At 60.6% G+C, this 48,219-nt stretch carries 42 protein-coding genes, 1 tRNA gene and 1 pseudogene; 36 read left to right on the top strand and 8 right to left on the bottom strand.

What is annotated here, in order from left to right; all coding sequences use genetic code 11:
• On the bottom strand, positions 1 to 1,087 hold a 1,087-nt coding region (locus tag ORL50_RS27665), incomplete at its 3' end, for a retention module-containing protein (RefSeq protein ID WP_266019793.1).
• Positions 1,088 to 1,632: 545 nt separating this feature from the next.
• On the opposite strand from ORL50_RS27665, the pseudogene ORL50_RS29235 reads away from it, so the two are divergent.
• The 14 genes and pseudogenes from ORL50_RS29235 to ORL50_RS27600 all read left to right on the top strand — a co-directional run.
• Positions 1,633 to 1,775: pseudogene (locus ORL50_RS29235) on the top strand (TolC family outer membrane protein); the annotation flags it as partial.
• Positions 1,776 to 1,817: 42 nt separating this feature from the next.
• On the top strand, positions 1,818 to 3,974 hold the full coding sequence (locus tag ORL50_RS27660; RefSeq protein WP_266019792.1) for a type I secretion system permease/ATPase: 2,157 nt from the start codon (positions 1,818 to 1,820) through the stop codon (positions 3,972 to 3,974).
• Positions 3,964 to 5,331: an HlyD family type I secretion periplasmic adaptor subunit gene (locus ORL50_RS27655; RefSeq protein ID WP_266019790.1), complete on the top strand. Its 1,368-nt coding sequence runs from the start codon at positions 3,964 to 3,966 to the stop codon at positions 5,329 to 5,331. The genes ORL50_RS27660 and ORL50_RS27655 overlap by 11 nt, the downstream gene beginning before the upstream one ends.
• A gap of 304 nt (positions 5,332 to 5,635) precedes the next feature.
• Entirely contained in the window at positions 5,636 to 6,523 is an 888-nt protein-coding gene (locus tag ORL50_RS27650; protein ID WP_266019789.1) for a TauD/TfdA dioxygenase family protein, read from the top strand.
• 17 nt (positions 6,524 to 6,540) lie between these two features.
• On the top strand, positions 6,541 to 7,566 hold the full coding sequence (locus ORL50_RS27645) for an ABC transporter substrate-binding protein (protein ID WP_266019788.1): 1,026 nt from the start codon (positions 6,541 to 6,543) through the stop codon (positions 7,564 to 7,566).
• A 5-nt stretch (positions 7,567 to 7,571) separates the two neighbouring features.
• On the top strand, positions 7,572 to 8,432 hold the full coding sequence (locus ORL50_RS27640) for an ABC transporter ATP-binding protein (protein ID WP_266019787.1): 861 nt from the start codon (positions 7,572 to 7,574) through the stop codon (positions 8,430 to 8,432).
• 20 nt (positions 8,433 to 8,452) lie between these two features.
• A complete protein-coding gene (locus tag ORL50_RS27635; protein WP_266019785.1) occupies positions 8,453 to 9,319 on the top strand; it encodes an ABC transporter permease in 867 nt (288 codons plus the stop codon).
• A gap of 168 nt (positions 9,320 to 9,487) precedes the next feature.
• Positions 9,488 to 10,408, top strand: coding sequence for a LysR family transcriptional regulator (locus tag ORL50_RS27630; protein ID WP_266019783.1), 921 nt, complete (start codon positions 9,488 to 9,490; stop codon positions 10,406 to 10,408).
• A gap of 219 nt (positions 10,409 to 10,627) precedes the next feature.
• Entirely contained in the window at positions 10,628 to 12,154 is a 1,527-nt protein-coding gene (locus tag ORL50_RS27625) for an MFS transporter (RefSeq protein WP_266019781.1), read from the top strand.
• 25 nt (positions 12,155 to 12,179) lie between these two features.
• Positions 12,180 to 13,244, top strand: coding sequence for an HlyD family secretion protein (locus ORL50_RS27620; RefSeq protein ID WP_266019779.1), 1,065 nt, complete (start codon positions 12,180 to 12,182; stop codon positions 13,242 to 13,244).
• Positions 13,241 to 14,821 carry an efflux transporter outer membrane subunit gene (locus ORL50_RS27615; protein ID WP_266019777.1) on the top strand — a complete coding sequence of 527 codons (1,581 nt, stop codon included), beginning with the start codon at positions 13,241 to 13,243 and terminating at the stop codon, positions 14,819 to 14,821. Before ORL50_RS27620 ends, ORL50_RS27615 begins: the two co-directional genes overlap by 4 nt.
• A gap of 71 nt (positions 14,822 to 14,892) precedes the next feature.
• On the top strand, positions 14,893 to 15,402 hold the full coding sequence (locus tag ORL50_RS27610; protein ID WP_266019775.1) for a sigma-70 family RNA polymerase sigma factor: 510 nt from the start codon (positions 14,893 to 14,895) through the stop codon (positions 15,400 to 15,402).
• Positions 15,399 to 16,355, top strand: a complete 957-nt coding sequence (locus ORL50_RS27605; protein WP_266019774.1) for a FecR domain-containing protein — start codon at positions 15,399 to 15,401, stop codon at positions 16,353 to 16,355. Before ORL50_RS27610 ends, ORL50_RS27605 begins: the two co-directional genes overlap by 4 nt.
• A 100-nt stretch (positions 16,356 to 16,455) precedes the next feature.
• Positions 16,456 to 18,921 (top strand): TonB-dependent siderophore receptor, encoded by a 2,466-nt coding sequence (locus ORL50_RS27600; protein ID WP_266019773.1) that lies wholly within the window; start codon positions 16,456 to 16,458, stop codon positions 18,919 to 18,921.
• A gap of 201 nt (positions 18,922 to 19,122) precedes the next feature.
• On the opposite strand, the gene ORL50_RS27595 is transcribed toward ORL50_RS27600, so the two are convergent.
• Positions 19,123 to 19,881, bottom strand: a complete 759-nt coding sequence (locus ORL50_RS27595) for a slipin family protein (RefSeq protein WP_266019772.1) — start codon at positions 19,879 to 19,881, stop codon at positions 19,123 to 19,125.
• 2 nt (positions 19,882 to 19,883) lie between these two features.
• Positions 19,884 to 20,414, bottom strand: a complete 531-nt coding sequence (locus ORL50_RS27590; protein ID WP_266019771.1) for an NfeD family protein — start codon at positions 20,412 to 20,414, stop codon at positions 19,884 to 19,886.
• A 201-nt stretch (positions 20,415 to 20,615) separates the two neighbouring features.
• Here ORL50_RS27590 and ORL50_RS27585 point away from each other — a divergent pair, with 201 nt between their 5' ends.
• Together ORL50_RS27585 and ORL50_RS27580 are read left to right on the top strand one after the other, a co-directional pair.
• Entirely contained in the window at positions 20,616 to 21,077 is a 462-nt protein-coding gene (locus tag ORL50_RS27585) for an aminoacyl-tRNA deacylase (RefSeq protein ID WP_266019769.1), read from the top strand.
• A gap of 117 nt (positions 21,078 to 21,194) precedes the next feature.
• Entirely contained in the window at positions 21,195 to 21,443 is a 249-nt protein-coding gene (locus ORL50_RS27580) for a DUF2789 domain-containing protein (RefSeq protein WP_266019768.1), read from the top strand.
• Here the strand turns inward: ORL50_RS27580 and ORL50_RS27575 are convergent.
• Positions 21,440 to 21,724: a type II toxin-antitoxin system RelE/ParE family toxin gene (locus ORL50_RS27575; protein ID WP_266019766.1), complete on the bottom strand. Its 285-nt coding sequence runs from the start codon at positions 21,722 to 21,724 to the stop codon at positions 21,440 to 21,442. The genes ORL50_RS27580 and ORL50_RS27575 overlap by 4 nt on opposite strands.
• Complete coding sequence (locus ORL50_RS27570; RefSeq protein WP_266019764.1) at positions 21,721 to 21,999, bottom strand: antitoxin of toxin-antitoxin stability system; 279 nt, start codon at positions 21,997 to 21,999, stop codon at positions 21,721 to 21,723. Before ORL50_RS27570 ends, ORL50_RS27575 begins: the two co-directional genes overlap by 4 nt.
• Before the next feature lie 198 nt (positions 22,000 to 22,197).
• Between ORL50_RS27570 and ORL50_RS27565 the strand changes: the two genes are divergently transcribed.
• The 11 genes from ORL50_RS27565 (at position 22,198) to pgaD (ending at position 36,335) form a co-directional block, all read left to right on the top strand.
• The gene (locus tag ORL50_RS27565) at positions 22,198 to 22,626 is read left to right on the top strand and encodes a MarR family winged helix-turn-helix transcriptional regulator (RefSeq protein WP_045059490.1); all 429 of its coding nucleotides are present in this window, start codon (positions 22,198 to 22,200) and stop codon (positions 22,624 to 22,626) included.
• Entirely contained in the window at positions 22,623 to 24,695 is a 2,073-nt protein-coding gene (locus tag ORL50_RS27560) for an FUSC family protein (protein ID WP_266019760.1), read from the top strand. Before ORL50_RS27565 ends, ORL50_RS27560 begins: the two co-directional genes overlap by 4 nt.
• Positions 24,692 to 24,901: a DUF1656 domain-containing protein gene (locus tag ORL50_RS27555; RefSeq protein ID WP_045059488.1), complete on the top strand. Its 210-nt coding sequence runs from the start codon at positions 24,692 to 24,694 to the stop codon at positions 24,899 to 24,901. Before ORL50_RS27560 ends, ORL50_RS27555 begins: the two co-directional genes overlap by 4 nt.
• On the top strand, positions 24,898 to 25,785 hold the full coding sequence (locus ORL50_RS27550; protein ID WP_266019758.1) for an efflux RND transporter periplasmic adaptor subunit: 888 nt from the start codon (positions 24,898 to 24,900) through the stop codon (positions 25,783 to 25,785). Before ORL50_RS27555 ends, ORL50_RS27550 begins: the two co-directional genes overlap by 4 nt.
• On the top strand, positions 25,782 to 27,230 hold the full coding sequence (locus tag ORL50_RS27545) for an efflux transporter outer membrane subunit (RefSeq protein ID WP_266019756.1): 1,449 nt from the start codon (positions 25,782 to 25,784) through the stop codon (positions 27,228 to 27,230). The genes ORL50_RS27550 and ORL50_RS27545 overlap by 4 nt, the downstream gene beginning before the upstream one ends.
• 93 nt (positions 27,231 to 27,323) lie before the next feature.
• Positions 27,324 to 27,959, top strand: a complete 636-nt coding sequence (locus tag ORL50_RS27540; protein WP_266019754.1) for an NADH:ubiquinone oxidoreductase subunit N — start codon at positions 27,324 to 27,326, stop codon at positions 27,957 to 27,959.
• A 282-nt stretch (positions 27,960 to 28,241) separates the two neighbouring features.
• Complete coding sequence (locus ORL50_RS27535) at positions 28,242 to 29,747, top strand: YdgA family protein (RefSeq protein WP_266019752.1); 1,506 nt, start codon at positions 28,242 to 28,244, stop codon at positions 29,745 to 29,747.
• A 252-nt stretch (positions 29,748 to 29,999) separates the two neighbouring features.
• Complete coding sequence (pgaA, locus tag ORL50_RS27530) at positions 30,000 to 32,480, top strand: poly-beta-1,6 N-acetyl-D-glucosamine export porin PgaA (RefSeq protein WP_266019750.1); 2,481 nt, start codon at positions 30,000 to 30,002, stop codon at positions 32,478 to 32,480.
• Positions 32,481 to 32,492: 12 nt separating this feature from the next.
• Complete coding sequence (pgaB, locus tag ORL50_RS27525) at positions 32,493 to 34,490, top strand: poly-beta-1,6-N-acetyl-D-glucosamine N-deacetylase PgaB (protein WP_266019748.1); 1,998 nt, start codon at positions 32,493 to 32,495, stop codon at positions 34,488 to 34,490.
• Position 34,491: 1 nt separating this feature from the next.
• A complete protein-coding gene (gene pgaC / locus ORL50_RS27520) occupies positions 34,492 to 35,844 on the top strand; it encodes a poly-beta-1,6-N-acetyl-D-glucosamine synthase (protein WP_266019746.1) in 1,353 nt (450 codons plus the stop codon).
• Entirely contained in the window at positions 35,841 to 36,335 is a 495-nt protein-coding gene (gene pgaD, locus ORL50_RS27515; RefSeq protein WP_266019744.1) for a poly-beta-1,6-N-acetyl-D-glucosamine biosynthesis protein PgaD, read from the top strand. Before pgaC ends, pgaD begins: the two co-directional genes overlap by 4 nt.
• Positions 36,336 to 36,454: 119 nt before the next feature.
• Here the strand turns inward: pgaD and ORL50_RS27510 are convergent, their stop codons facing one another.
• Positions 36,455 to 37,984 carry an FAD-dependent oxidoreductase gene (locus ORL50_RS27510; protein WP_266019795.1) on the bottom strand — a complete coding sequence of 510 codons (1,530 nt, stop codon included), beginning with the start codon at positions 37,982 to 37,984 and terminating at the stop codon, positions 36,455 to 36,457.
• A 140-nt stretch (positions 37,985 to 38,124) separates the two neighbouring features.
• Here ORL50_RS27510 and ORL50_RS27505 point away from each other — a divergent pair, with 140 nt between their 5' ends.
• The 6 genes from ORL50_RS27505 to ORL50_RS27480 all read left to right on the top strand — a co-directional run bounded on the left by ORL50_RS27505 (position 38,125) and on the right by ORL50_RS27480 (position 42,225).
• Positions 38,125 to 38,685: a YbhB/YbcL family Raf kinase inhibitor-like protein gene (locus ORL50_RS27505; protein ID WP_266019742.1), complete on the top strand. Its 561-nt coding sequence runs from the start codon at positions 38,125 to 38,127 to the stop codon at positions 38,683 to 38,685.
• 85 nt (positions 38,686 to 38,770) lie between these two features.
• Positions 38,771 to 40,462 (top strand): vWA domain-containing protein, encoded by a 1,692-nt coding sequence (locus ORL50_RS27500; protein ID WP_266019740.1) that lies wholly within the window; start codon positions 38,771 to 38,773, stop codon positions 40,460 to 40,462.
• A gap of 1 nt (position 40,463) precedes the next feature.
• Positions 40,464 to 41,045, top strand: coding sequence for an RNA polymerase sigma factor (locus ORL50_RS27495; protein WP_266019739.1), 582 nt, complete (start codon positions 40,464 to 40,466; stop codon positions 41,043 to 41,045).
• Complete coding sequence (locus tag ORL50_RS27490; protein ID WP_266019737.1) at positions 41,042 to 41,671, top strand: hypothetical protein; 630 nt, start codon at positions 41,042 to 41,044, stop codon at positions 41,669 to 41,671. Before ORL50_RS27495 ends, ORL50_RS27490 begins: the two co-directional genes overlap by 4 nt.
• 20 nt (positions 41,672 to 41,691) lie before the next feature.
• Complete coding sequence (locus ORL50_RS27485; protein ID WP_266019735.1) at positions 41,692 to 41,961, top strand: hypothetical protein; 270 nt, start codon at positions 41,692 to 41,694, stop codon at positions 41,959 to 41,961.
• Positions 41,962 to 42,063: 102 nt separating this feature from the next.
• Positions 42,064 to 42,225, top strand: coding sequence for a hypothetical protein (locus ORL50_RS27480; RefSeq protein WP_266019733.1), 162 nt, complete (start codon positions 42,064 to 42,066; stop codon positions 42,223 to 42,225).
• A 151-nt stretch (positions 42,226 to 42,376) separates the two neighbouring features.
• Here ORL50_RS27480 and ORL50_RS27475 read toward each other — a convergent pair.
• A tRNA-Arg gene (locus tag ORL50_RS27475) sits at positions 42,377 to 42,453 on the bottom strand.
• 348 nt (positions 42,454 to 42,801) lie between these two features.
• Between ORL50_RS27475 and gabD the strand changes: the two genes are divergently transcribed.
• From gabD to ORL50_RS27460, 3 genes are all read left to right on the top strand, one after another.
• Positions 42,802 to 44,244, top strand: a complete 1,443-nt coding sequence (gene gabD / locus ORL50_RS27470; RefSeq protein ID WP_266019731.1) for an NADP-dependent succinate-semialdehyde dehydrogenase — start codon at positions 42,802 to 42,804, stop codon at positions 44,242 to 44,244.
• A 185-nt stretch (positions 44,245 to 44,429) separates the two neighbouring features.
• Entirely contained in the window at positions 44,430 to 45,707 is a 1,278-nt protein-coding gene (gabT, locus tag ORL50_RS27465; RefSeq protein ID WP_266019729.1) for a 4-aminobutyrate--2-oxoglutarate transaminase, read from the top strand.
• Positions 45,708 to 45,834: 127 nt separating this feature from the next.
• Complete coding sequence (locus ORL50_RS27460; RefSeq protein WP_266019727.1) at positions 45,835 to 47,049, top strand: response regulator; 1,215 nt, start codon at positions 45,835 to 45,837, stop codon at positions 47,047 to 47,049.
• 140 nt (positions 47,050 to 47,189) lie between these two features.
• Here the strand turns inward: ORL50_RS27460 and ORL50_RS27455 are convergent, their stop codons facing one another.
• Positions 47,190 to 48,173: a GGDEF domain-containing protein gene (locus ORL50_RS27455; protein ID WP_266019794.1), complete on the bottom strand. Its 984-nt coding sequence runs from the start codon at positions 48,171 to 48,173 to the stop codon at positions 47,190 to 47,192.
• Between the last annotated feature and the right edge of the window lie 46 nt (positions 48,174 to 48,219).

Raw genomic sequence — 48,219 nt, 5'->3', positions numbered from 1 at the left:
TAGTCGAAGGCACCAGGTTTTCAAAGTTACCGCCAGTAGCGCCAGTAATAGTAGTGCTGACGGTACTGCCGTTTACATAAACGTCATTAGCAGGCGTTGGCACATTTACGGTGCCAGTGGTCTGGCCAGCGCCGATGGTGATGACCGAGCCATTGCTCAAGGTCACGGTAACCGGTGTCTGGGCCGGGTTGGTCAATGTCGCGGTGTAGGTGATCTGGCCGCCTTCAACAACAGTCGGGCCTGCGGTCAGGGTGACAGTTGTGGTGTCGACGGTGTCCGTCACCTGGGTCACGGCAGGGGTGGTCGGCGGTGTAACGGTGATTCCGCCACCGGTAGTGCCGGTGACTGTTACTTCGATCTGGCTCGGGTCGTTATAAACAGTGTCGTTCGGTGCCAGTGGCACGTTGACGGTGCCAGTGGTCTGGCCCGCAGGAACCACGATGACCGCGCCATTGGACAGGGTGATGGTCAGGTCGCTCAGAGGCGCTTGGCTCAGGTTCGCGGTGTAGACCAGTACACCGCCGGCCTCGGTGATGGTGGGCGTCGCGCCCAGGCTCAGCGTCGAGGTGAGAGGAGCATCGACCTCAGCGGTGTTGTTGGTGTTCAGGTTGTTAACAGTTTCCAGCGTGGTCAGCGGCACAGCGCCGAAGCCAGCGGTTGGAAAACCAACGGTCGGGTCGACCCGGCCAGCGGTTGCATCAAGCATTACAAAGCTGTGACCACCTCCCGCTGCGCCGCCATTGCTTGCGGCTGTTGGGCCCGCTGCGGTGGCTTCCAGGTCTTTGGTCGGGTCGGCGCCGGCAACGATGGCTTGTTGCAGCTCTTCAACCGATGGTGCGGCTTGTGCGGTGGCTTCGGCCAGGTCGGTGCTGGAGTCCGGCGCGCTGCCGCTCCATTGCGTCTCGCGACCCAGGTCCAGGGTGCGGCCGTCGGCCAGCTCCAGCGTGACCGCGCCGGACAGGCCGGTGTCTACCTGGTCGCCGACGAACAGGCGATCGCCTTCAACAAGCACGCGCCGGATGCCCTCTGGGGACACCACGAAAACTTGACCAACAATGCTTTTGACGATGGCAACAACACTGCTCATTGAAGACTCTCCGGGTGTCACGTTCAGTAGACTTCCATGGACCTGACGGCACTGTTGCCTAATCAGTCTGGACGCTCTTTCCTACAATAATAGTTACAACTTTGACGCTTTTTTGCGTCAATATTCTGGCTATATTTTTTCGATATAAACTATATGCCAAACTATTGACCTTATGGGTGCCATCCTAAACAATCGCCCGGGTAATGTCACATTGATATTCGTGCGTCGAGCGATGCCGAACCGTGTGATCCAGTACCCATTTTGAGCTTTCCGACAAACGGTCGTCCGTTGGCGTGAGATCCGCTGGAACTGCAGGTTTTGCACTGATTCAGGACAACAAATTATCGAATATCCATAGAGCAAATTTGCCATCGATGCGATCCCGAGCTTTTCTCGGGTTTGCTCGTTTTACATCGACTTGCCCGATTGTGGACACAGGCGAAATTGAGTCGTACCGCACGAAGTTCAGCAGTGTAGTAATTTGCTGTAGGCGGTTTCTGCGACGTGCCTCGCAGCCGCGCGTCAACAATCCGTGTTCAGTGCGCGTCAGACACATTCAGTTATTTACTCAATACCCAATCAAGGCGACCATGGGCAAGTTGCTCAAGAGCCAGGGAGTGGTCGCACCGTTGGCATCCGTTGTGCAAAACGACGTGAAGCCAAGGTCCAACTGCCCGGCACGGATTGAGCAGAACCTTAATCGTTCATTTGTTAGCCAAGAGTGCCGAGCGTGGAATCAGAAGTCAGTCGAGTTCATCTCATCCATGATCCACGCGCGTTGCATGACGATCCGTTACTGGACGGTCTGCTAGCCCTTTGCACGTTGCATCAGAAACCCGCCAGCGCCGCAATGCTGACCACCGGCCTGCCACTGCCGAAGCAGCGCCTTAGCGTCGAGTTGCTGCCGCGCGCAGCGGCTCGCGCCGGCCTGCAAGGGCGAGTGCTGGTGCGCAAGCTGGAGCAGATCCCGGAAATCGCAATGCCGGCGCTGCTGCTGCTCAAGGACGGTCGAAGCGCCGTACTGCTTGGGTGGCAGGGCGAGGACCAGGCCCGCCTGCTGTTGAGCGAAAGCGATGGCGGCGAAAGCCTGGTTGCTCGTGAACTGCTGGCCGACGATTACATCGGCAAAGTGTTCTTCGCCCAACCTCAGCATAAATTCGACGTCAATCACGGCACGCTGATCCCCCGCGCGCGGTCGTGGTTTCGCGACACCCTCAAGCGTTCACGCTGGCTGTATGCCGATGCGATTGCCGCCAGTTTCCTGATCAACATCATCGCTATGGCCGCGCCGTTGTTCGTGATGAACGTGTACGACCGCGTGGTGCCGAACCAGGCCGAGTCGACCCTCTGGGTCCTGGCTATCGGTATCTGCGGTGCCTACATGTTCGACCTGATTCTCAAGAGCCTGCGCAGCCTGTGCCTGGACCTTGCAGGTAAGAAAACCGATTTGATCATCTCGGCGACGCTGTTTGAGCGCATCGTCGGCATGTCCATGAAGTTTCGGCCAGCGCGGGTCGGCAGCTTCGCGCAGAACATTCATGAGTTTCAGAGCCTGCGCGACTTTCTCGCTTCGCTGACCCTCACCAGCCTGATCGACCTGCCGTTCACACTCCTGATCTTCATGGTCATCGCGATCCTTGGCGGACACCTGGTGTGGATCCCGGTGCTGGCCTTCCCGATTGCGCTGCTGATCGGATATGCGCTGCAGAAGCCGCTGGTCGCAACCATGGAGCGCACCATGGCCCTTGGCGCTGAGCGTCAGTCGAGCCTGATCGAGACCCTCGCGGGCCTGGATGCGGTGAAGGTCAACAACGCCGAAAGCGAACGCCAGTACCAGTGGGAGCAAACCATCGGCACCCTCAGCCGCCTTGAGTTGCGGGTGAAAATGCTGTCTGGCCTGGCGATGAACATCACCTTGCTGATCCAGCAGCTCGCCGGGGTGATCATGATCGTGTTCGGTGTGTACCAGATCATCGCCGGCAACTTGAGCATGGGCGGCCTCATCGCCTGCTACATGCTCAGTGGCCGCGCGCTCAGCCCGTTGGCTTCGCTGTCCGGCCTGCTGACCCGCTATCAACAGGCGCGGGTCACCATGACATCGGTCGATCAGATGATGGAGTTGCCGCAGGAGCGTAATTTCGAAGAGCGTCCGCTGAGCCGCAAGGTGCTGCAGGGTGGCATCGAATGCCGTCAGCTGAATTTCACCTACCCGCACCAACAGAACCCGGCGCTGAAAAACATCAACCTGGTCATCAAGCCGGGCGAGAAGATTGGCATCATCGGTCGCAGCGGCTCGGGCAAGAGCTCGCTGGCCAAGCTGATCGTCGGCCTGTATCAACCGGACGACGGTGCATTGCTGGTGGACGGCGTCGACATTCGTCAGATCGACGTCAGTGAGCTGCGCCACAGCATTGGCTACGTGGCCCAGGATATCCAGCTGCTATCTGGAACACTGCGCGACAACCTGGTCTCCGGCGCGCGTTATGTGGAAGACGAAATGGTCCTGCAAGCCGCCGAACTGGCCGGCGTGCACGAGTTTGCCCGCCTTCACCCTCAGGGGTATGAGTTGCAGGTGGGTGAGCGGGGGCAAAACCTGTCTGGCGGCCAGCGGCAGAACGTGGCCCTGGCCCGAGCCCTGCTGCTCAACCCGCCGATCCTGTTGCTCGATGAGCCGACCAGCGCCATGGATAACACCGGTGAAGAACGCCTCAAGCAACGCCTCGCAGCGGTGATTGAAAACAAGACCGTGGTGCTGGTAACGCACCGTGCTTCGCTGTTGTCGCTGGTTGATCGCCTGATCGTCATCGACCGCGGGCAGATACTCGCCGATGGGCCGAAAGCCGTGGTGATGGAAGCGTTGAAAAAGGGGCAGATCAGTGTTGCTTAAGTCCGGGATCAAAGGTTCTATCCGCCGCTATTTCAAAGGCTCCGATTCACTGCACGGGCAGCCGCTTCCCGAGGTCAACAAGGCCCTTATCGAAGATGCTCCGCGCGTGGTGCGGCTGACCATCTGGGGCATCATTGGCTTTTTCCTGTTCCTCCTGATCTGGGCCAATTTCGCGGTGATCGACGAGGTCACCAAGGGCGACGGCAAGGCGATTCCTTCGTCGAAGATCCAGAAAATCCAGAACCTCGAGGGCGGTATCGTTGCCGAGCTGTTTGTCTCGGAAGGGCAGATCGTCGAGGCCGGTGCGCCGTTGATCCGCCTGGACGATACGCGCTTCGCCTCCAACGTCGGCGAAACCGAAGCCGATCGCCTGGCGATGCTGCTTCGTGTGGAGCGCCTGAGTGCGGAAGTCGATGATCGTCCGCTGAAATTTCCGGCTGACGTGCTGAAGGCCGTTCCGGGTCAGGCCGCCAGCGAAGAGTCGCTGTACATCAGCCGTCGCCAGCAATTGCACGATGAGATCGGCGGCCTGCAGGAACAGTTGATCCAGCGCCAGCAGGAGTTGCGCGAATTCACCTCCAAACAGTCCCAGTACCGAAACGGCCTGGCCTTGCAGCGTCAGGAAATCAACATGTCCGAGCCGCTGGTAGCTCAGGGCGCAGTCTCGCCAGTCGAAGTACTGCGGCTCAAGCGCGCCGAGGTTGAAACCCGTGGCCAGCTTGATGCCATGACCCTGGCTATCCCGCGCGCCGAGTCGGCGATCAAGGAAGTCGCACGCAAGATTGACGAGACCCGCGGCAAATTCCGCAGCGAAGCCCTGACTCAGCTCAACGAAGCACGCACCGACCTGAACAAAGCCCAGGCTACCGGCAAGGCGCTGGAAGACCGGGTCAGCCGGACCCTGGTCACATCGCCGGTACGCGGTATCGTCAACAAGCTGCTGGTGAACACCATCGGTGGCGTGATCCAGCCGGGCAGCGATCTGATCGAGATCGTGCCGCTGGATGACACCTTGCTGGTGGAAGCGAAGATTCGCCCGCAGGACATTGCGTTTCTGCATCCAGGGCAGGAAGCGACGGTGAAGTTCACCGCCTACGACTACACCATCTACGGCGGTCTCAAAGCCAAGCTGGAGCAGATCGGTGCGGACACCATCACCGATGAAGACAAGAAAACCACCTACTACATCATCAAGTTGCGCACTGATAAGAGCCACCTGGGCACGGATGAGAAGCCGTTGCTGATCATTCCCGGGATGGTGGCTTCGGTGGATATCATCACCGGCAAGAAGACGGTGCTGAGCTATCTGCTCAAGCCGATTATTCGGGCGCGGGCTGAGGCGTTGCACGAGCGGTAGATCTCGAGCGCAGCTGGTGGCCGCATCGCGAGCAGGCTCACTCCTACACGGATTCATGTCGTTCACGCGATCCACTGTAGGAGCGAGCCTGCTCGCGATAGCTGTATCCAATAGCGCCACGCATAAAGCCATATCGTTATTCACTAACGGTATTTAAATTTCGATTCTTATATCTATAAAGTCACTCCCCTGCGTACCTGCCGACCAATCGGCGCGCCGCACGACACGAACCAACACGGGACCTCCGTGAGTTTCTTGATCGACGCGCGCGCCTTTGAGCGTGCCGTGCGTGGGAGTGATTTTTATGTCCGCCGTATCCGCCTCCAGCAGCATCGCGCCACAAACCTTCGACATTCGCCCGTTCACTGGCGCTGTCGGTGCAGAAATAATCGGACTGGACTTGTCTCGCCCGATCAATGATCAGGACTTCGGCCGAATCCACCGGGCGCACCTGGATCATCACGTTGTGGTGTTCCGCGACCAACGCATCACCCCCGAACAACAGATCGATTTCAGCCGCCGGTTTGGCGTGCTGCAAATTCATGTCCTCAAGCAGTTCCTGCTCACCGGTCACCCGGAAATTCTCATCGTTTCCAACATCATCGAAAACGGCCAATCCATCGGCCTCGGTGACGCTGGCAAGTTCTGGCACTCCGACCTTTCCTATAAAGAACTGCCAAGCCTGGGCTCGATGCTGCATGCCCAGGAGCTGCCGTCCGAAGGCGGCGATACGCTGTTCGCCGATATGCACAAAGCCTGGGACAACCTGCCGGACGCGCTACGCAAAGCCGTCGAAGGGCGCTCGGCTGCGCATTCGTACACAGCGCGCTATAGCGAGACCAAATTCGAAGGCAACTGGCGTCCGACCCTGACGCCGGAGCAGCTCGCCCAGGTTGCCGAAGTTGTGCATCCGATCGTCCGCACTCATCCGGAAAACGGGCGCAAGGCATTGTTCGTCAGTGAAGGCTTCACCACGCGCATCGTCGGCCTGCCGGAAGACGAGAGCAAGCAGCTGCTGGCCGAGCTGTACGCCCACAGCGTGCTTGAGCAGAACATCTATCGCCATCAATGGCACTCCCACGACCTGGTCTTCTGGGACAACCGCTCGCTGATCCACCTTGCCGCCGGATGCCCAAGTCATCTGCGCCGCAAGCTGTATCGCACCACCATCCAGGGCGACGCGCCTTTCTGATTTGCCGGAGAAACACCATGTCCAGACGTCTTCCATTTGCACCCCTGGCCGCCGCCATTGGCCTGGGTTTCAGTTTGATCACCGGTAGCCTGGTGGCGCCGAGTGCGGCCCATGCCGAGGGCGAAATCCGCATTGCTGAACAGTTCGGCATCGTTTACCTGCTGCTCAACGTGGTCCGCGATCAGGGCCTGATCGAGAAACATGGCAAGGAGCAGGGTGTTGATATCAAGGTCGACTGGACTCAGTTGTCCGGAGGCGCGGCGGTCAACGATGCATTACTCTCCGGCTCCATCGACATTGCCGGGGCCGGTGTCGGGCCGTTGCTGACCATCTGGGATCGCACCCACGGCAAGCAGAACGTCAAGGCTGTGGCCTCCCTGGGCAACTTCCCGTACTACCTGGTGAGCAACAATCCCAAGGTCAAGACCATCGCGGATTTCACCGAAAAGGACCGCATAGCGGTGCCGGCGGTGGGCGTGTCGGTGCAGTCGCGTTTTCTGCAATACGCGGCGGCCAAGCAATGGGGAGACAAGGAATTCAATCGCCTCGACAAGTACACCATTGCGCTGCCCCATCCAGACGCCACGGCCGCGCTGATCGCCGGTGGTACGGAGCTGAGCGGGCATTTCTCCAATCCGCCGTTCCAGGATCAGGCCCTGGAAAATCCCAACGTGCACGTGGTGCTCAATACCTACGACCTGCTGGGCCCGAACTCGCCGACCGTGCTATTCGCCACCGAGAAATTCCGCGACGAGAACCCCAAGACCTACAAGGCCTTTGTCGACGCGTTGACCGAAGCGGCGCAGTTTGCCCAGAACGACAAAGGGGCAGCGGCTGATACCTACATCCGCGTGACCAAGGCAAAAATCGACCGGGCCGCTTTGCTGAAAATCATCGATAACCCGCAGTACGAATTCAGCGTCACGCCGAAAAATACCTATCCACTCGCCGAGTTCCTCTACCGCGTCGGCGCGATCAAAAACAAACCGGACTCCTGGAAGGACTATTTCTTCCAGGATGCCAAACCGCTGCAGGGGAGCTGATCGAGATGAATGCCCCTTTGCAAGGCCACACGGTCAGCAAGCCTAACGCAGCAACCGAGGCGTTGCTGTCGGTCGATAAAGTCAGCCTCGAGTACCGCACGCCGCAGCGCGTGGTTCGAGCGACCCACCAAGTGAGTTTCGAGATCGATCCGGCCGACCGCTTCGTGCTCCTTGGTCCCTCAGGTTGCGGCAAGTCCACCCTGCTCAAGGCCGTCGCCGGGTTCATTCAGCCTTGCGAAGGCGAGATCCGCCTGCAAGGGCAGACGGTGCATGCGCCGGGCCCGGACCGCATCGTGGTGTTCCAGGAGTTCGACCAGCTACCGCCCTGGAAGACCGTGAAGCAGAACGTCATGTTTCCACTGCTGGCGTCTCAAACCCTCAAGCGCAAAGAGGCTGAAGAGCGAGCGCTGCACTACCTCGACAAGGTCGGTCTGGGTGCGTTCGCCGATGCCTATCCGCATACCCTGTCCGGTGGCATGAAAGCACGAGTCGCCATCGCCCGCGCCTTGGCCATGCAACCAAAAATCCTGCTCATGGACGAGCCCTTCGCCGCCCTCGATGCCCTGACCCGACGCAAAATGCAGGAAGAGCTGCTGTTGCTGTGGGAAGAGGTGCGCTTCACCTTGCTGTTCGTCACTCACTCCATCGAAGAGGCATTGGTGGTGGGCAATCGCATCCTGCTGTTATCGCCCCATCCGGGCCGGGTGCGGGCCGAAGTTCACAGCCATCAGTACGATTTGCACAGCCTCGGCGGATTGGAATTCCAGGCGTCGGCGCGACGAATTCATCGGTTGCTGTTCGATGAGGGTCAGTCGCCGGAAGCCGAGCGCGAGCTGGATTTTTCCGATATCCGCATCGCTTATTGAGCCATTGAGAGGAGTGCCCGATGAGCCTTTTATCATCTGCGCGTGAAGAGTTTGAAACTGACCTGCAGCCACTGTTAAGTGTGCCGGTGGAGCGTGAATTGCCCTTGCGGCAACGCCTTTGGCAGCAAGGCTGGCTGCGCAAAAGCCTGATCCTGATACTGCTCGCAGTACTGTGGGAAGTGATTGCGCGAATCCAGAACAACGACCTGTTGCTGCCCAGCTTCGTGCAAACCGCCAACGCCTTGTATGGCGGCCTGCTCAGCGGCGAATTGCTGGGCAAGGTGTGGATCTCGTTAGTGGTGCTGCTCAAGGGCTACCTGATCGGTATCGTCCTGGCATTCGGCTTGACCACCCTGGCGGTCTCGACCCAGTTCGGTCGCGACCTGCTCAGCACCCTGACCTCGATGTTCAACCCGTTGCCGGCGATAGCCCTGCTGCCACTGGCGCTGTTGTGGTTCGGCCTGGGGCAGAACAGCCTGATTTTCGTGCTGGTGCATTCGGTGCTGTGGGCATTGGCGCTGAACACCTACGCCGGCTTTCTCGGAGTCTCGGAAACCCTGCGCATGGCCGGGCGCAACTATGGCCTCAAGGGCATGCGCTTCGTGCTGTTCATCCTCATCCCGGCAGCGCTGCCGTCGATCCTCGCCGGATTAAAAATCGGCTGGGCGTTTGCCTGGCGCACGTTGATCGCTGCCGAGTTGGTGTTTGGTGCGACCAGTGGCAAGGGCGGCTTGGGGTGGTACATCTTTCAGAATCGCAATGAGTTGTACACCGACAAGGTGTTTGCCGGGTTGGCAGTGGTGATTCTGATTGGGTTGCTGGTGGAGAATCTGGTGTTTGATTCGTTGGAAAGGGTGACGGTGAAGCGGTGGGGGATGGTGCGGTAAGCCTTCACCTCTCTTAACCTGTGGGAGCAAGCCTGCTCGCGATTACCGTAACGCTGTTTAACTGATCAACGCGTCATCGTTCATCGCGAGCAAGCTTTGCTCCTACAGGGTGCGTCTTCACTGTAGGATTGCGGTTGAGTCAATCCTGATCGTTTACGAGTGCTCAGTATGCAACTGCCGGACATGAACCTCTTGGTCGCCCTCGACGCCCTGCTCGACGAAGGCAGCGTGGTTGGTGCTGCGCGGCGGATGAACCTCAGCCCGGCGGCCATGAGCCGGACGTTGACGCGTATCCGCGAGGCCATTGGCGACCCGATCCTGGTGCGCGCGGGGCGTGGCCTGGTGCCGACCCCCAAGGCGCTGGAGTTGCGCGAACAGGTGCGGGATGTAGTGGAGCAGGCGTCGTTGCTGTTTCGCTCGGCGGATGATGTGGACCTGGCGAGTCTGCGCCGACGCTTCAGTATTCGCGCCAATGACTTTTTTGTCGGGGTGTATGGCGGCAAGCTGTTCGACACCATGGAGCGCCAGGCCCCGCATTGTGAGCTGCGCTTTGTACCCGAGGGTGACGGTGATGACGAGGCCTTGCGCGAGGGGCGGATCGACTTGAGCGTCAGCAACAATCGCCCGCTGATGCCGGAAGTGAAGGTGCAGAATCTTTTCGCCACGCACTTCGTCGGGCTGGTGCGTGAGGATCATCCATTGTTCGATGAAGAGATCACCGCCGAGCGATACGCCGGGTTTTCCCATATCAGCATGTCCCGTCGCGGCATTGCCCGTGGGCCGATAGATACCGCGTTAAATGCATTGGGCCTGGAGCGACGGGTGGCAGTGATTGCGCCGAGTTTCCATGCGGCAATGTTTGCGCTGCCGGACTCCGATTTGATCCTGCCAGTGCCCAAGGAGGCACTGCTGAGCATCCGGCGTCTGGGCCTTAAGCTGCGCTCGTTCACCCTGCCGATTCCGCTGCCGACCATTATGCTGACCCAGGCCTGGCACCCACGGTTTGACAAGGATCCGGCGCATCGCTGGCTGCGCGAGACGTTGAAGTCCTGTTGCGATGAGACCTGGCTGGCTGCGCAGCCGGGCTGAGGGTAACCCCCCTGTAGGAGTGAGCCTGCTCGCGATGGTGGATCAGGTACATGAGTGCCGGCTGACACACCATCGCGAGCAGGCTCACCCCTACAGGGACCCAATACAACCGTCTATTGCTGCACCACGCGCACTTATAACCTGCCAATAAGTTGATTTTCGTCAGCTACGACCCTCCCTAAGATATCCGGGTACTCAAATCCCCGGAGCCTGCTGTACATGACTTCCCTCACGGTCCCGGCACCTGTCGCCACGACCGCTGCTTCGCCCCCGGTATTCGGTCCGCGAATCATCATCGGCCTCGTCGGCGTGCTGATTGCCGTGCTGGTGTCTGGCCTGAACGAGATGGTCACCAAGGTGGCCCTCGCCGACATCCGCGGCGCATTGGCCATTGGTTACGACGAAGGCACCTGGCTGGTTGCCAGCTACACGGCCACTTCGGTGGCGGCCATGGCCTTCGCACCCTGGTGCTCGGTGACATTCTCCCTGCGCCGGTTCACGCTCTGGGCTATCAGCGTGTTCACTGTGCTTGGGGTGCTCTGCCCGTTTGCCCCGAACTACGAAAGCTTGCTGGTGATGCGCACCTTGCAAGGACTGGCGGGGGGAGCGCTGCCGCCGATGCTGATGACCGTCGCCCTGCGGTTTCTGCCGGCCAACGTGAAACTGTATGGCCTGGCGGGTTATGCACTGACCGCCACCTTCGGTCCCGGCCTTGGCACTCCGCTGGCCGGACTGTGGACCGAGTATGTCGGCTGGCAATGGACCTTCTGGCAAATCGTCGCGCCGTGCCTGATCGCCATGGCCGCCGTGGCATACGGCTTGCCCCAGGACCCATTGCGCCTGGAGCGCTTCAAACAGTTCAACTGGCGCGGCCTGCTGCTGGGGTTTCCGGCGATCTGCATGCTGGTGATCGGCATCCTGCAAGGCAATCGCCTGGACTGGTTCGAGTCGAGTCTGATCTGCACGTTGCTCGGCGGCGGGTTGCTGTTGCTGGTGCTGTTCCTGATCAACGAATGGTCGCAACCCATGCCGTTTTTCAAGATGCAGATGCTTGGCATCCGCAACCTGGCCTTCGCCTTGATGACCTTGGCCGGGGTGCTGATCGTGCTGCTGGCGGTGGTCATCATTCCGTCGAGCTACCTGGCGCAGGTCCAGGGATATCGCCCGATACAAACCGCGCCGATCACGTTGCTGGCAGCACTGCCACAGTTGATCGCGCTGCCGCTGGTAGCGGCGCTGTGCAACCTGCGTTGGGTCGATTGCCGGTGGGTACTGGGCGTCGGCCTGAGCATGTTGGTGCTGTCCTGTATCGGCGGTTCGCACCTGACGTCGGAGTGGATTCGCGACGATTTCTACGTGCTGCAACTGCTGCAGATTTTCGGCCAGCCCATGTCCGTTCTGCCGTTGCTGATGCTGTCCACCGGCAGCATCAGCCCGATGGAAGGGCCGTTCGCCTCGGCCTGGTTCAACACCGTCAAGGGCCTGTCGGCGGTGATCGCGACCGGCGTGATCGAGGCGCTGACTACGGCCAGACAACACTTCCACTCGACCATGCTGGTCGACCGGCTCGGCAATTCGCCCCTGGCTGACGGTGACAGCGCCGGCCTTGCTCACCGGTTGCACCAGCAGGTGGTCGTGCTCACTGCAGCGGATCTTTATCTGTGCATGGCCGGTGTCGCGCTGGCGCTGATCCTGCTGATTTTTTGGCTGCCGACGCGGATTTATCCGCCCCGGGCCCCGACTTGAACGCTCCACGAAACAGAAGGTTTTTATGACGACTCTCTCCAGGAAAAAAGTGGCCGTCGGCATCACTGCGGTGGCCGCGCTCGGCGTGTTGATTTACCTGCTGGCGCCCGGGCTGTTCGGCAAACGTACGCACCAGACCACCAACGATGCTTTCGTGTCTGCGGACTTCACCCTGGTAGTCCCGCGCGTGGCCGGGTTCATCAAGGAAGTGCTGGTGGAAGACAACCAGCAGGTCAAGGCAGGGCAATTGCTGGCGCTAATCGATGACCGCGATCTGCGCGCTGCGGCACAAGCCGCCGACGCTGAAACCCTGGTCGCCAGGGCTCAATTGCAGAATGTGCGGGCAACTCTGGAACGCCAGGCGTCGGTGATCGCCCAGGCGCAAGCGGGCTTGGTATCAGCCAAGGCGGAGAGGGCTTTCGCCGAACATGAACTTAACCGTTACAACCACCTTGCCGGCGTTGGAGCCGGCACGGTACAGAACGCCCAACAGGCGCGGACCCGTATCGATCAGGCTTCGGCAAAGCTGGCAAATGTCACGGCGGTATTGGCTGCGGAGCGCAAGCAGGTGGACATCCTCATCGCCCAGCGTGATGCGGCTGAAGGTGGCCTCAAACGTGCACAAGCGGCACTGGAAATCGCCAGCTACGAACTCTCCTATACCCGCATTGTTGCGCCTCAGGATGGCATGGTCGGTGAGCGGGCCGTGCGAGTCGGTGCGTACGTCACGCCAGGCAGCAAGATCCTCGCGGTGGTACCGCTGGCGCAGGCTTATGTAGTGGCCAACTTTCAGGAAACTCAATTGACCGATGTGCAACCCGGGCAGCAGGTTCAGGTGCGCGTTGACAGTCTGGACGGCCAGGCGCTGACGGGACGCGTCGAAAGCATCGCACCGGCCACCGGGGTGACGTTCGCCTCGATCAAGCCGGACAACGCCACGGGTAACTTCACCAAGGTTGTCCAGCGGATTCCGGTGAAGATTGTGCTTGATCCGGGCCAGCCGTTGGCCGAGCGGTTGCGGGTGGGGATGTCGGTTGAGGCGAGTATCGACACCGCCGCGGCGCAGAAGCATGAGGTGGCACAACGATGAAGATGTTTGTTGATTGGGCCGACACCTTCGCGAGCAAGCCCGCTCCCACAGTTGATCTGTGTCCAAGCACAGCTCGGGGGAACGACTCAGGTCCCCTGTGTGAGCGGGCTTGCCCGCGAAGAGGGCGCATGCCACAACTCACTCTCTGTGCCTTACTGGTAATGGGCCTGTCAGCCTGCACAGTCGGGCCTGATTTTCAGAAACCGCAGTCACAGCAAATTGCCGACTGGGCGCAACCCACCAAGGCAGCCGCCAGCCAGGCAGTCGCCGAAAACATGGACGAGCGCTGGTGGCAAGTTTTCAACGACCCCAAGCTGTCAGCACTCACCCAGCGCGCCCTGACCGATAACCTGGACCTCAAGCTTGCCAGCAGTCGCCTGCAGCAAAGCCGCGCCGCCCGCCAGGTCATCACCGCCGACCGTTACCCCAACTCCGCTGCCACCGGCAGCTATGCACGTAAACGCAACAGTGGTAAGGGGCTGAACGATCCCTCTGGCAATAACGGCGACTCGGCCTTCAACTTGTGGGATGGGGGCTTCTCGGCGTCCTGGGAGCTGGACTTCTGGGGCCGGGTGCGACGCGAGACCGAAGCTGCCGATGCCACCCTCGAAGTCGCGGAAAATGATCGTCGTGGAGTGCTGCTGTCGGTCCTCGCGGAAACCGCCCGGGACTACATCCAGTTGCGCGGAGTGCAAGGCACCCGAGCCGTCACCGAACAGAACCTCGAAGTCGCCCGGCACAGCCTCAAGCTTTCACAACTGCGCCTGGCTGACGGCGTCGCCACGGACCTGGATGTCGCCGAGGCAGCTGCGCAAGTTGCCGCTATCGAGTCGCGCCTGCCAGCGCTGGAGCAACGCCAGTCGCAGCTGATCAACGCGCTGAGCCTGTTAATGGGTGAACCGCCACATGCGCTATCGGCGCAGTTGTCCGCCGATGCGCCCGTGCCGCAATCCCCAAGCCAGATCGCGATCGGCTTGCCCTCGCAACTGGCCGAGCGACGTCCGGACATTCGTCAGGCCGAAGCACGCCTGCACGCTGCTACCGCGAACATCGGCGTGGCCAAGGGCGATTTTTACCCCCGCATTACCCTGTCGGGGAACATCGGCTCGCAAGCGATGCAATTGAGTGATTTCGGTAGCTGGGGTTCTCGCGCATTCGGCATTGGCCCGCAGTTTAGCCTGCCGCTATTCGACGGTGGCCGCCTGCGCGGCGTGCTTAACCTGCGCGAAGCTCAGCAACAGGAAGCGGCCGTGGCGTACCAGCAGACAGTCCTGCGCGCCTGGCACGAGATCGATGATCAGCTGAGCGCCTACAACACCAGCCAACGCCGTCGCGACAGCCTGGCCGAAGCCGTGCGCCAGAACCAGATCGCGCTGACCACCGCACAACGTCAGTACGTCGAAGGCGTCGTCGATTTCGTCAACGTGCTCACCGTCCAGGGCGAGTTGCTGGCAACTCAGGAGCAATGGGTGGAGAGTTCGACCGGGGTGTCGTTGGCGATGGTGGGTTTGTACAAGGCATTGGGTGGGGGGTGGGAATCGGTGTATCCGCTTGAGGCAGCCACAGTCAGCCGTTAATCAACACTCTTTTGCCAGTTGCTGCGTAAAGTGTAATGATAATTGCTATCAATCACACGCGTAGACCACCCATGGACGCAGCAACTGACGGCAACGACTCTCTCCATCGTCTTTACCGCGATAACCATGGCTGGTTGCAAGGCTGGCTGCGTAAGCGCCTGGGTGATCGTGAGCATGCGGCGGATGTGGCGCAGGATACGTTTTTGCGCCTGCTGGTGTCCGGGCGTTTGCCCGGCCCGCTGGAGAGCCGCAGTTATCTGACGCAGATTGCCCGTAACCTGGTGATCGACCAGTGGCGGCGGCTGCGGATAGAGCGCGCCTATCTGGAAAGCATCGCGCATCTGCCGGAGCCGGAATCCCCTTCGCTCGAAACCCGCGCCATGATTCTCGAAACCCTCACCCAGATTGACGCGATGCTCGACCGCATGCCGGATAACGTGCGCCAGGCATTCCTGCTGTCGCAATTCGAGGGGCTGAGCTACGCGCAGATTGCCGAGCGGCTCGGGGTCACGGTGAGTTCGGTGCAGAAGTACATGACCCGGGCGATCCTGGCCTGCTACCAGCTGGTTTACGAATCATGAGCCGGGCGCCTGATGCACCGATCGATAGCACGATCGTCGAGCAGGCCAGTGAATGGTTGATGCTGCATTGGGGCGGTGAAATGAATGCTGAGCAGCGTCAGGCATTCACTGCCTGGCAGCGCGCTCACCCTGAGCATCGGCGCGCCTGGCAACGATTACAGCAGCTACAGGAAACCTTCGGTGCGGTGCCAGCAGGGTGCGCGCGGGCGGTGCTGCGTGACAGTCCCGACCCGCAGCGGCGCGCAGCGTTGAAAATGCTCGGCCTGTTGCTGGTCGCCGGTGGCAGTGGTTATCTGCTGCAGAGCCAGGTGTCCTGGCGTTCCGCCTTCGCCGAGCATCGCACGGCAACGGGTGAAATTCGCCACATGACTTTGAGCGATGGCACTCGACTCGACCTCAACAGCAACAGCGCAATCGACGTGCGTTTCACGCCGCAGGAGCGCCGCATCCGCCTGCTCAGCGGTGAGATCCTGCTCACCAGCGGGAACGATCCGGTGCGTCCGTTGATAGTGGAAACCCCCAGTGGCGATGTCCAGGCGTTGGGCACCCGTTTCTCCGTGCGAGAAATGGACGATGGCGCACGTGTCGAGTTGTACGAGGGGCAACTGCTCATCAGCCCGCGGCATGGCGCATCGGTGCATATGAATGCCGGTGACAGCCTGTGGTTCAGCGCCGGCGGTGCAGGCCAGAGACAACTGGCGAATCCGGATGACAGCAGCTGGAGTCAGGGCCGGCTAGTGGCCGAACGACAACCGTTGGGGCGTTTCCTGGCCGAATTGGCGCGTTATCGGCCGGGCTGGATTCGTTGCGACGAGGCAGTCTCGCAACTGCTGTTGACCGGGGTCTTCCCCCTCGACAACACCGATTCCGTACTGGCCGCGCTCGAACGCACCCTGCCGGTGCAGGTCGAGTCCGTGACCCGTTACTGGGTGACGGTGAAACGTCGCGCCTGACGCCAAAAAATTAATTGCAAAAGTGCTTGTCGGTTTTCTTGCCCCGTTCGGGATACCTCTTGAAAGCAAATCAAGAAGCATTCTCATGGGGAGCTCCGGAATGCCACACCACCCGACACAGAAGATTTTTCCTTTGAATGGCGTATTGCGTCGCGGCGTGTTCGCCACCTTGCTGGCGACCACACCGATGCTGCCGAACCTGGCCTGGGCTGAAGACTCCAACGTCAGCCAGGCTCGTCAATACAGCATCGGCGCGGGTAATCTCGATCAGGTGCTCAATCGTTTTGCCAGTGAGGCGGGGATTCTGCTGTCGGTGGACGCTCAGCTCACCTCGGGCAAACGTAGCGCCGGGTTACAGGGGCGTTACGATGTGGCGCAAGGGCTTGAACGGGTGTTGGCGGGCAGTGATTTACAGGCCGTTTATGCCCAGGGTGGCTGGTCGTTGCAGCCTGTCGCGCAGGGCGGCCCGCTGCAATTGGGCGCTACCCGGGTGAACGCCACCGAGGCACTCGAAAATGCCTGGGGCCCGGTCGATGGCATCGTTGCCAAGCGCAGCGCAACCGGGACCAAGACCGATGCGGCGCTGGTGGAAATTCCGCAAACCATCAACGTCGTCACCGCCGCCGAGATCAATTCGCGTAGCGCGCAGAGCGTCACTGAAGCCCTGCGTTATACGCCGGGCATCACCGGTGGCGGCTTCTCCGACCGGGTGAAGATATTCGATGAGCCGACCTCGCGCGGCTTCTCGCCCACGCCTTTGTACCTTGATGGCTTGCACCTGCCCTACGGCGGCGGCAGTACCGGTGGGGCGCTGCAGATCGAGCCGTATTCACTGGAACGCATCGAGGTGCTCAAAGGCCCGGCGTCGGTGCTGTACGGACAGAATCAGCCAGGCGGTATCGTCAATCTGGTTAGCAAACGTCCGACCGAGACACCGTTGCATCAGATCAAATTCGAGGCCGGCAGCTACGACCATAAAAGTGCGGCCATTGACCTCGGTGGCCCGCTTGATGATCAAGGCAAGTTCCTCTATCGCCTGACCGCCCTGGCCAACGACAGCAACGATGAAATCGATTACGTCGAAGAGCGGCGCCAGTTCATTGCGCCCAGTTTCACCTGGCGTCCAAGCGAAGACACCAGCCTGACGCTGTTCGCCCAGTACCAGAAAGACAAAGGCGTGCCCGAGGCCCAGGGACTTCCTGCCGTAGGTACGCTGTTCGACAACCCCAACGGCAAGATCGACCGCGACCTGTTCCTCGGAGAACCCGGCGTCAACGACTATCACCGCGAGCAGTACGCCTTCGGTTATGAGTTTTCCCACCGTCTGAACGACGTCTGGACTCTGAAGCAGAATGCCCGTTACGCCCGGGTCAATGATCACTACACCGCGCCCCTGCACGGTTACCGATTCGTCACCAATCCGATCACCGGGCAGAACGATCAGCGTTACCAGACCCGCTACGGTGTGGATTGGCAACAGGACAACAAAGTCTTCGGTGTGGATAACATCGCCCAAGCCGAATTCGACACCGGTGCATTCAGCCATACCGCCATCGTCGGCCTGGATTACTACCACTTCAATTCGAAATTCGACGGCCTGTACGACTACAACCCGCCGATCATCGACCTGTTCACGCCGACCTACGGCCAGCCGCTGAATTTCGGCAACAACTATCGCTGGGACAACACCATCACCCAGACTGGTTTATATGCCCAGGATCAGATCAAGCTCGATCAGTGGGTCTTTGTCCTTGGCGGTCGTTATGACTGGGCCGAGACCGACAACAAACAACCACTCAGCGGCGCTCATACCAGCAGCAAGGATGAAAAATTCACCGGACGCGGCGGCATCGTTTACCTGTTCGATAACGGCCTGGCGCCTTTCGTCAGCTATTCGGAATCGTTCCTGCCACTCAGTGGCACCAACGTCCAGGGCAAGGCGTTCGACCCGTCCACCGGCAAGCAGTACGAAGCAGGTGTGAAATACCAACCGCCGGGGCAGAACAGCTTCGTGCAGATCTCCGCCTATGAACTGGAACAGGAAAACATCCTGACCACCGACCTCGGCAACCCAGGGTTCAGCAACCAGAGTGGCGCCATACGCTCCAAAGGCATCGAGTTTGAAGCCAAGGCAGAGTTGACCGAGGCCTTCCACGTGATCGCCTCGGCATCGCGCAACGACATCAAGTACACCAAGGACAACGACGGCCGCAAAGGACGCCATCCAGCCGGCAATCCGCCACTGACTGCCGCGCTCTGGCTCAATTACACCCTGCTCGGTGACACCCCCCTGTCGGGCCTGGGGGCCGGAGTGGGCGCGCGTTATGCCCGGGGCAACTACGGCGATGACTACGAAGGCGCATTCCAGATTCCGTCCTACACCGTGTATGACGCCAGCTTGACCTACGACCTGGGCACTTCGGCATTGCGCCTCAAGGGCGTGAAGCTGGCGCTGAACGTGAAAAACCTGACGGACAAGGAATACGTTGCCAGTTGCCGGAGCCAGTGGGATTGCTACTACGGCGATGGTCGGACGGTGGTGTCGAGCCTGACTTACGACTGGTGAGGATCATTGCAAAACTCTGTTTAGCCGGCCTGGGGGGCTTGCAAGCGAACCACCCAAATTAAACAGCCCCCACAGATCCCTGTGGGAGCGGGCTTGCTCGCGAAAGCGGGGTGTCATCCTCCGCAAACAGCGCCGCACACACCGCCTTCGCGAGCAAGCCCGCTCCCACACTGCTTGCGTTAACAACACGAAATATATGGTTCAGCCCTTCCCCGACAAATCCGCCATCCCCTTCAGCAACTCAATCGGCAGGGGAAACACAATCGTCGAACTCTTGTCCCCGGCAATCGAGCTCAACGTCTGCATATACCGCAACTGCATCGCCCCAGGCTGACGGCCGAGCATCTCCGCGGCCTGCATAAGTTTTTCCGATGCCTGCAGTTCCCCCTCGGCGTGGATGACTTTGGCCCGGCGCTCGCGTTCGGCTTCAGCTTGTTTGGCGATGGCGCGGACCATTGATTCGTTGAGGTCAACGTGCTTGATCTCGACGTTGGCAACCTTGATGCCCCAGGCGTCGGTCTGGGCGTCCAGTACTTGCTGGATGTCGATATTCAGGCGCTCACGCTCGGCCAGCAGTTCGTCGAGTTCGTGTTTGCCAAGGACGGCGCGCAAGGTGGTTTGCGCCAGTTGGCTGGTGGCCATCAGGAAGTCTTCGACCTGAATGATCGCCTTCTGCGGATCAAGGACGCGGAAGTACAGCACGGCGTTGACCTTGACTGAAACGTTGTCACGGGTGATCACGTCCTGGGGCGGGACATCGAGGACCACTGTGCGCAGATCGACCCGTACCATCTGCTGGACCACAGGAATTAGCAGGATCAGGCCCGGTCCCTTGACTTGCCAGAAGCGGCCGAGCTGGAACACCACTCCGCGCTCGTATTCGCGCAGTATGCGAAAGGTCGATCCGGCCAGCGCAATCAGCAACAGCAGGAGCGCGGCAAAACCCAGTTGCAGGCCCATGGTTATTCTCCAGGCGGCGACGCATCAGCCGCAGCGACTTGCAGCAGTAATCCCTTGCGCGCCACCACCCGCACTCGCTGCCCGGGTTGCAGTGGCGTGGCGCTATGGACTTGCCACTGTTCTCCTTGCAGGTGCACCCAGCCGGTCAAGGTGTTGCCGGACTGCAAGGCGGTGATCGCAGTCACGCTGCCAACCAGCCCGGCATCACCACTGACAGTGTGCCGCGGTCGGGTTTTCAGGGCGTGTACCAGCAGGAAGACCAGCAGCAACCCACTGACCACGCCGAGGCCGATCATCATCGGCACCGGAACCTCGGTATTGGTCAGGATCACCGCACCAATGACGAACATTACGATGCCGCCAAGGCCTATGACCCCGTAGTTAGGCAGGGCCGCTTCGGCGATCAGGAAACCGAGGCCAAGGATGATCAGCCAGATGCCGATCGGGTTGGCTACCAGCACGATCGTGTCGGCCGCAAATGCCGATCCGCTCAGCGCCAGGAGTAATGCAGCCGCACAACGACGGGTGATCACGTGACCCTCCGGGAGAGTCAGTCAAAGGCTCTGTATTGAGTCTAGTCGAGGGCTCGGCTGGATGAATTTTGATCTATTTACACGCCGGCCCCGATGGGCGGATTTCCCGCGCGATTGCCCTGACGGGCCTAGACTTTTGTAATGGAACTAGCAGGTCTAACCATCGTCCGCAGGTCATCCATGCGGACACCGAGGTGCATCATGCGTATGGCAAGAACCGTGCAGAGCAGCCTGGAAAAGGCCAACTGCGAATTTGACATCGTCAGCCACCCTCACTCGGCGAGCAGCCTGGAAACCGCGCGTGTAGCCGGGATTCCAGCCGAACGGGTGGCCAAGTCGGTGATCCTGGATGATCACCATGGTCGTTACCTGATGGCCGTGTTGCCGGCCAGCCGCCACCTGGACTTGAGCAAGGTTCGCAGCAGCGGCGAGTGGCAGATCACCCGGGAAAGCAACCTGGCGCATCTGTTCAGTGATTGCGAGCGCGGGGCGGTGCCGGCGCTGGGTGAGTCTTATGGGTTGGACATGGTCATTGACCCACTGCTGACCCGGCAGAAAGATATCTATCTGGAAGCGGGTAACCACAACAATCTGCTGCACATGAGCGTGCCGCAGTTTCTGAAAATGGTGCCGCACGCGCAGGTGGTCGAGTTGAGTGATTGAATTCTGCGGCGGCAACAACAACTTTTTGCGAGCAGGCTCGCTCCCACAGGGGAAATGCGCTCAACTGTGGGAGCGAGCCTGCTCGCGATTATTTTTTGTTCATCACAGGAGCCAACAATGGAATCTCCAACACATAGCCTGCCATCTCTGTTCAAACAGCTGGGGCTGGCCGACGATCCAGTCAGCATCGACCAGTTCATCGCCACCCACTCGCCGCTCAAGCCGGAACTGCACTTGGCGGATGCGTTCTTCTGGAACAAGGCTCAGGCGGACTTCCTGCGGGACGAAATTCTGGATGACGCGGATTGGGCGGAGGTGGTTGATCAGTTGAATGTGTTGTTGCGGAAGGGGCGGGGAAGTATCTAGCGTTCTGTAGGCGGCCACTGTCGTGAGGTATGCACCAGGGCAAGTATCCAGACGGCATCCGAATCAAGCTGGTAGACCACGCGGTAGTTTTGATGGGGAATCAGCTCGCGAGTGCCAGAGATGATTCCGGCGGGCCCAATCTCGGGGAAGTCCCGAAGGCGAACAATGGCGTCGGCAAAGCGGTTGTCCATTTCTACTGCGGCTGTTGGATTCAAGTCGTGCAGGTAGTCCCAGATGTCTGCACGGTCCTGTGCGGCTGCGGGCGTCCATATTATCTTCATCCTTGGTCAGCTACCTGTGCACGCCTGGCTGCGAATTGCGCCTCTACCTCATCATTGCTCATGCCAACGCCAGCGCGCATGTCAACACGGGCGATGTCGACTTTGCGTTGCATGAAGGCTTCGTACTCGCGCGTTTCTTTTTGACGCTGTACGAACTGGCGCATCATTTCACGAACAATTTGCGATGCTGGACGGTGAGAGGCCTCCGCCTCGGCCATGAACTCTTCCCGGAGTTCATGTTCCAGTTTCATCGTGAAAACAGCTTGTTTGGACATGTCAGCATCCTCAGTGGCGTATCTACAAAGTATATACGTTTTTAGTACCGATCACGCTTCGCCCGACGAGCGCAGTCAGCAGCGCCTCGGCAAATTGTTTCAAAACTTGACCCGCATTCCCCGCAAATGCGATATTGATAGTTAGCAAACTAACAGTGTGTGCATTGTCTCGTGCCAAAAAACCTCGACGCCCTCCAGATGAACATCAGCAGTGCCATGGTGGTAGCCGCCAGGCACTGGCGGAAAATCTGCCAGACCACGCTGGTCAATTATGGAATTTCCGAAGCCTGCGCCGTCCCGCTCTTGATGATCGGGCGTTTGGGTGAGGGCGTGCGTCAGGTGACTGTGGCGCAGGCGGCAGGGATGGAAAGCCCTTCACTGGTGCGCTTGCTCGATCAGCTTTGCCATTCCGGTTATGTGCGCCGTACCGAAGATGCCCATGATCGCCGGGCCAAATGCCTGAGCCTGACTGAAACCGGGCGAGAGTTGGTGCAAGCGGTTGAAGCCGAGTTGGTGCGCCTGCGCCATGAGGTACTCGAAGGCATCGACCAGAGTGATCTGGAAGCTACGCTGCGGGTTCTGCGCGCATTCGAAGCGGCCAATGCGCCGTCGGTGATCGGCTCGTGAGTGGATTTTTCACCGGCATGCCCCCTGCGCGGGACTGGTTCTACGGAGTGCGCACGTTCGCCGCTTCGATGATTGCGCTTTACATCGCCATGCTGATGCAGATGCCTCGTCCGTATTGGGCGATGGCCACGGTATACATCGTCTCCAGCCCCTTTGTCGGCCCCACCAGTTCCAAGGCGCTGTACCGTGCGGTCGGGACTTTTCTGGGGGCCATGGCAGCGGTGTTTTTCGTACCGATGTTCGTGCAGAGCCCCTATGTGCTGGTGGTCGTGATCGCGCTATGGACCGGCACCTTGCTGTTTCTGTCCCTGCACCTGCGTACCGCCAATAGCTATGCCTTGATGCTCGCTGGCTACACCTTGCCGCTGATCGCCTTGCCGGTGGTGGATAATCCGTTGGCCGTATGGGATGTGGCGGAGGCGCGCACCGAGGAGATCTTCCTGGGCATCGCCGTTGCGGCAGTGGTGGGTGCGATGTTCTGGCCGCGGCGGCTGGCGCCGGTGTTCAACGACTCGGTGAGCAAATGGTTCGCCGACGCTTCGACCTACAGCCTGCGCTTTCTCAATCGCCAAGTGCAGCCCGATGAAGTCAGCGCGCTGCGTGCCTCGATGGTCGCGACCTTCAACACCCTGGAACTGATGATCGGTCAATTGCCCCACGAGGGCTCCCGGCCGCAAACAGTGCGCAACACCAAGGAGCTGCGTGGGCGGATGATTCACCTGCTGCCGGTGATCGATGCCTTGGACGACGCGCTATATGCCCTGGAGCGACGAACTCCCGAGCTGGTGGAGAAATTTGCTCCGCTGCTGGCGGCAACCACCCAATGGCTCGAACACAAGGATGCCGACCTGAATCGCTGGCAGGCCTTGAAAAATCAGCTCGAAGCCCTGCAACCGAGTGCAGAGGCGCTGGACGATCGCCGGCAACTGTTGTTCTCCAATGCCATCTACCGCCTCGGCGAATGGATCGACCTGTGGCAGGACTGCCGCAGCCTGCAGCATGCCATCCAGTGTGAAAGCCAGGACAGCTGGCGCGCGGTGTATCGGCACTGGCGCCTGGGGCGGCTCTCGCCGTTCCTGGATCGCGGGCTGATGTTGTATTCGGCAGCGTCGACGGTCACGGCGATCATCGTGGCGTCGGTGCTGTGGATCCTGCTCGGCTGGACTGACGGCGGTGCCGCCGTGATTCTCGCGGCCGTGGCCTGCAGTTTTTTTGCTTCGATGGACGACCCGGCGCCGCAGATTTATCGATTTTTCTTTTGGACGGCGATGTCGGTGGTATTCGCCAGCCTGTACCTGTTTCTGGTGCTGCCCAACCTGCATGACTTTCCGATGCTGGTACTGGCGTTCGCGGTCCCGTTCATTTGCATCGGCACCCTCACGGTCAAACCGCAGTTCTACCTGGGCATGTTGCTGACCCTGGTCAACACCTCGTCCTTCATCAGTATCCAAGGCGCCTACGACGCAGACTTCCTGAGCTTCGCCAACTCCAACCTGGCCGGCCCGGTGGGGCTGCTGTTTGCCTTCGTCTGGACCCTGATTGCCCGGCCATTTGGCGCGGAGCTGGCGGCCAAGCGCCTGACTCGATTCAGCTGGCGCGACATTGTCAGCCTCACCGAACCGGCGACTCTTTCCGAACATCGGCACCTGGGCGTGCAAATGCTCGATCGCCTGATGCAGCACCTGCCGCGCCTGGCCATGACCGGCCAGGACACCGGCATTGCCCTGCGCGAAGTGCGCGTGGCGTTGAATCTGCTCGACTTGCTGGCGTACACCCCGCGTGTCACTGGCGTCCCGCAGGCGCTGCTGCATCAGGTGGTGGCCGAAGTTGGCGGGTACTTCAAGGCCTGCCTCAAGGCAGACGAGCGGCTGCCGGCGCCGACTGCCCTGCAGATGACGCTTGATCGCACGCGCCGCGCCCTCACCATCGAGTGTGATGAAGGCGCACGCCTGCACTTGCTGCACGCCTTGAGTGGGCTGCGCCTGGCGCTGCTGCCAGGGGTTGAATTTGTCGGCAGCGGCGAACTCGAAGAACCGCTTCCCCATGGCATCGATGGAGCGCCTTTATGATTGGTGATCTGGATATCAGTGGGGTTTTCCTGCCCACGCTGCTGGTGCTGATGGGCATTACCTATGTGATTTTCCTGCTGGTGCACGGGCTGCTGACGCGTCTGCACTTTTACCGTCTGGTCTGGCACCGGGCATTGTTCAACGTGGCTCTCTACGCCTTGCTGCTTGGCGCCGTGGACTCACTCAGTCGATACCTGATGACATGAAAAAACCTTTTTTGACCCTCGGTCGCGTGGTGCTGACCCTGCTGATCGTGACCTTTGCCGTCGTCGTCGTGTGGCGCATGGTGATGTATTACATGTTCGCCCCATGGACCCGTGACGGGCACATCCGTGCCGACATCGTGCAGATCGCGCCGGACGTGTCCGGTCTGATCCAGGCCGTTGAAGTGCGCGACAACCAATTGGTCAAGCGCGGCCAGGTGCTGTTCAGCATCGACCAGGACCGCTTCAAGCTGGCCTTGCGCCAGGCCAAGGCCGCCGTGGCGGATCGTCAGGAAACCCTGGCGCAGGCGCAACGCGAGCACAAGCGCAACCGTGGCCTGGGCAACCTGGTTCCCGGTGAGCAACTGGAGGAAAGCCAGTCCCGCGTTGCCCGCGCCGAAGTCGCGTTGATGGAAGCCCAGGTGGCGGTGGACAGTGCCCAGCTCAATCTGGACCGTTCGACCATCCGCAGCCCGGTGGACGGCTACGTGAACGACCGCGCACCACGCAATCAGGAATTCGTGACCGCCGGACGTCCGGTGTTGTCGGTGGTGGATAGCAACTCGTTCCACATTGACGGCTATTTCGAAGAAACCAAACTGGACGGCATTCACGTCGGCCAGAGCGTCGATATCCGTGTGGTGGGCGACCGCGCCCGGCTGCGCGGGCATGTCGAAAGCATCGTCGCCGGTATCGAAGACCGCGATCGCAGCAGCGGCAGTAACCTGCTGCCTAACGTCAACCCGGCGTTCAGCTGGGTACGGTTGGCCCAGCGGATTCCGGTGCGGATTGCCTTCGATGAAGTGCCAGCGGACTTTCGCATGATCGCCGGGCGTACCGCGACCGTGTCGATCATCGACGACCAGCCACAGGAGCCCGCGCAATGAGCAAGGCTGCGGGTATTGCGGCGATCAGCCTGGGCATGTTGCTGTCGGCGTGCCAGGTGGTCGGGCCGGACTACCACCTGCCGGACGAAGCCGCCGTGCACCGTGACGATTTTCAGGGTGAGTTGGCGGTGAACGACAAAAACGTGGTTTCCGCACCCGTGCCCGGCGATTGGTGGCGGCTGTACCAGGATCCGCGCCTGGATCAGCTGGTGCGGCAGGCCATGGCCACCAACACCGATCTGCGCGTGGCGGCAGCGAATATTTCCCGGGCGCGGGCGCAGGTCGACGAAGCGCAGGCCGCGGGCGGCTGGAGCGGCGGAGTGAAAATTGGCGCCCAGCGTTTGCAGGAGTCCGGAGAAGCGTTCCTGCTGCCGGACAAAGTGCCAGTGGCCAACGTGGGCGATATTGGCATCACCACCTCCTATCAATTCGATTTGTTCGGCACGTTGCAGCGCGGTATCGAGGCGGCGAAAGCCAATGCCGACGCCACTCAAGCGGCGGCGGATACGGCTCGCATCACCCTGGTCGCCGATGTGGTGCGCGCCTACACCCAGGTATGTGCTGCCAACGAAGAGCAGGAAATTGCCCAGCACTCCCTCGATCTGCAAGCGCAGGGCACTACGCTGGTGCAGCGCTTGCGCGACGCCGGGCGCGGCGATGAAACCCAGGTGACCCGATCACAAACCCAGTTCAAATCGTTGCGCGCCGAGATGCCGCGCTACGAAGCGGCGCGTCAGGCGGCTTTGTTTCGCCTGTCGATGTTGCTCGCTCAGCCGGTAGACCAGCTGCCAGCCGGGACTGCGACTTGCGCCGAACTGCCAAAAATTGCCCAGTTGTTGCCAGTGGGTGACGGTGCCACGTTGCTCAAGCGCCGACCCGACGTGCGGCAAGCCGAGCGGCGCCTTGCTGCCTCCACGGCTGGCATCGGCATTGCCACGGGCGAGCTATACCCCGACATCAGCATCGGTGCGAGCGTTGGTACGGTCGGTATCCTGGAAAATCTCGGCAAGCCGGCGACCAATCGCTGGGGTTTCGGCCCTTTGCTGAGCTGGACCGTGCCTTCCAACGGCTCGCGAGCGCGGATTCGCGAGGCCGAAGCGACGACCCAGGGCGCCCTGGCGCATTTTGACGGGGTAGTGCTCAACGCGATCCGCGAAACCCAGACCGGCCTGGCCCAGTACTCCGCATTGCTGCAACGGCGCGATGCCCTGGCCGAGGCGGAACAGTCGGCGCAACAGGCTGCAGACCAGACCCACCGCTTCTTCCAGGCTGGCCGGGCGTCGTTTCTCGCGGACCTGCAAGCCACCCGCACCTACACCGACGTACGGGCACAACTGGCCGCAGCCAATACCCAGGTTGCCATGAGCCAGATCGATTTGTTCCTGGCGCTGGGCGGTGGCTGGGAAAGCGGACGAACGCAAGGTTCGAACTCCAGCAAACCCTGAGGCCGTTGCTATGCTTTGATTTGTTGGGCTGACGCGCCACGAGCCACGCCAGTCCACTGATCAAGGCTCGCGTTGGTCATGGGGACTAAAATAATGAAAAACCCTTATGCTCCCGGCTTCTGGTGCGCTATCGCGGCACTGGTCCTGCTGTCAGCCACCTATTTCTACGGCATCATGCTGGCGCATCAGATCGACAAGGCCCTGATCTTTCTCGACAGTGCCTCGGCGCTGATCGCCGTGCTGTCGATCGTTGTGGTCGCCTGGGCTTCGGTGCAGGGCACTCGCATCAAGAAAAGACACCTCGAACAAGGCAAGACCCTGGTGCTCATCTGGGACACCAAGGTGGCTTTGCGTCGGGTTGAAACCGTGTTCGACCGGTATTTCTGGGGCAGCTACTGGCAACCCGGCCGGACCTTTCAGGAGGTCATGGGCGAGCTGACCGGCACTCCGCTGGAAAAAAGCCTGGAAACCTTGAAGAAGCAGTGCCTGGCGCTGGACAAACAGGTCTCTGACGAGGGCCGGCACTGGCTCAACAACGCTCGCGAACTCTCCGACGTCGCCACGGCGATGGCCCGGGAGCGTTACCAACTAGACTTCTGCGACCCGCGCGCGGAAGTGACGGGCGGAGCGGTGATCAATCGGGATTTCGAGGTGCTGGTGTACACCTGGACGGCACGGCTAAAAAGTTTTGATCATCAGCTGGATGAGATTGAGGTGCAGTATTCCTGATTCGGTGTCGGCCGGGCCGACGCTATCGCGAGCAGGCTCACTCCTACATTGGAATGCATACCCCCCTGTAGGAGTGAGCCTGCTCGCGATAGCGATTTACTGTGCGCCGAAACTCTGAACCGCCTGCACAGTCCCATGGACACTCTTTAACCTTTAAACATTGGGCCACTTCGCGCGCCCGGTGCTAATCTCCATCGCACTTTCAGCGCAGTCGTGTCCGTAACCCGTCATGGGTTCAGGGAAGACGACCACCTTCAAACAACGGACTTGATCGGGTAATTCATGAATAAATCAGCAGGCGTGCTTCTGGGTATTGTCGTGGCAATCGGTGCAATTAGTGCAGGCGGTGCCTGGTACACCGGCACCAAGCTTGAAGGAGTGCTCAATAGCTCGATCGCCGATGCCAACAAGGAGCTGCAAGCTGCGCTGGTGGGTTCCAATGGCACCGCATCGCTGGAGCTGGTGTCCCTGGAACGCAACATATTCAGCAGTACCGCGCATTACCGCCTCAAGGGTGAAGGCGAGATGTTCGGTGAAGCCCCGGTGGAGCTGCTGTTCGTCGACCACATCGAACACGGCCCGCTGCCATTCTCGCGCCTGGTGTCGCTGAAGTGGCTGCCCGTGATGGCCACCAGTCATTACGAACTGGAAAAAACCCCGCTCACCGCCAAGTGGTTTGCCGCGGCCAAGGACAAGTCCCCGCTCACCGGCGTGGTCAACATCGGCTATGACAAATCCACCAACGGTAACCTGCAGCTGGTGCCGCTGGACGTCGCCCTGGACGACAAGTCCCAGCTGAAGTTTTCCGGTCTGAATCTCGACGTCGATGCCAGCGCCCAGGCGCAAAAGGTCAAGGCCAACGGTTACATGGACAGCCTGACCCTGACGACCGTGGCTGAAGACCTGACGCCGGTTAAAGTGGAACTCAGCGGCCTGACTTTCGCCAGCAATCTGACCAAGAGCACTTATGGCTATTACGTCGGCGAAAACACCGTCGAGCTGACCGACAACAAGACCACTTTCGGCGCCGGCCAGTCGGTCCTGGGCCTGAAGAAGTTTGAGATGAAGAACCAAACCGAAGAATCGGGTACCAGCGCCTCGGGCCGTGCCGATTACAAGGTGGGCGAGGTGACGCTGAACGGCAAGACCATCGGTTCCGCGCAGATGGCCATGAGCCTGAAAAACCTGGATATTCCGGCAACCATGTCGTTGATGCAGGTGTACCAGACCAAGCTGCAGCCATACGAGAAGGCGGCGGCTGAAGCGGCGGCAGCGGGTCAGCCAGCCCCTGAGCTGGTGCTGACGCCTGCCGAAGAGGCCCAGGTGAAAACCGGCCTGGAAAAACTGCTGGCCGCCGGGCCGCAGCTCGCGCTGGAAAACCTCTCGATGAAAACCGCCAACGGCGAAAGCAAGGCGAGCATGGTGCTCGACCTGACCAAGCCGAAATCCATGGACCTGCCGCCGGACCAGTTGACTCAACAGCTGATCGCCCTGCTGGACCTCAACGTGCAGGTGTCCAAGCCGATGCTGGTTGACCTGTTCACCGTGCAGTCGCAAATCGATGGCCAAACCGATGCCAAGCTGATTGCCGACCAGGCGACTGCCACTGCAGACATGTTCGGCGGTATGGCGGTAGGCAGTGAGTTTGCAAAGCTGGATGGCAACAACATCGTCACCAAGCTGCATTACGCCAACAACCAGGTGGAATTCAACGGCCAGAAGATGACCGTTGAGGAATTTGTCGGCTTCATCATGAGCAAAATCGGTGGTGTCGGCCCCGTCGAATAAGGCCATCCGCTACCCGCAAACGCCCGGCCTCTGCCCTCGGATGCCGGGCGTTTTGCTGTCCGGGATTTGTCGAACCGAGGAGGGCAGGGCAAATCTTCCTCGAATCTGAACAATTATTGCGTTGCGTTTAGTCAGCTGTTCTTGCGTGCAAACTGCGTCGCCCCAACCGGTCGGCTCCCTCGGGGCCGACTGTTTCCATGCCGAGTGGGCACGGGCATTGCGACCCAACTGGCCTTGTAAGGATGCTGACGAATGCCGCGTATTGATGGTTCTGTTTTACATCGTGGTTTACGCCCTTTATTTCGTGTAGCGCTGTGTAGCCAATTGCTGTGGCCGGCGTTGGCATTTGCCGAAACCCCTTATGACCAGCTGGTACTCGATGCCCGGGCGGGCAACCACGCGCCGGCGCTCAACGTGCTGCGCCAGGTGCCCGTGGCAATGGCCACCCCTGGGCAGGTCAGCGACCACATCCTGATCGCCAGTTGGGCCGGCCTGGACGCCGAAGTGGTCAAGGTCTACGAGACCCAGGGGCGCAATCTCAACCTGTCGGTCCAGGCCTTGTCCGTCACCGCGCGGGCCTATCGCAACCTCAAGCAATGGGAATCGGCGATCCAGGTCTACAACAAGGCGCTGGCGCTTGAACCGGCTAATGCCGATCTGCAGCTGGGCCTGGCCTTGACCCAGGCCGACTCCGGCAAGCCGGATCAGGCGGTGGCCCGGGCCAAGGCGCTGGTGGCGGCCAAACCGGACGACGCTACCCGTCGAATGGCGCTGGGCTATGCCTACAGCCGTGCCGGCAATAGTTATGACTCACTCTTCGAATACGACCAGGCGTTCAATCGCGCCGGCAGCAAGCCCGAAGTCATTCGCGAATACATCAACGCCTTGCAGCGCGCCCGTCTGCCGGAACCGGCGTTGCGCCTGGCGCGCCTGCGCCCGGGTGTGGTCGATGCGGTCACGATCCGCCGTCTCGAAGGCGACCTCGCAGCCGAGCGGGTGCGCCTGGCCGAGCTGGCCACCCGTACCGAGCAGGAGCGCTACGTGATCGCGGATCGCGCCCTGGCTGATTACGACAAACTGATTGCCACTTGGTCGGCAGACCCCAAGGCCCACGATGAAGTGACGCGGTGGCGCATCGACCGCATGGGCGCACTCAAGGCTCGTGCGCGCACCACCGAGGTCATCGGCGAATACCAGAAACTGATCTCTGAAGGCGTGAAGATTCCAACCTACGCCATGCGCTGGGTCGCTTCGTCCTATCTCGATCAGCGCCAGCCGGAAATTGCCGTCGACCTGTACCGCCAGGTGCTGGCCGCCCCGGATGCCGATGTCGGTGACCGTCTGGAAGACAGCACCGCGCTCTACTATGCGTTGCTCGAAAGCGACAGGGGCGAGGAGGCGCGCAAGGTGGCCGAAGACGCAGCCAAGAGCCAGCGGCCACGCATCGAACTGCGCGGCCTGCCGGTGGGCAACCCGAACGACGAGTGGATGGACGCCCAACAACTGGCGGCCCAGGCCGGTACCTACGGGGCCGATTTGCCGCACGGTGAAGAACGCCTGCAGACATTGGTCGAACAGGCGCCCGGCAACATTGGCCTGCGCCTGGCCCAGGCCGATCTGTACCTGGCGCGAGGTTGGCCACGGCGCGCAGAGAACCAGCTCAAGGAAACCGAGAGCATGGCGCCGCGAGCGGTCGGGCTGGAAGTCGCCCAGGCGCACACGGCCACTGATCTGCAGGAGTGGCGGCAGGTCGATGCCCTGACCGACGACGTAGTCGCGCGCTACCCCGACAACCGCCAAGTGCAGCGCCTGGCCCGTCAGCGCGAAGTGCATGACATGGCCGAATTGCGCGTCGAATCCTACGGCGGCAAAAGTTATGGCGGCGACAGCGGTGACACCGGGGCGGTCAACGGCAGTCGTGATTTCGGTATCGAAAGCACGCTGTACAGCCCGCCCATCGATGAAGACTGGCGCCTGTTCGCCGGGGCCGGTTACGCCACTGGCGACTTTCAGGAAGGCACCGGCCACCACCGCTTTCAGCGACTCGGCCTGGAACGCCGGACCCGCGACATGACCCTGGAAGTGGAAGTGTCCAATCACTCCTACGGCTTCGGTGACAAGCAGGGCGCACGGCTGGCGATTGCCCGTGACATCAACGATCAATGGCAATACGGCGGCAGCCTCGAGTACTTCTCGGCGCAGACGCCATTACGCGCATTGAACAGCGACATCACGGCCAACGGTGGCAGCGGCTTCATCCGCTGGCGCGCCGACGAAAGTCGCGAGTGGAAACTGGCCGTCAGCCCATCGCACTTCAGCGACGGCAACAACCGCGTCGAAACCCTGCTCACCGGGCGCGAAGGCGTCTATAGCAAGCCGGGGATGCAGGTCGACCTGGGCCTGGAAGTCGCCGCCAGTCACAACAGCAAGTCCGAAGACGTGCCGTACTTCAACCCGAAAACAGATTTCAGCGTTATGCCGACGGTCACCGTCAATCACGTGCTTTATCACCGCTACGAAACCAATTGGTCCCAGCAATTCCTCGCCGGTGCGGGCTCCTACAGCCAGCGCGATCACGGCACTGGCGCCATGGGCCTGCTGGGCTACGGCCAGCGATACAGCTGGAACGATGTGGTCGAGGTGGGCGGCATGCTGAGTGTGATCAACCGGCCTTATGACGGCGACCGCGAAAGCGATCTACGCCTGCTCGTCGACCTTACTTTCCGCTTCTAGAAGAGTTTGAAAATGCCTTTGATTACGCGTTTCATCCTTTTGCTGGGAGCGCTGTTCATCAGCGCTTGCGCCCAGCAAGCCCCGGCTTTCACGCCGCCGTCACAACGTCCGGTGGATGCCAACGAAGCCCCGTGGCCAAAAAACCACGTGCTCGGCATTGCCTACCACGATGTCGAGGACCGCGACCCGGACCAGGCTGTCGTGGCCGTGCGCACCGAGCGCATGATCGAGCAACTGGCGTGGCTGCGCGAGAACAACTACAAACCGGTAACCGTCGACCAGATACTGGCGGCCCGCAATGGCGGTCCTGAGCTGCCGCCGAAGGCGATCCTGCTGAGTTTCGATGACGGCTACTCGAGTTTCTACACTCGAGTACTGCCGGTGCTGCGTGCCTACAACTGGCACGCGCTGCTGGCGCCGGTGGGCAGCTGGATCGATACGCCGCTTGATCAACCGGTGGATTTCGCCGGCACTCCTCGCAAGCGCAGCGACTTCCTGACCTGGGATCAGGTGCGTGAAATCTCGCAGTCGGGCCTGGTGGAAATCGCCGCGCACACGGACGCCAACCACAAGGGCGTGCTGGCCAACCCCCAGGGCAACCTGGAACCGGCCGCGGCGACCCGGCGCTACGATGCAGTCGCCAAGCGCTACGAAACCGAAGCCCAATTCCAGGCGCGGCAACGGGCAGACGTCGCAGCGATTTCAGAAAAGATCCGCAAGGTCACCGGGAAAAAGCCGCGAGTGTGGGTCTGGCCTTACGGCGCCGCCGACGGCACGACATTGCAAGTGGTCAACGAGCAGGGCTACGAAATGGCCCTGACCCTGGACGACGGCCTCGACACCCTCGGCAATCTGATGAGCAGCCCGCGCTTCCTCGTGGCCTCGGATCCGGATGGCATCCACTTCGCCAACGCTATCGTCGGCGCGCAGTCCCAGACGCCGATGCGCGTGGTGCATGTGGACCTGGACAACGTCTACGATGCCGACCCGGCCCAACAGGAAATCAACCTCGGCAAACTGATCCAGCGCATGGCCGACATGGGCGCCAACACGGTGTTCCTGCAAGCCTTTGCCGATCCCAAAGGCGATGGCCTGGTGCACTCGCTGTACTTCCCCAACCGTCACCTGCCGGTGGCTGCCGATATCTTCGACCGAGTTGCCTGGCAGCTGCGGACCCGGGCTCACGTCAAGGTCTACGCCTGGATGCCGGTGCTGAGTTTTGCCCTCGACCCGAAGCTGCCGCGTGTGACTCGCTGGGACCCGCAAACGGGCACCACATCGGTTGACCCCGACCAGTACAAACGCTTGTCGCCTTTCGACCCGAACGTGCGGCGCATCATCGGTGAAATCTACGAAGACGTGGCACGCCTGGCCTCGGTCGACGGCGTTCTGTACCACGATGACGCGGTGCTCTCGGACTTCGAAGACGCCGGCCCCGACGCGTTGAAGGTCTACGCCGCCAATGGCTTGCCAGGTTCCATCGCGGCATTGCGCGCGGACCCTGCGACCCTGCAGCGCTGGACCCGCTTCAAGAGCCGTTACCTGATCGATTTCACCAAGGAACTGACGGCCAAGGTCCAGGCGATTCGCGGGCCGCAGGTACAGACCGCACGCAATATCTTCGCCGAGCCGATGCTTAATCCCGAGAGCGAAACGTGGTACGCGCAGAACCTCGATGACTTCCTCGGCGCTTACGACTGGACGGCGCCGATGGCCATGCCGCTGATGGAAAAACAAACCGCCAAGGATTCTGGCCCATGGCTGGAAAAACTGGTGGCCACGGTCAAGGCCCGCCCGGGAGCGCTGGATCGCACAGTGTTCGAACTGCAGGCCAAGGACTGGACGAAAAAAACCGACTCCGACATCAAGGCCTCGCAGCTCGCGGACTGGATGAGCACCCTCAAGCGTCAGGGCGCCACCAGCTTCGGCTACTACCCCGATAATTTCCTCGAGAACCAGCCGGACCTGAAAACCGTGCGGCCCGCGCTCTCCAACAAGTGGAACCCTTAACATGCTGGATAGACTTCTGGCCCTGTTTGTTCTGGCGATCGTCCTCGGGATTCCCCTGGGATTGATCTTCCTGCTGACCGGGCAATTCCTGATGGACTTCGTGTTCTTCTATCCACTGTTCATGTCGGCATTGTGGATCGCCGGTGGCCTGTATTTCTGGCTGCACTGGGAGCGCCACTGGCCGTGGCAGGAAGACACCCTGCCGCCGCCATTGGCCGGTGAGCCGCTGATTTCGATCCTGATTCCTTGCTTCAACGAAGGGGAGAACGTCGCCGACACCATCCACGCGGCGCTCGCCCAGCACTATCCGAACATCGAAGTCATCGCGATCAACGATGGCTCCAAGGACAACACCGGCGCCGTGCTCGACGCCCTGTCCGCACAGGACCCACGCTTGCGCGTGCTGCATCTGGCGGAGAACCAGGGCAAGGCGGTCGCCCTGCGTATGGGTGCCATCGCCGCGCGCAGTGAGTATCTGGTGTGCATCGACGGTGATGCGCTGCTGGCGCCGAATACCGCCGCCTACCTGGTGGCGCCGATGCTCGACAACGCCCGCCTGGGCGCCGTCACCGGCAACCCGCGAATCCGCACTCGCTCAACCTTGGTTGGTCGTGTGCAGGTCGGCGAGTTCTCCTCGATCATCGGGTTGATCAAACGCACGCAGCGGGTGTTCGGCCGCATCTTCACGGTCTCCGGCGTGATCGTCGCGTTCCGTCGGACGGCCCTGAACCGGGTCGACTACTGGAGCCCGGAGATGATCACCGAAGACATCGACATCAGCTGGAAGCTGCAGCTCGATCACTGGAGCATCTTCTACGAGCCGCGCGCGCTGTGCTGGATCCTCATGCCCGAGACCCTCGGCGGCCTGTGGAAACAGCGCCTGCGCTGGGCCCAGGGTGGTGCCGAAGTCCTGTTCAAAAACATCCGGGGCATCTGGCAGTACCGCCATCGCTACCTCTGGCCACTGCTGTTCGAGTACTGCCTGTCTACCGGCTGGGCGTTCACCTTCCTGCTGTCGGTGATCTTCTGGGCTTTGGGCAAATTCATCCATATGCCGGCCGCCATCGCGGTGGATAACCTGATGCCTCCTGCGTTCACCGGGTTGTTGCTCGCGGTGGTCTGCCTCATGCAGTTCGCCATCAGCATCCTGATCGATCGCCGCTACGAAAAGGGCCTGTGGAAAACCATGTTCTGGGTGGTCTGGTACCCGTTGGTGTTCTGGCTGATCAGCCTGTTCACCACCTTGGTCAGCTTCCCGAAAGTGCTGTTCCGACAACATCAGAAACGTGCGCGCTGGGTTAGCCCGGACCGTGGCATCAAGCCACTGAATGACGAAGAGGAAGTTATTCGATGAAAATCATCAGAACCCGACAGCGTCCGTTCCTGGTAGTGATCGACGTGTTCTTCACTGTCCTGGCCTGGATCGGTCTGCTGTACCTGCTGGTGACGGGGCTCTGGCCGCTGATCAGCACCCACAGTGGACCGCGGCTCGACGCTGAGTTTTTCGACGCGCTGGGCACCCTGCAAATCTACCTGTGGGTGGCACTGGTCAACGCGCTGATCCTGATTTCCTGGGCGCGATACCAGCAACGTAAAAGCCGCAGCTACGCCCAGCGTCGCTTGCCTGCGCCGGTAGTGAACGATCAAGGACTGCGCAAAAGTTTCGGCCTGACCGGCGACCGCCTGGAAACCCTGCGCATGCCGGGCTCGATGACCATCCACAACGACGATGACGGACAAATCAGTCAGGTGGTGCCACACTTTTTCCGCATCGCTGCTGATCAGAAAGCTATACCGCTGGCGAGCCGTTTGCCGGCGGAAGATGAGCGGTTGAAGCAGCTCTGATCTAGTGCGATGTGCCGAGTGTCGACCACCCTGTAGGAGCCCGGCTTGCCGGCGATGGCGTCCCCAAGATCACCATCGCCGGCAAGCCGGGCTCCTACAGGGATGGCATAACGCAATGTTTATTGCTCATCCCTGATCAACCGCCACGCTTCGTCCACCGACAATGGCTGTTTCATCCTTTCCGCCAGCATCGCCATTGAGCGTTCTTCATCGCAAGCCACCGCAGCCGCAACCACTCCATTTTTACCAAACAACCCAATAAACGGCGGATGGTAAGGGTCGCCTTTGAACTCGACTTCGTCCCACGTTTCGGCATGCCCCAGATAGTCGTAATTCTTGCCGAAATGCCAGGTCCAGAAGTACGGTACGTCGAGGTAGCGTTCATCGCCGCCGAGCATGTTAGCGGCGGCGATGCGCGCTTGTTGCTGGGCCAGGCGCCAATGTTCGATGCGGTGTGGCAGGCCGTTGAGCGGGAAGGTTGCGATGTCACCGGCGGCCCAAAGACCTTCGCTTACGCGCATGCCGCCATCGACTTTCAGGGACTGATCTTTTTCCTTGGGCAGGCCTGTAAAGGCCTCGGTCGCCGGGGTGACCCCAATGCCTGCCAGGACCAGGTCTGCGGGCAAGCGCTGGCCATTGTCCAAGAACACGGCTTCGACCTTTTCACTGCCTTCAATTCGAGCGGCTTCGCCCTGCGTATGAAAGCGCACGCCGTGGCTCTCATGTCGGGCACGAATGGCTTTGCCTACGGATTCGCCGAACTGTTTGGCGAAGGGCACCGCATGACGAGCCAGTATCGTTACGTCCAAACCGTATTCTCGTAGCGCGCCTGCGCATTCAAGAGCGATGAAGCTGTCGCCAATGATCACCGCTTTTTGTCCGGGTTTAGCCGTCTGCATGATTTCTTGCGCATGGTTTCTGGAGCGCAGGACAAAGACCTGTGGCAAATCGGCACCGGGTATTTTTAGCGGATTGGGCGTGCCGCCGGTCGCGAGCAGTGCGGCGTCGTAGGCAAGGGATTGGCCGTTTGTGAGTTCCAGGAACTGGTTATCGGCATCCAGGCGCGCCACTTCGCCGGTTACCCGTTCAATGCGTTGCTCCCGATAAAATTGCTCGTCGCGCAGCGGCGGGACTTCTTGCGGCGACATCTGGGCTGCCAGGACAAATTTGCTCAAGACTGTTCGGTCGTAACCCGCTTCAGCTTCTCGATCGACCAGTTGAATCCTGCCGCCAAAGCCTTTCTCCCTGAGTGCCGCCGCGGCCGCGGTACCTGCAGCGCCCGCGCCGATTATCACGAATGTTCGCTCATCGTCGGCGGGCGGAGTATGGGCGTCCGGTAGCGGCTGATCGTCTACCCAGACCTCGTCCTCGCGTATCTCCAGCGGGTAGCGCTTGAGACTATCGAGGGCAGGAGGTTCGCACAGCGCGCCATCTTCCATCCGGTACGCGGCCTTGTGCCACGGGCAAATCAGCCGCCCATTGCACAGCGCGCCCTCCGCCAGCGGAGCTCCGGCATGCGGACATTCGCCCTGATAGGCACGCAATTGGTCGCCGACCCGCAGCAAGACGATTTTCGTCCCTGCCACCTCGACTTCCAGACCGCGGTGTTCCGGCACATCGGCGAATCGGGCGACGCGTTGCAGGGCCATGATCGCTCTCCAGACGGGCGTTTCCTTTAAGACTGAACGGATGATCACGAGGTTCAGCCAAATCCCTCTGCCACAGCACGAACGGTACGGCTATAGTTCGCAGGCCGACGACGGCCCCACCCCGCACAAGGTGCTCCGGAATGACACGATCGACCTCTCTGACCCCTTGGCTGGCGGCCCTCGCAGTTGCCTTTTGCGTGCAACTGCCGGCTCAGGCCCAGGAGCGTTTCACCGTAAACATCCCGGGCGTGTCAGATGACCGGCTGTTCACCGCAGCGGCCGCCAGTGACGCCGAAGGCTGCGGCGGCCACAACGTTTCCCCGGCACTGAGCTGGAACGCCGGCCCGGCTGGAACCTTGAGCTACGCGATCGTCATGCACGACCCCGACGGGCAAAAAGGCCAGGGCGTCGACCATTGGCTGCATTACGGCATCAAGGCCTCCACTCACCAGGTTGCCGAAGGCGCAGGCACCAAGTCGACGCTCGACGGCGTTGGTGGCTTGAACAGCAAGGGCACCAAGACCTACGTCGGCCCTTGCCCGCCAGTCGGTGACAGTGCCCACCACTACATCATCCAGCTCTACGCCCTGGACCTGGCGCCGGACGCGTTGCCCGCCGGCCTGACACGTACGCAACTGCTGGAAAAAATCAAAGGCCATGTGCTGAAGAACAGCAGTGTGGTGCGGCGTTATCACCGCTGAAAATTTCTTTCACGTGAGTTAACCCGAATCTATCGGGCTGCCCGTCTCAGAGGATGAATGGATCATCTTCCTTGAGGTCAGCCCCATGTCCCTCCCTCTGCATTTCCTCCGCCCGGCCGCCCAGGGTTTCGCCGCTGGCCTGCTGCTGGCGATGGCCGGTTGCGGTGCCTCGCCCTCGCCGGACGCCACTTCCGTAGTGACTCCCGCTCCAGCACCTGCGCAGTCCGAGTTGAAGACCGAAGCCTTGGGCCTTGGCGATACCTCAATGGCCAAACGCGCTGTACGTGCGGCACCGCTGGCGACTTTTGCGCCGATGCCCGAATCCCCCGCTGGCTATCAGGAGGAGCAGCGCGAGCACTATCAGGCGCTGGCCGATAATCCGATCCACAGCGTGGCTGAAACTCCCGTCTCGACCTTCAGTGCCGACGTCGACACCGGCGCTTACGCCAATGTTCGCCGCTTGCTCAACCAGGGCCGTCTGCCGCCTGAAGGTGCGGTGCGCCTGGAAGAAATGGTCAATTACTTCCCCTACGATTACGCCTTGCCCAGAGACGGCTCGCCATTTGGCGTGACCACAGAGTTGGCGCCTTCTCCCTGGAACCCGCATACGCGCCTGCTGCGCATTGGCATCAAGGCGTCGGACCGCGCGGTGGCCGAACTGCCCCCGGCGAACCTGGTGTTCCTGGTGGACGTCTCCGGGTCAATGGACCGCCGTGAGGGCCTGCCGCTGGTCAAGAGCACCCTGAAACTGCTGGTCGATCAACTGCGCGATCAGGATCGCGTATCCCTGTTGGTATACGCCGGTGAGTCCCGCGTGGTCCTGGAGCCTACTTCCGGGAAGGATAAAGCGAAGATTCGTACGGCTATCGATCAGCTCTCGGCCGGCGGTTCGACCGCAGGTGCGTCGGGTATCGAACTGGCCTATCAGATGGCCCGGCAGGCGTACATCCGCAATGGTATCAACCGCATCCTGCTGGCCACGGACGGCGACTTCAATGTCGGCATCAGCGACTTCGACAGTCTCAAGCAAATGGCCGCAGACAAGCGCAAATCGGGCGTGTCCCTGACGACCTTGGGTTTCGGCGTGGATAACTACAATGAACACCTGATGGAGCAACTGGCCGACGCGGGCGATGGCAATTACGCCTACATCGACAACCTGCGCGAGGCGCGCAAAGTGTTGGTGGACCAGCTCGGTTCGACCCTCGCCGTCGTGGCGAAGAACGTGAAGCTGCAAGTAGAGTTCAATCCGGCGCAGGTCAGCGAGTATCGCCTGCTGGGCTATGAGAATCGCGCGTTGAAACGTGAGGATTTCAGCAATGACAAAGTCGATGCCGGAGAAATCGGCGCAGGCCATACGGTGACGGCACTGTACGAAATTGTTCCGAAGGGGGAGAAGGGCTGGCTGGAGCCGTTGCGATATGGCCAGTCCACCGCCGTTAATGCCGGGAGCTCTGGAGAGTTGGCGATGCTGCGTGTGCGATATCAGCTACCTGAAGGTGGGAATAGTCGCTTGATCGAGCGGCCGATTGTTTCGAGCCTGGAGGGTAAAACCTCCGACGACCTGCGATTCGCTGCTGCCGTGGCAGCTTTCTCCCAACAGCTGAAGGACGGGCGCTACACCGGCAGTTTCAGCCTGCAAGACACTGAAGCTTTGGCCCGTGGTGCCAGGGGCGAGGACCGGTTTGGCCTGCGGGCGGAGTTCGTGCAGTTGGTCGAACTGGCGCGAAGCCTGCAAACCAGCGAGCATCAGGCATTGATAGGAGAGACCCACTGAGATGTCTGCCCCGCCCCCCAGCTCAGCCACCAGCAGCGACGAATCGCTGCTGGCCCGCTATCACGCAGGCGACGGCCCGGCGTTCGAGATCCTGTACGCCCGCCACCGCCAGGGACTGTATCGATTCCTGCTCGGCCTCAGCGGCAAGGCCGAGCTGGCCGAGGAGGTATACCAGGAGACCTGGCTTAGCCTGATTCGCAGCACCAGTCAGCCACAAGGGCGGGCGAATTTTCGTACATGGCTGTACCAGATCGCGCGCAACCGTCTGATTGACCACTGGCGCAAACACGGAATACGAAACCCATTGCATGACAGCTATGACGAGCAGGTCCACGCCCTGCCAGACGACGCCGCCGATCCCGCGCAATTGCTGAGCCTGAGCCGCGACACCCAGCGCCTGGAGACCGCCCTGCAAACCTTGCCGGCCGACCAGCGCGAAGTTTTCCTGCTGCGCGCCCACGGCGATCTCGACCTGCCGCAGATCGCCTCCCTCACCGAAACACCGCTGGAGACCGTCAAGAGCCGCTTGCGTTACGCCCAGCAAAAACTGCGTCGGCTGCTGGCCGAGGAGGTACTGACATGACTGACGCCCGTCCTACACCTGAAGACGAAGTGGTGAAGCACTTTCGTGAACAGTCTAATGACCAGCCACCGGCACACCTGGATGCCTTCATCCTTGCCGCAGCTCACCGAGAAACCCCGGCACCCAAAGTCAGCATGTGGCAGCGCTGGTCGCAAGCCTGCCAAAAACCCCGCTGGCAAGTCGCGTTTGCCAGCCTGGTGGGCGTCGCGTTGATGCTGGCGTTGGTGCAACGCAGCCCCGAGCAGGAGCCGGCATACGACTTCGCACCAGCCTCCAAAGCCTCGGCTCCGGTCGCCAAACAGGAAGCTGAAGCAGCGCCACCAGCGCTCGCGCGTTCCCTGCAGGCCCCGGTCGGCGCGCTCTCCGCACCTGCTCCTGCGGCGCCAATGGCAGAGTCGGCGGCCCCAGCGCAAGACCAATCCTTCAGTGCCGACATGGCGGACGAAGCCAAAGCCAGCAAGCGTGCCGTGTCCCCGTTGAAATCCCTGGATGAGCAACTGCGTGAAGTGCTTCGCCTGCAAAAAACCGGGCGCAAACAAGCCGCCGATAAACTAATGGCTGACCTGCACAAACATTTTCCCGACGAAAACCTCAGCGCCCGACTCAAGGAACTGCAGAAAAACTGACCGGCACAACGCTCGACAATTTGGCATCAGGGCCCGAAAGCGCGCACTATCGGGACATAGTCGATGCATTGGAGGATGCCGTGACAAAAAAAATCGACCGCATCGCCCAAATGCTCAACTGCCCGGAAAAGGGCGAGGATTTACGGCGGGCAATTACCGAGAGCCGTAAGGATTTTCTGTTGAACCAGCCGGAAGCTGACGAGGCTGAGGTGGAAGACGTGCTTGAAGAGGAAGAGTTCGAGGACGATGAGGATGATGAATACGACGAGTTTGACTGGACGACAGAATGAAAAAACCGCTTCGGCGGTTTTTTCATGTGGGGCGCCACCGAACCCTATTAGTCTGGACGCCTCGCGGCAAGGCCCGTCGCATCATCTCTTTGAGGAAAGCCAATGAACGCGAACAAACCCTATACCGACGCCGTCAGGGTTGATCCAGACGATGCACCGGAACTCACCGATACCTTCTTTGAGCGCGCCGACGAATTCAAAAGCAATCGACTCGTTCGGCGCGACTGGCTAAAAACGTACACGCCCAGCGAACTGAAGGCGTAACCACGGGTGCGCCTGCCCTTCAGCGTGAGCAGTAACGCGGCGGCAGCCAGGTCGTCAGCTCATAAAAAAGTGATGCACTCGCGAAGTCCTGAGCACGACATCCACAAAAAAGCCCCAGACCCTAAGGCCTGAGGCTTTTTCGTTTCTACTATGGTGCACCAGGCGGGATTCGAACCCACGACCCCTGCCTTCGGAGGGCAGTACTCTATCCAGCTGAGCTACTGGTGCAAGCGGGCGCCATGATACTCATAAGCGCTGCGGGCGTCCATGCTGCTGAATAGCCTGTGTTTTTTTGGTGCCGAACGGGTGTTTGTCACGTTGATCCGAAAAAATGGGCAAATGAGCAGTTTTCGTTCTTTTTTTCGAACAGGCTATTGTCCTTTACCCCCTTTGATCCTAGGATTCGTTTGAGATTTCAAACGCTCTTGTCTGGGTGCTGAACCGCGCGAGTCCAATCCGTGCGCTATTTATGTGCTTCAGCCCGGTGAATGATTTCCCTGACGGCAGCCTATAAGGCGCCTTTCTACAATTCTAATTTGCTCCGCGCCTGGCGCGGTGCTGTTAAGGAAAGCCGACATGCAGCTTAAAGACACCCAGTTGTTCCGCCAGCAAGCCTTTATCGATGGCGCTTGGGTCGATGCGGACAATGGTCAGACGATCAAGGTCAACAACCCGGCAACGGGCGAAATTCTGGGCACTGTGCCGAAAATGGGCGCTGCCGAAACCCGCCGTGCGATCGAAGCTGCTGACAAGGCGCTGCCGGCCTGGCGTGCACTGACCGCCAAGGACCGTGCGAACAAGCTGCGTCGCTGGTTCGAACTGATCATCGAAAACCAGGACGACCTGGCTCGCCTGATGACCCTGGAACAGGGCAAGCCACTGGCCGAAGCCAAGGGCGAAATCGTCTATGCCGCGTCCTTTATCGAGTGGTTCGCCGAAGAAGCCAAGCGCGTCTACGGTGACGTGATTCCTGGCCACCAGCCCGACAAGCGCCTGATCGTGATCAAGCAGCCAATCGGCGTGACCGCGGCAATTACCCCGTGGAACTTCCCGGCTGCGATGATCACCCGTAAAGCCGGCCCGGCCCTGGCCGCCGGCTGCACCATGGTGCTCAAGCCTGCTTCGCAAACCCCATTCTCCGCGTTCGCGTTGGCTGAACTGGCCCAGCGGGCCGGCATTCCTGCTGGCGTGTTCAGCGTGGTATCCGGCAGTGCCGGCGACATCGGCAGCGAGCTGACCAGCAACCCGATCGTGCGCAAATTGTCCTTCACTGGCTCGACCGAAATCGGTCGTCAGCTGATGGCTGAATGCGCCAAGGACATCAAGAAAGTGTCCCTGGAACTGGGCGGCAACGCGCCGTTCATCGTGTTCGACGACGCGGACCTGGATAAGGCCGTAGAAGGCGCGATCATTTCCAAGTACCGCAACAATGGCCAGACCTGCGTCTGCGCCAACCGCCTGTACATTCAGGATTCGGTCTACGACGCGTTCGCCGAGAAGCTGAAAGTGGCTGTGTCCAAACTCAAGATCGGCAACGGTCTGGAAGACGGCACCACCACTGGCCCGCTGATCGATGAAAAAGCCGTGGCCAAGGTGCAAGAGCACATCGCTGATGCCGTCAGCAAAGGCGCAACCGTGCTGTCCGGTGGCAAGAGCATCGAAGGCAACTTCTTCGAGCCGACCATCCTGACCAACGTGCCGAACAACGCAGCCGTGGCCAAGGAAGAAACTTTCGGTCCATTGGCGCCACTGTTCCGTTTCAAAGACGAAGCCGAAGTGATCGCGATGTCGAACGACACCGAGTTCGGTCTGGCTTCGTACTTCTATGCCCGCGACCTGGGTCGTGTGTTCCGTGTGGCTGAAGCCCTGGAATACGGTATGGTCGGCGTCAACACCGGGTTGATCTCCAACGAAGTCGCGCCGTTTGGTGGGATCAAGGCGTCGGGCCTGGGCCGTGAAGGCTCCAAGTACGGCATCGAAGATTACCTGGAAATCAAATACCTCTGCCTGGGCATCTAAGCTCGGCAGACGGGAATGCAATAAGCGCAAAGGGCACGAGAGCGCTGACCCTTTGCGCGCTTCAACCGGAATTTTCTCTGTGGCCGGGAACGTTGTGGCAGTCGATCATCGCATGCTGTCGCAGTTGCCTCCCCGCCACATTTTCCTTGAGCCACGCCGCCCGATGAGCGGCGAATGAGGACTTTATGAGCAAGACTAACGCTTCCCTGATGAAACGCCGCGAAGCCGCTGTACCCCGCGGTGTTGGCCAGATTCACCCGATCTTCGCCGAATCCGCGAAGAACGCTACGGTTACCGACGTTGAAGGTCGTGAGTTCATCGACTTCGCCGGTGGTATCGCGGTACTCAACACCGGTCACGTGCACCCGAAAATCATTGCCGCAGTGACCGAGCAGCTGAACAAACTGACCCACACCTGCTTCCAGGTACTGGCCTACGAACCGTACGTAGAGCTGTGCGAAAAAATCAACGCCAAGGTGCCAGGTGATTTCGCCAAGAAAACCCTGCTGGTCACCACGGGTTCCGAAGCCGTAGAAAACGCCGTGAAAATCGCCCGTGCAGCGACTGGCCGCGCCGGCGTGATCGCGTTCACTGGCGCTTACCACGGTCGCACCATGATGACCCTGGGCCTGACCGGTAAAGTCGTGCCTTACTCGGCCGGCATGGGCCTGATGCCAGGCGGCATCTTCCGCGCGCTGTACCCGAACGAACTGCACGGTGTGAGCGTCGACGACTCGATCGCCAGCATCGAACGCATCTTCAAGAACGACGCCGAGCCGCGTGATATCGCTGCGATCATCATCGAGCCGGTCCAGGGTGAAGGCGGTTTCTACGTCGCGCCTAAAGAGTTCATGAAGCGCCTGCGCGCCCTGTGTGACCAGCACGGCATCCTGCTGATCGCTGACGAAGTACAGACTGGCGCTGGCCGGACCGGCACCTTCTTCGCCATGGAACAGATGGGCGTGTCCGCCGACCTGACCACCTTCGCCAAATCCATCGCTGGCGGCTTCCCGCTGGCCGGTGTGTGTGGCAAGGCTGAATACATGGACGCCATTGCTCCAGGCGGCCTGGGCGGCACCTACGCTGGTAGCCCGATTGCTTGCGCCGCGGCCCTGGCCGTGATGGAAGTGTTCGAAGAAGAGCACCTGCTGGACCGCTGCAAGGCAGTCGGCGAGCGTCTGGTCACTGGCCTGAAAGCCATCCAGTCGAAATACCCGGTGATCGGTGAAGTGCGTGCCCTGGGCGCAATGATCGCAGTCGAGCTGTTCGTCGACGGCGACAGCCACAAGCCTAACGCACCAGCGGTCGCCGCAGTTGTGGCCAAGGCTCGCGACAAAGGCCTGATCCTGCTGTCTTGCGGCACCTACGGCAACGTTCTGCGCGTCCTGGTACCGCTGACTTCGCCGGACGAGCAACTGGACAAAGGTCTGGCGATCATCGAAGAGTGCTTCTCCGAGCTCTGATCACCGAGTGTGACCTGATCGACAAAAAACCCGCTTCGGCGGGTTTTTTCATGGGCGCGAAACACATCGGGTTGTATCGAATGGCCAGCATTGACTAAGGTGCATGCATTGCCTTCGGAGCCTTCAGATGACTGCTGTTGTTTTGCCTGCGGTGCCGCGAGTGTTGATCGCGGAAGCAGATCCCTGGTCCCGCGACCTGCTCAAGCAGGTGTTGTTGAATGTGCGCTGTGATGCGCGGCTGGACGTGTGCGCCGACGGTCAGGAAGCGTTGCACTTGTTGTCGCAGAATCCTTACGACCTGGTGATCGCAGACTGGGAGCTGCCCGGGGTCGATGGGCTGAACGTGCTGCGCAGTGTTCGCCAGCGCAAACGCAATCCGCCGTTGCCGTTCATTCTGATGAGCAGCCGCAACGACAGTGTCAGCGTGCGCGAGGCCCTGCCATTGGCGCCTGCGGCCTATCTGACCAAACCGCTGAACATGGAAAGCCTGACGCGACGCTTGCAGGCGTTGCTGTTGAATTCCGGTGAAGAAGTATTTTGCGAGGTGCCGTCCCTGGCGCCTGGAATGACCTTGGCGGTGTATCTGGAGCGTCGGCGCGAGCAGGCCGATGGTGCGCCGTTGATGACCGATGTGCAGTTGGCGGTGCGCCGCAGTCTCAATCCCGACGGCCTAGACCTGACGGTACTGCATGATGAAGTCCGCACCGACCCGCAAGTCACCGCAGTGCTGATTGCGGCCGCCAACAGCGCCGCCCGTCACCATGGGGCTGCCGTGCAAACCCTGTCCCAGGCCCTGCATCGCCTGGGCACCGGGCAGAGCATGAACCTGATCCTGGGGCTCACCCTAAAGCGCAGTGCGCGGCTCAGCGATCCGTATCTGGCGGACTACGCCGAGCGTTACTGGGACCTGTCGCTACATACCGCCGAATACGCACGGACCCTGGCGCGTCTTCTCGACCTGGACCAGGAGCGCTGCTATTGCGCGGGCATGCTGCATCGGCTGGGTGACCTGGCCCTGCTGCGGTGTTTGCAGGAGTGGAAGCAGGCCGGCGGAGTGTTGGATGAACAGGAGGAGGTCGGTGAAGCGCTGGCCGGGTTCGGTGCTGCCTACGGTTCGGCGCTGCGTACCCGTTGGCGGCTGCCGCTGGAACTGCGAGAGCTGATCGCCGCCGTGTATCAACTCGGTGGCGGGGTTTACTCCCGCGAGGCGCTGGTGATGCACATGGCCGCCCAAATGGCGCGCTTGAGTGAGCATGAAGGGCTGGAAGCGCTGGCCAGGAGTCGGACGGCGCGATTGCTCAAGATTGGTTTGCCGGAGTTGATGCGGTTGCGCAAAAAATAGCTGCGCGTTTTTCGCGTAGGAGCTGCCGAAGGCTGCGATTTTTTGATTTTGCTTTTATCTCCGGCTAGCCCCGAATCAAATCAAAAGATCGCAGCCTTGTTTCTCTCGGCAGCTCCTACAGGGGGGCAGTGCCGTATTGATCAGCCGGGAATTATGCGGTTCTTGCCCTGGCGCTTGGCTTCGTACATCGCTGCATCCGCCCTGGAAAACAGGCTGTCGATGCTCTCATCTTCAGGCAAAAGGCTGGTCAGGCCCTGGCTGATGGTGATGCCGAAAGTGCGGTCGTCATGGCTGAAACTCAGCCGCTGGATCTCCCGTTGCAGCCGCTCGGCCACCTGCATGGCCACCCCAGGCTCGCAGCCGGGAAACACCGCCGCAAACTCTTCCCCGCCAATGCGCCCGAACACGTCACCCCGACGCAATGCCGCGCGCCCGCATTCAGCAATGCGTTGCAGTACGTTGTCACCTTCAAGATGGCCATAGGTGTCGTTGACCGCCTTGAAGTCATCGATGTCCAGCATCAGGAACGACAGTGGGGTGCCCTGGGTTCGAGCCCGTTCGAACTCGTGGTTGGCGCATTCGAAAAAGTGCCGGCGATTGCTGCTCTCGGTCAGTTCGTCGGTGGTCGCCAGGCGTTGCAGTTCGGTTTCCAAGTGCTTCTTGTCGGTGATGTCTTCGGCAATGCCAACGATGATCAGTGGCTGCCCAGGCTCGGCCTGACGGTTGATGAAGCACTTGTCACTCAGCCAGCGTACCTGGCCGTCGGCGGTAATGATCCGATACTCGCGGTCTTCGACTGAGCCTTTTTCCAGTACGGCGGCCAGGCTACGCTCGGCTTCTTCCAGGTCGTCCGGGTAGACGCTGTCACGCCACTGCTTGTAGTCGACGAGCAACAGGTCGGTGGAGCGGCCGAAAATCCGCTCGTAAGCTGGGCTGACATAGAGCACCTGGCGGGTTTCCCAGTTGAAGGCCCATAGCACCGCATTAACGCTCACCAGAAGCGAGCTCAGCAGCTGTTCACGTTCGCTTAAGCGTGCGACCTCGCCTTGGGCCTGCATCAGAGCCATCAGGGTTTGCGCAGCCTCTGGCCATTGTGGCGGGTCCTGCAGGTTTTTATTGACCATCGACACAAATCTCAAAGAGCGTGCCGCGAGTTCGGCAACGGCTGCA

Source organism: Pseudomonas sp. RIT-562, assembly GCF_026241895.1.
GTDB lineage: Bacteria > Pseudomonadota > Gammaproteobacteria > Pseudomonadales > Pseudomonadaceae > Aquipseudomonas > Aquipseudomonas mandelii_F.
The sequence above is the reverse complement of the archived record's forward strand: the minus strand, read 5'-3'. Positions and strand labels throughout refer to the sequence as shown.

Bases quoted from the DNA above. Each gene is read 5' to 3' on its own strand.
- ORL50_RS27650 (WP_266019789.1), top strand. From the start codon at position 5,636: ATGTCCGCCGTATCCGCCTCCAGCAGCATCGCGCCACAAACCTTCGAC.
- ORL50_RS27645 (WP_266019788.1), top strand. From the start codon at position 6,541: ATGTCCAGACGTCTTCCATTTGCACCCCTGGCCGCCGCCATTGGCCTG.
- ORL50_RS27640 (WP_266019787.1), top strand. From the start codon at position 7,572: ATGAATGCCCCTTTGCAAGGCCACACGGTCAGCAAGCCTAACGCAGCA.
- ORL50_RS27635 (WP_266019785.1), top strand. From the start codon at position 8,453: ATGAGCCTTTTATCATCTGCGCGTGAAGAGTTTGAAACTGACCTGCAG.
- ORL50_RS27630 (WP_266019783.1), top strand. From the start codon at position 9,488: ATGCAACTGCCGGACATGAACCTCTTGGTCGCCCTCGACGCCCTGCTC.
- ORL50_RS27625 (WP_266019781.1), top strand. From the start codon at position 10,628: ATGACTTCCCTCACGGTCCCGGCACCTGTCGCCACGACCGCTGCTTCG.
- ORL50_RS27620 (WP_266019779.1), top strand. From the start codon at position 12,180: ATGACGACTCTCTCCAGGAAAAAAGTGGCCGTCGGCATCACTGCGGTG.
- ORL50_RS27615 (WP_266019777.1), top strand. From the start codon at position 13,241: ATGAAGATGTTTGTTGATTGGGCCGACACCTTCGCGAGCAAGCCCGCT.
- ORL50_RS27610 (WP_266019775.1), top strand. From the start codon at position 14,893: ATGGACGCAGCAACTGACGGCAACGACTCTCTCCATCGTCTTTACCGC.
- ORL50_RS27605 (WP_266019774.1), top strand. From the start codon at position 15,399: ATGAGCCGGGCGCCTGATGCACCGATCGATAGCACGATCGTCGAGCAG.
- ORL50_RS27600 (WP_266019773.1), top strand. From the start codon at position 16,456: ATGCCACACCACCCGACACAGAAGATTTTTCCTTTGAATGGCGTATTG.
- ORL50_RS27595 (WP_266019772.1), bottom strand. From the start codon at position 19,881: ATGGGCCTGCAACTGGGTTTTGCCGCGCTCCTGCTGTTGCTGATTGCG.
- ORL50_RS27585 (WP_266019769.1), top strand. From the start codon at position 20,616: ATGCGTATGGCAAGAACCGTGCAGAGCAGCCTGGAAAAGGCCAACTGC.
- ORL50_RS27580 (WP_266019768.1), top strand. From the start codon at position 21,195: ATGGAATCTCCAACACATAGCCTGCCATCTCTGTTCAAACAGCTGGGG.
- ORL50_RS27575 (WP_266019766.1), bottom strand. From the start codon at position 21,724: ATGAAGATAATATGGACGCCCGCAGCCGCACAGGACCGTGCAGACATC.
- ORL50_RS27570 (WP_266019764.1), bottom strand. From the start codon at position 21,999: ATGTCCAAACAAGCTGTTTTCACGATGAAACTGGAACATGAACTCCGG.
- ORL50_RS27565 (WP_045059490.1), top strand. From the start codon at position 22,198: ATGAACATCAGCAGTGCCATGGTGGTAGCCGCCAGGCACTGGCGGAAA.
- ORL50_RS27555 (WP_045059488.1), top strand. From the start codon at position 24,692: ATGATTGGTGATCTGGATATCAGTGGGGTTTTCCTGCCCACGCTGCTG.
- ORL50_RS27550 (WP_266019758.1), top strand. From the start codon at position 24,898: ATGAAAAAACCTTTTTTGACCCTCGGTCGCGTGGTGCTGACCCTGCTG.
- ORL50_RS27545 (WP_266019756.1), top strand. From the start codon at position 25,782: ATGAGCAAGGCTGCGGGTATTGCGGCGATCAGCCTGGGCATGTTGCTG.
- ORL50_RS27540 (WP_266019754.1), top strand. From the start codon at position 27,324: ATGAAAAACCCTTATGCTCCCGGCTTCTGGTGCGCTATCGCGGCACTG.
- ORL50_RS27535 (WP_266019752.1), top strand. From the start codon at position 28,242: ATGAATAAATCAGCAGGCGTGCTTCTGGGTATTGTCGTGGCAATCGGT.
- pgaA (WP_266019750.1), top strand. From the start codon at position 30,000: ATGCCGCGTATTGATGGTTCTGTTTTACATCGTGGTTTACGCCCTTTA.
- pgaB (WP_266019748.1), top strand. From the start codon at position 32,493: ATGCCTTTGATTACGCGTTTCATCCTTTTGCTGGGAGCGCTGTTCATC.
- pgaC (WP_266019746.1), top strand. From the start codon at position 34,492: ATGCTGGATAGACTTCTGGCCCTGTTTGTTCTGGCGATCGTCCTCGGG.
- pgaD (WP_266019744.1), top strand. From the start codon at position 35,841: ATGAAAATCATCAGAACCCGACAGCGTCCGTTCCTGGTAGTGATCGAC.
- ORL50_RS27510 (WP_266019795.1), bottom strand. From the start codon at position 37,984: ATGGCCCTGCAACGCGTCGCCCGATTCGCCGATGTGCCGGAACACCGC.
- ORL50_RS27505 (WP_266019742.1), top strand. From the start codon at position 38,125: ATGACACGATCGACCTCTCTGACCCCTTGGCTGGCGGCCCTCGCAGTT.
- ORL50_RS27500 (WP_266019740.1), top strand. From the start codon at position 38,771: ATGTCCCTCCCTCTGCATTTCCTCCGCCCGGCCGCCCAGGGTTTCGCC.
- ORL50_RS27495 (WP_266019739.1), top strand. From the start codon at position 40,464: ATGTCTGCCCCGCCCCCCAGCTCAGCCACCAGCAGCGACGAATCGCTG.
- ORL50_RS27490 (WP_266019737.1), top strand. From the start codon at position 41,042: ATGACTGACGCCCGTCCTACACCTGAAGACGAAGTGGTGAAGCACTTT.
- ORL50_RS27480 (WP_266019733.1), top strand. From the start codon at position 42,064: ATGAACGCGAACAAACCCTATACCGACGCCGTCAGGGTTGATCCAGAC.
- gabD (WP_266019731.1), top strand. From the start codon at position 42,802: ATGCAGCTTAAAGACACCCAGTTGTTCCGCCAGCAAGCCTTTATCGAT.
- gabT (WP_266019729.1), top strand. From the start codon at position 44,430: ATGAGCAAGACTAACGCTTCCCTGATGAAACGCCGCGAAGCCGCTGTA.
- ORL50_RS27460 (WP_266019727.1), top strand. From the start codon at position 45,835: ATGACTGCTGTTGTTTTGCCTGCGGTGCCGCGAGTGTTGATCGCGGAA.
- ORL50_RS27455 (WP_266019794.1), bottom strand. From the start codon at position 48,173: ATGGTCAATAAAAACCTGCAGGACCCGCCACAATGGCCAGAGGCTGCG.